51 protein-coding genes (2 of these 51 only partly in view) are annotated in these 57,118 nt (G+C 72.8%); 21 read left to right on the top strand and 30 right to left on the bottom strand.

Features of this window, described 5'->3' with window-relative positions; all coding sequences use genetic code 11:
- The 3 genes in view from FFA01_RS05205 to FFA01_RS05195 are tightly spaced (at most 2 nt apart) and all read right to left on the bottom strand, a layout consistent with a single transcriptional unit that may run on beyond the window.
- Positions 1-245: the beginning of a carbohydrate ABC transporter permease gene (locus FFA01_RS05205; protein WP_146853682.1), read on the bottom strand. 682 nt of this gene lie to the left of the window's left edge; only the first 245 of its 927 coding nucleotides appear in the window; its start codon is at positions 243-245; the stop codon falls past the left edge of the window.
- The gene (locus FFA01_RS05200) at positions 242-1,219 is read right to left on the bottom strand and encodes a carbohydrate ABC transporter permease (protein WP_146853680.1); all 978 of its coding nucleotides are present in this window, start codon (positions 1,217-1,219) and stop codon (positions 242-244) included. The genes FFA01_RS05205 and FFA01_RS05200 overlap by 4 nt, the downstream gene beginning before the upstream one ends.
- Positions 1,220-1,221: 2 nt before the next feature.
- On the bottom strand, positions 1,222-2,547 hold the full coding sequence (locus FFA01_RS05195; protein ID WP_146853718.1) for an ABC transporter substrate-binding protein: 1,326 nt from the start codon (positions 2,545-2,547) through the stop codon (positions 1,222-1,224).
- A gap of 201 nt (positions 2,548-2,748) precedes the next feature.
- On the opposite strand from FFA01_RS05195, the gene FFA01_RS05190 reads away from it, so the two are divergent.
- The 3 genes from FFA01_RS05190 to FFA01_RS05180 all read left to right on the top strand — a co-directional run bounded on the left by FFA01_RS05190 (position 2,749) and on the right by FFA01_RS05180 (position 6,317).
- Positions 2,749-3,708 (top strand): sugar-binding transcriptional regulator, encoded by a 960-nt coding sequence (locus FFA01_RS05190; protein ID WP_146853678.1) that lies wholly within the window; start codon positions 2,749-2,751, stop codon positions 3,706-3,708.
- A gap of 46 nt (positions 3,709-3,754) precedes the next feature.
- Complete coding sequence (locus FFA01_RS05185; protein ID WP_146853676.1) at positions 3,755-5,311, top strand: xylulokinase; 1,557 nt, start codon at positions 3,755-3,757, stop codon at positions 5,309-5,311.
- Positions 5,312-5,594: 283 nt separating this feature from the next.
- Positions 5,595-6,317, top strand: coding sequence for a metal-dependent transcriptional regulator (locus tag FFA01_RS05180; protein ID WP_146853674.1), 723 nt, complete (start codon positions 5,595-5,597; stop codon positions 6,315-6,317).
- 632 nt (positions 6,318-6,949) lie between these two features.
- Here FFA01_RS05180 and FFA01_RS05170 read toward each other — a convergent pair.
- From FFA01_RS05170 to FFA01_RS05145, 6 genes are all read right to left on the bottom strand, one after another.
- Positions 6,950-8,128, bottom strand: coding sequence for an ROK family transcriptional regulator (locus FFA01_RS05170; protein ID WP_146853670.1), 1,179 nt, complete (start codon positions 8,126-8,128; stop codon positions 6,950-6,952).
- Positions 8,129-8,191: 63 nt separating this feature from the next.
- Positions 8,192-10,504, bottom strand: coding sequence for an alpha-xylosidase (gene yicI / locus FFA01_RS05165; protein ID WP_146853668.1), 2,313 nt, complete (start codon positions 10,502-10,504; stop codon positions 8,192-8,194).
- 25 nt (positions 10,505-10,529) lie between these two features.
- Positions 10,530-11,444 (bottom strand): carbohydrate ABC transporter permease, encoded by a 915-nt coding sequence (locus FFA01_RS05160; protein ID WP_146853666.1) that lies wholly within the window; start codon positions 11,442-11,444, stop codon positions 10,530-10,532.
- Positions 11,444-12,475 (bottom strand): carbohydrate ABC transporter permease, encoded by a 1,032-nt coding sequence (locus tag FFA01_RS05155; protein WP_146853664.1) that lies wholly within the window; start codon positions 12,473-12,475, stop codon positions 11,444-11,446. Before FFA01_RS05155 ends, FFA01_RS05160 begins: the two co-directional genes overlap by 1 nt.
- 4 nt (positions 12,476-12,479) lie before the next feature.
- Positions 12,480-13,775 (bottom strand): ABC transporter substrate-binding protein, encoded by a 1,296-nt coding sequence (locus FFA01_RS05150; protein WP_146853662.1) that lies wholly within the window; start codon positions 13,773-13,775, stop codon positions 12,480-12,482.
- A 157-nt stretch (positions 13,776-13,932) separates the two neighbouring features.
- The gene (locus tag FFA01_RS05145; RefSeq protein ID WP_182501174.1) at positions 13,933-14,949 is read right to left on the bottom strand and encodes a LacI family DNA-binding transcriptional regulator; all 1,017 of its coding nucleotides are present in this window, start codon (positions 14,947-14,949) and stop codon (positions 13,933-13,935) included.
- Between the two features lie 239 nt (positions 14,950-15,188).
- Here FFA01_RS05145 and xylA point away from each other — a divergent pair, with 239 nt between their 5' ends.
- The gene (xylA, locus tag FFA01_RS05140) at positions 15,189-16,382 is read left to right on the top strand and encodes a xylose isomerase (protein ID WP_146853658.1); all 1,194 of its coding nucleotides are present in this window, start codon (positions 15,189-15,191) and stop codon (positions 16,380-16,382) included.
- A 194-nt stretch (positions 16,383-16,576) separates the two neighbouring features.
- On the opposite strand, the gene FFA01_RS05135 is transcribed toward xylA, so the two are convergent.
- Entirely contained in the window at positions 16,577-17,425 is an 849-nt protein-coding gene (locus FFA01_RS05135) for a GDSL-type esterase/lipase family protein (protein ID WP_146853656.1), read from the bottom strand.
- 427 nt (positions 17,426-17,852) lie between these two features.
- On the opposite strand from FFA01_RS05135, the gene FFA01_RS05130 reads away from it, so the two are divergent.
- The 11 genes from FFA01_RS05130 (at position 17,853) to FFA01_RS05080 (ending at position 28,052) form a co-directional block, all read left to right on the top strand.
- Positions 17,853-18,650: an alpha/beta hydrolase gene (locus tag FFA01_RS05130; RefSeq protein WP_146853654.1), complete on the top strand. Its 798-nt coding sequence runs from the start codon at positions 17,853-17,855 to the stop codon at positions 18,648-18,650.
- Positions 18,651-18,664: 14 nt separating this feature from the next.
- Positions 18,665-18,997 carry a PadR family transcriptional regulator gene (locus tag FFA01_RS05125; RefSeq protein ID WP_146853652.1) on the top strand — a complete coding sequence of 111 codons (333 nt, stop codon included), beginning with the start codon at positions 18,665-18,667 and terminating at the stop codon, positions 18,995-18,997.
- Positions 18,994-19,824, top strand: coding sequence for a hypothetical protein (locus FFA01_RS05120; protein ID WP_146853650.1), 831 nt, complete (start codon positions 18,994-18,996; stop codon positions 19,822-19,824). Before FFA01_RS05125 ends, FFA01_RS05120 begins: the two co-directional genes overlap by 4 nt.
- 56 nt (positions 19,825-19,880) lie before the next feature.
- Positions 19,881-20,213: a DUF4333 domain-containing protein gene (locus tag FFA01_RS05115; RefSeq protein WP_146853648.1), complete on the top strand. Its 333-nt coding sequence runs from the start codon at positions 19,881-19,883 to the stop codon at positions 20,211-20,213.
- Complete coding sequence (locus FFA01_RS05110) at positions 20,210-20,473, top strand: hypothetical protein (RefSeq protein WP_146853646.1); 264 nt, start codon at positions 20,210-20,212, stop codon at positions 20,471-20,473. The genes FFA01_RS05115 and FFA01_RS05110 overlap by 4 nt, the downstream gene beginning before the upstream one ends.
- Positions 20,474-20,523: 50 nt before the next feature.
- Entirely contained in the window at positions 20,524-21,243 is a 720-nt protein-coding gene (locus FFA01_RS05105; protein WP_244289700.1) for a TetR/AcrR family transcriptional regulator, read from the top strand.
- Positions 21,240-21,983, top strand: a complete 744-nt coding sequence (locus FFA01_RS05100) for a hypothetical protein (RefSeq protein ID WP_146853644.1) — start codon at positions 21,240-21,242, stop codon at positions 21,981-21,983. The genes FFA01_RS05105 and FFA01_RS05100 overlap by 4 nt, the downstream gene beginning before the upstream one ends.
- Positions 21,980-24,151 carry a YhgE/Pip domain-containing protein gene (locus tag FFA01_RS05095; protein ID WP_146853642.1) on the top strand — a complete coding sequence of 724 codons (2,172 nt, stop codon included), beginning with the start codon at positions 21,980-21,982 and terminating at the stop codon, positions 24,149-24,151. The genes FFA01_RS05100 and FFA01_RS05095 overlap by 4 nt, the downstream gene beginning before the upstream one ends.
- Before the next feature lie 120 nt (positions 24,152-24,271).
- Positions 24,272-25,561, top strand: a complete 1,290-nt coding sequence (locus FFA01_RS05090; RefSeq protein ID WP_182501173.1) for a glycosyltransferase family protein — start codon at positions 24,272-24,274, stop codon at positions 25,559-25,561.
- Positions 25,558-26,643, top strand: a complete 1,086-nt coding sequence (locus FFA01_RS05085) for a glycosyltransferase family 4 protein (protein ID WP_146853639.1) — start codon at positions 25,558-25,560, stop codon at positions 26,641-26,643. Before FFA01_RS05090 ends, FFA01_RS05085 begins: the two co-directional genes overlap by 4 nt.
- Complete coding sequence (locus FFA01_RS05080) at positions 26,640-28,052, top strand: tyrosine-protein kinase domain-containing protein (RefSeq protein ID WP_146853637.1); 1,413 nt, start codon at positions 26,640-26,642, stop codon at positions 28,050-28,052. The genes FFA01_RS05085 and FFA01_RS05080 overlap by 4 nt, the downstream gene beginning before the upstream one ends.
- A 72-nt stretch (positions 28,053-28,124) precedes the next feature.
- Here the strand turns inward: FFA01_RS05080 and FFA01_RS16220 are convergent, their stop codons facing one another.
- The 6 genes from FFA01_RS16220 to FFA01_RS05050 all read right to left on the bottom strand — a co-directional run bounded on the left by FFA01_RS16220 (position 28,125) and on the right by FFA01_RS05050 (position 34,680).
- Entirely contained in the window at positions 28,125-29,363 is a 1,239-nt protein-coding gene (locus tag FFA01_RS16220) for a glycosyltransferase (protein ID WP_146853635.1), read from the bottom strand.
- Positions 29,360-30,625, bottom strand: a complete 1,266-nt coding sequence (locus FFA01_RS16215; protein WP_146853633.1) for a hypothetical protein — start codon at positions 30,623-30,625, stop codon at positions 29,360-29,362. The genes FFA01_RS16220 and FFA01_RS16215 overlap by 4 nt, the downstream gene beginning before the upstream one ends.
- Complete coding sequence (locus tag FFA01_RS05065) at positions 30,622-31,854, bottom strand: hypothetical protein (RefSeq protein ID WP_146853631.1); 1,233 nt, start codon at positions 31,852-31,854, stop codon at positions 30,622-30,624. Before FFA01_RS05065 ends, FFA01_RS16215 begins: the two co-directional genes overlap by 4 nt.
- Positions 31,851-32,909 (bottom strand): glycosyltransferase, encoded by a 1,059-nt coding sequence (locus FFA01_RS05060; protein ID WP_146853629.1) that lies wholly within the window; start codon positions 32,907-32,909, stop codon positions 31,851-31,853. The genes FFA01_RS05065 and FFA01_RS05060 overlap by 4 nt, the downstream gene beginning before the upstream one ends.
- 8 nt (positions 32,910-32,917) lie before the next feature.
- Positions 32,918-34,174, bottom strand: coding sequence for a nucleotide sugar dehydrogenase (locus tag FFA01_RS05055; RefSeq protein ID WP_146853627.1), 1,257 nt, complete (start codon positions 34,172-34,174; stop codon positions 32,918-32,920).
- Between the two features lie 92 nt (positions 34,175-34,266).
- Positions 34,267-34,680 carry a DUF3151 domain-containing protein gene (locus FFA01_RS05050; RefSeq protein WP_146853625.1) on the bottom strand — a complete coding sequence of 138 codons (414 nt, stop codon included), beginning with the start codon at positions 34,678-34,680 and terminating at the stop codon, positions 34,267-34,269.
- Between the two features lie 104 nt (positions 34,681-34,784).
- On the opposite strand from FFA01_RS05050, the gene FFA01_RS05045 reads away from it, so the two are divergent.
- Positions 34,785-36,761 (top strand): glycosyltransferase, encoded by a 1,977-nt coding sequence (locus FFA01_RS05045; protein WP_146853623.1) that lies wholly within the window; start codon positions 34,785-34,787, stop codon positions 36,759-36,761.
- Here FFA01_RS05045 and FFA01_RS05040 read toward each other — a convergent pair.
- Positions 36,742-37,353 (bottom strand): TrmH family RNA methyltransferase, encoded by a 612-nt coding sequence (locus FFA01_RS05040; protein ID WP_244289702.1) that lies wholly within the window; start codon positions 37,351-37,353, stop codon positions 36,742-36,744. The genes FFA01_RS05045 and FFA01_RS05040 overlap by 20 nt on opposite strands.
- 176 nt (positions 37,354-37,529) lie before the next feature.
- On the opposite strand from FFA01_RS05040, the gene FFA01_RS05035 reads away from it, so the two are divergent.
- The gene (locus tag FFA01_RS05035) at positions 37,530-38,342 is read left to right on the top strand and encodes an HAD-IIA family hydrolase (protein ID WP_146853619.1); all 813 of its coding nucleotides are present in this window, start codon (positions 37,530-37,532) and stop codon (positions 38,340-38,342) included.
- Between the two features lie 70 nt (positions 38,343-38,412).
- On the opposite strand, the gene FFA01_RS05030 is transcribed toward FFA01_RS05035, so the two are convergent.
- From FFA01_RS05030 to pyrE, 5 genes are all read right to left on the bottom strand, one after another.
- Complete coding sequence (locus tag FFA01_RS05030) at positions 38,413-39,450, bottom strand: ketoacyl-ACP synthase III (protein WP_146853617.1); 1,038 nt, start codon at positions 39,448-39,450, stop codon at positions 38,413-38,415.
- On the bottom strand, positions 39,447-40,118 hold the full coding sequence (locus FFA01_RS05025; RefSeq protein ID WP_146853615.1) for an acetyltransferase: 672 nt from the start codon (positions 40,116-40,118) through the stop codon (positions 39,447-39,449). The genes FFA01_RS05030 and FFA01_RS05025 overlap by 4 nt, the downstream gene beginning before the upstream one ends.
- Positions 40,115-40,342, bottom strand: coding sequence for a hypothetical protein (locus FFA01_RS05020; RefSeq protein WP_146853613.1), 228 nt, complete (start codon positions 40,340-40,342; stop codon positions 40,115-40,117). Before FFA01_RS05020 ends, FFA01_RS05025 begins: the two co-directional genes overlap by 4 nt.
- Before the next feature lie 146 nt (positions 40,343-40,488).
- Entirely contained in the window at positions 40,489-42,888 is a 2,400-nt protein-coding gene (locus tag FFA01_RS05015; RefSeq protein WP_167627292.1) for a septum formation family protein, read from the bottom strand.
- Positions 42,885-43,445: an orotate phosphoribosyltransferase gene (pyrE, locus tag FFA01_RS05005; RefSeq protein WP_146853609.1), complete on the bottom strand. Its 561-nt coding sequence runs from the start codon at positions 43,443-43,445 to the stop codon at positions 42,885-42,887. Before pyrE ends, FFA01_RS05015 begins: the two co-directional genes overlap by 4 nt.
- A 100-nt stretch (positions 43,446-43,545) precedes the next feature.
- Between pyrE and FFA01_RS05000 the strand changes: the two genes are divergently transcribed.
- Complete coding sequence (locus tag FFA01_RS05000) at positions 43,546-44,382, top strand: exodeoxyribonuclease III (RefSeq protein ID WP_146853607.1); 837 nt, start codon at positions 43,546-43,548, stop codon at positions 44,380-44,382.
- Between the two features lie 31 nt (positions 44,383-44,413).
- Here FFA01_RS05000 and FFA01_RS04995 read toward each other — a convergent pair whose 3' ends face one another.
- The 4 genes from FFA01_RS04995 to FFA01_RS04980 form a co-directional block, all read right to left on the bottom strand.
- On the bottom strand, positions 44,414-45,334 hold the full coding sequence (locus tag FFA01_RS04995) for an AEC family transporter (protein WP_146853605.1): 921 nt from the start codon (positions 45,332-45,334) through the stop codon (positions 44,414-44,416).
- 7 nt (positions 45,335-45,341) lie between these two features.
- Entirely contained in the window at positions 45,342-45,977 is a 636-nt protein-coding gene (locus FFA01_RS04990) for a nucleotide sugar dehydrogenase (RefSeq protein ID WP_146853603.1), read from the bottom strand.
- Positions 45,978-46,044: 67 nt separating this feature from the next.
- Entirely contained in the window at positions 46,045-46,779 is a 735-nt protein-coding gene (locus tag FFA01_RS04985) for a sugar transferase (protein WP_244289699.1), read from the bottom strand.
- Positions 46,772-47,911 carry a DegT/DnrJ/EryC1/StrS family aminotransferase gene (locus tag FFA01_RS04980; protein WP_146853601.1) on the bottom strand — a complete coding sequence of 380 codons (1,140 nt, stop codon included), beginning with the start codon at positions 47,909-47,911 and terminating at the stop codon, positions 46,772-46,774. The genes FFA01_RS04985 and FFA01_RS04980 overlap by 8 nt, the downstream gene beginning before the upstream one ends.
- A gap of 145 nt (positions 47,912-48,056) precedes the next feature.
- Between FFA01_RS04980 and FFA01_RS04975 the strand changes: the two genes are divergently transcribed.
- The 3 genes from FFA01_RS04975 to FFA01_RS04965 all read left to right on the top strand — a co-directional run bounded on the left by FFA01_RS04975 (position 48,057) and on the right by FFA01_RS04965 (position 52,911).
- The gene (locus tag FFA01_RS04975; protein WP_244289698.1) at positions 48,057-49,103 is read left to right on the top strand and encodes a threonine aldolase family protein; all 1,047 of its coding nucleotides are present in this window, start codon (positions 48,057-48,059) and stop codon (positions 49,101-49,103) included.
- 58 nt (positions 49,104-49,161) lie between these two features.
- Positions 49,162-52,131: a M60 family metallopeptidase gene (locus tag FFA01_RS04970; RefSeq protein ID WP_146853597.1), complete on the top strand. Its 2,970-nt coding sequence runs from the start codon at positions 49,162-49,164 to the stop codon at positions 52,129-52,131.
- A gap of 177 nt (positions 52,132-52,308) precedes the next feature.
- Entirely contained in the window at positions 52,309-52,911 is a 603-nt protein-coding gene (locus FFA01_RS04965; protein ID WP_146853595.1) for a nitroreductase family protein, read from the top strand.
- Between the two features lie 64 nt (positions 52,912-52,975).
- Here FFA01_RS04965 and FFA01_RS04960 read toward each other — a convergent pair whose 3' ends face one another.
- The 4 genes in view from FFA01_RS04960 to wzy are tightly spaced (at most 55 nt apart) and all read right to left on the bottom strand, a layout consistent with a single transcriptional unit that may run on beyond the window.
- Complete coding sequence (locus tag FFA01_RS04960; protein WP_146853593.1) at positions 52,976-53,965, bottom strand: glycosyltransferase family 4 protein; 990 nt, start codon at positions 53,963-53,965, stop codon at positions 52,976-52,978.
- 55 nt (positions 53,966-54,020) lie between these two features.
- Positions 54,021-55,034, bottom strand: a complete 1,014-nt coding sequence (galE, locus tag FFA01_RS04955) for a UDP-glucose 4-epimerase GalE (protein ID WP_146853591.1) — start codon at positions 55,032-55,034, stop codon at positions 54,021-54,023.
- 49 nt (positions 55,035-55,083) lie between these two features.
- Positions 55,084-56,457: a hypothetical protein gene (locus tag FFA01_RS04950; RefSeq protein WP_146853589.1), complete on the bottom strand. Its 1,374-nt coding sequence runs from the start codon at positions 56,455-56,457 to the stop codon at positions 55,084-55,086.
- Positions 56,454-57,118, bottom strand: partial view of an O-antigen polysaccharide polymerase Wzy gene (wzy, locus tag FFA01_RS04945; protein ID WP_146853587.1) — the 3' end only. It continues 760 nt past the right edge of the window; 665 of the gene's 1,425 nt are visible here — the last part of the coding sequence; its start codon lies beyond the right edge, outside the window — the gene reads right to left on this strand; the stop codon is at positions 56,454-56,456. Before wzy ends, FFA01_RS04950 begins: the two co-directional genes overlap by 4 nt.

Genomic DNA, 57,118 nt, shown 5'->3' with positions numbered 1-57,118 from the left:
GGCGCGAGGATCGACGGCGGGTTCGTGGCCGCGTCGGTCTCGCTGTGGAAGCTGGTCAGCACCATCCAGGCGACCGGCGCGAAGAACGCGAGCCCGACCAGCCAGGCGACGAGCCCGAGCAGGGCCCCGCCGGCACGACCGCGGCGACTGCGCCCTGCGAGGACCCCGGGAGCCGAGGAGGCGCGGGCCGGCCTGCTCCGTCGGGTCGCGACGGTCGCGGGCCGGTCGAGGGTGGGTGCGGTCATCGGTTCTCCTCCTTGAGAAGCGTGGAGACGCTGCGCAGGGCGAAGGTCGCGATGACGATCGTCCCGATCACGACGATCACGCCGGCGGCCGAGGCCGCGCCGTAGTCGTGCGCCTGGAAGAACTGCTGGTAGATCGTGTACGGCAGGTTCGCCGTGCCGAGACCGCCCGAGGTGATGGTGAACACCGCGTCGAAGTTCTGGACGATGTAGATGGAGCCGAGCAGGGCCGCGAGCTCCAGGTAGCGGCGCATGTGCGGCAGCGTCATGAAGCGGAAGACCTGCCACGCCGACGCGCCGTCGACCCGGGCGGCCTCGATGACGTCGAGCGGTCGGCTCTGCAGGCCGGCCAGCAGGATGAGCATCATGAACGGCGTCCACTGCCAGATGAGCGCGGCCTCGACCGCGATCAGGGGGTTGTTCGTGATCCAGTCCGGCTGCGGGGCCGTGGCGCCGAACAGGCCGAAGAGCCAGTTGAGCGCCCCGTTGAACAGGCCGTACTCGGGGTTGAAGAGCGCGTGCTTCCAGACCAGGGCCGCCGCGACGGGCACGACCAGGAACGGGGCGATCATGATCGTCCGAACGACGCCGCGGCCGAGGAAGCTGCGGTCGAGCAGCATCGCGACCACCATGCCGAGCACGAGGCTCACGAGCACGACCGTCACGGTCAGGATGATCGTCGTCAGCACCGACATCCGCATGTTCGCGTCCGTGAACACGTTGATGTAGTTGTCGAACCCGCCGAAGGCGACGTCGTTCGGGTAGAGCGAGTTCCAGTTGACGAACGACACGATGATCGTGATCACGAACGGCACCTGGGTGACCGCGATCACGAAGATCAGGGCGGGGAGGAGCGGGGCCCGGCGGGCCCACGCCCCGGCCCTGGCCAGGGTCGCCGCATCCTTGCGAGGAGTGCGGAAACCCGGGGCCGAGGGCCGGGGCTCGTGCGGAGCCGGTGCTTCGACGGTGGCGGTCATGACTACTTCTGGTACTTCTCGCTGACCTTCTCGGCCAGTCCCTGCCCGGTGGACAGCGCCTCCTCGACGGTCTGCTTGCCGGCGATCGCCGCGCTCACGTCCTGCGAGACCTGAGTGGCCATGTCGGCGAACTCGGGCACGGCGACGAACTGGATGCCGGGGGCCGGACGCGGCTGCACGCCGGGGTTGTCGGGGTCGGCGCTCGTGATGGCGTCCTCGGTCTGCTGATAGAACGGAGCGGCCGCGGCCTGGTAGTCGGGGTTGTCGTAGGTGCTGGCTCGCTTGCCGGCGGGGACGCTCGACCAGCCGATCTTCTCGGCGACGAGCTCCTCGTACTCCTTGCTCGAGGCCCACTCGACGAACTTCGCCGCGGCGTCCTGGTTCTTGCCGGCCTTCTGGATGCCCCAGGCCCAGGTGTACAGCCAGCCCGAGCTGGCGGTGTCGACGACCGGTGCGGCGGCGTAGCCGATCTTGCCCTTGACGGGCGAGTCGTCCGCTTCGAGGCTGCCGGCGGCGCTGGTGGCGTCGTACCACATGGCGACCTTGCCCTGCTGGAGGTTGTTGAGGCACTCGGTGAAGCCGGCCTGCGGGGCGCCGGACTCGCCGTGGTCCTGCACGAGCTTCACGTAGAAGTCGACGGCCTCCGTGAACTCGGGGCTGTCGACCTCGGCGTCCCAGTTCTCGTCGAACCAGGTGCCGCCGAACGTGTTGACCACGGTGGTGAGCGGGGCGAAGATCTGGCCCCAGCCGGGCTGGCCGCGCAGGCAGATGCCCTTCATGCCGTCCTCGACCCCGTCGACCTGGGCCGCGAGATCGGCGACCTCCTGCCAGGTGGGGTTGTCGGGCATCGTCACGCCGGCCTTCTCGAAGACGTCGGTGCGGTACATCAGGAACGACGACTCGCCGTAGAACGGCTCGGCGTAGAGCTTGCCGTCGGCGCCGGTGAGGGCCTTGGTCATCGGCTCGAGGATGTCGCTCTGGTCGAAGTCGCTGCTGGCCGCCACGGTGTCGTCGAGCGGCGAGAGCCAGCCGTTGGCCGCGTAGCTCGGCACCTCGTAGTTGCTGAGCGAGGCGACGTCGTACTGACCGGCCTGGCTCGAGAACTCCTGGCTGATCTTGGCGCGGACGTCGTTCTCGGGCAGCACGGTGTAGTTCACCTTGATGCCGGTGTCCTTCGTGAAGGAATCGGCGGTGAGCTTCTGCAGGTCGACCATCTGCGGGTTGTTGACCATCAGCACGTTGACCTCGTCGTCGCCGCCGGACGCCGACGATCCGCCGGCACCTCCGCAGGCGCTGAGCCCGAGGGCTGCTGCGACGCCCACCGACATCGCGATCGTGAGCTTGCTGGCTCGGTTGACTGATCTCACGGGACCTCCATTGGTCGTGACGAGCGGTGCGTCGGGTGAGGCGATGCTGGATCGCTCAGATGAGCGCGCCTCCTCAGATGTGCAGGAGTCTGACACGACTGACGCAGATGTGCAAGAGGGCTCAGATGAGACACAATGGCGTGACCTCGAGAAAGCGACAGCATGGAGCGACGAACCCCCGGGCCCGACCGCGAGCAGCGGATCCTGATGGCCGACCTGGCCCGCGCGTACTACGTGGAGGACCGCTCGAAGGTGGACCTCGCGACGCGGTTCGGCCTGAGCCGGTTCCAGGTCGCGAAGCTGCTGCGGAGCGCCCGTGAGAACGGCGTCGTCTCGATCGCGATCAACGACCCGCGTCGCCCGTCGCTCGACGACGACCTCGCCCACCTGCTCGGCATCGACCGCGTCCAGGTGGTCGACGTCGCCGACGTCACGGCCCGCCAGGGCGGCGAACGCGTCGGCACCGCGGTGATGACCGCCCTGACGCACACCCTCCGCCCGCGCACCACCGTCGGCATCTCGTGGTCGCGCACGATGGACCTCGCCGCGCGCTCCATGCCCGACCTGCCGCCGTGCACGATCGTGCAACTGGCCGGGGCTCTGCAGATCGCCGGATCGGGCACGCTGCCGCAGGTGATCGGCACCCTCGGCGGCTCCGCCGAGATCACCACGCTGCCCATCCACGCGCCTCTCGTCGTCGACAACGCCTCGACGGCACGCGACCTGATGCGTCAGCCCGAGATCGCCGAGGCCCTCGACCGGGCCGACCGCCTCGACCTCGCCGTCGTCGCGATCGGCGGCTGGAGCCGGGGCGAGTCGAGCGTCTGGGAGAAGGTCGCGGCCGGCGACCGCGACGAGGCCGCCGCCGGAGGAGCCGTCGGCGAGATCTCGGGGCGCCTGTTCAACGCCGAGGGCCGCCACGTGACCACGTCGCTCGACGACCGGCTGATCGGCGTGCGGATCGACCAGCTCGCCGCGACCCCGCAGGTGATCGCCGTGGCCCACGGCGCTGGCCGGGCCGAGGCCGTGGTCGCGGCGGCACGAGCCGGGTTCGTCACGCACCTCGTCGTGGACAGTACGCTGGCCGAGGCGCTCGTCGGACTGCTCGACCGACGCCCCTGACGCCCCACCCGCATCACCCCACCCGAGACTCGACGAGGAGTTGTCCGTGACGACCGAAACACCCACGAACCCGACGCTGGTGGCCGGAGTGGACTCGTCCACCCAGAGCTGCAAGGTCGTCGTCCGCGAGGCCGACACCGGACGCCTCGTGCGGCAGGGCACCGCGAAGCACCCGGAGGGCACCGAGGTGCCGCCCGAGGCCTGGTGGGAGGCGCTGGTCGCCGCCATCGAGGCGGCCGGCGGTCTCGACGACGTCGCGGCGATCTCGGTCGCGGGTCAGCAGCACGGCCTCGTCGCCCTCGACTCCGACGGGGCCGTCGTCCGCGACGCCCTGCTCTGGAACGACACCCGCAGCGCCCGGGCCGCCCACGACCTCATCGACGAGGTCGGCGCCGCCGAGTACGCCCGCCGGACGGGATCGGTGCCGGTCGCGTCGTTCACCGCCACGAAGCTCCGCTGGCTGCGCGACGCCGAACCCGAGAACGCCGCCCGGGTCGCCGCGGTGGCGCTGCCGCACGACTGGCTGACCTGGCGACTCCTCGGGTACGGGACCCGCGCCTCCTCGGCTCTCGGCCCCGACCTCGAGGCCCTCGTCACCGACCGGTCCGACGCCAGCGGCACCTCGTACTGGAGCCCCGCCGACGAGGCCTACGACCTCGACCTGTTCGAGCGCGCGCTCGGCCGAGCCGGCCGCGAGGCCGGCGGCGCCGATCGAGGTGACGCGTCGGGTGCCGCTCCGACGGGCGAGAGCCCCGAAAGCGTCACCTCGACGGCCGACGGTCGCGTCGTGCTCCCCCGCGTGCTGCAGGCCGAGGAGGCGGCGGGCACCACGGTCGCGCACGGTCCCGTCCCCGCGGGGCTCGTCGTCGGCGCCGGGGCGGGCGACAACGCCGGCGCCGCCCTGGGGCTCGACGCCACCGTCGGCGATCTCGTGATCAGCATCGGCACGAGCGGCACCGCGTTCGCCGTGACCGACGCGCCCGTGACCGACGGCGACGGCACGGTCGCCGGGTTCGCCGACGCCGCGGGAGGGTTCCTGCCGCTCGTCGCCACGTTGAACGCGGCCCGCGTGCTCGCCTCGATCGGCACGCTGCTCGGCGTCGATCACGATGAGTTCGCCCGCCTGGCCCTCGCCGCCCAGCCGGGATCGGGCGGCCTCTCGCTCGTGCCGTACTTCGAGGGCGAACGGACCCCCGACCTGCCCGATGCGACGGCGACCCTGTCCGGTCTCACCCTCGCCTCGACCACCCGCGAGAACCTCGCCCGCGCCGCCATCGAGGGCATGCTCTCCGCCCTCGCCGACGGGGCCGCCGCGGTGCGCGACCAGGGCGTCGAGGTGCGGCGGGCCCTGCTGATCGGCGGGGCCGCCCTCAACCCGGCCGTCCAGGCGGTGGCCGCCCAGGTGTTCGACGTCCCCGTGGTCGTGCCCTCGCCCGGCGAGTACGTCGCCGACGGCGCCGCCCGCCAGGCGGCCTGGGCCCTCTCGGGGACGCGACCCCGGTGGGGCCTGTCGACCAGCGCCTCCTTCGACCCGGAGCCGCAGCCCGCCATCTCGGCGCGCTACCGCGAGGCGCAGGCGCTGGGGTCGCTGTCGCGGCCGTAGGGGGCGCGGGGGCGGGCGGGTCTGCGCACGCGCTGTGCGTGCGGCGGCGGGCCCGCGTCTGAGCGTGCCGCGGCGGGTCGGCGTCTGAGCGTGCCGGGGCGGGCCCGCGTCTGAGCGTGCCGCGGCGGGTCGGGTTCACCGGCGGCGGGTTGACGTCATGGGCGGCGGGTCAGCGTGGCGGCGGCGGGTCCGCTTCACCGGGGGCGGGTCAGCGCTGACCCGCCGCCGACGACCGCCACCCGCCGCGGCCGGGAGAGCTGGGCCCGCCGCCTAGAATCGAGGCATGCCAACGGAAGCCGGGTCGGCGCCCTCGACGATGACCGAGAACTACCTCAAGGTCATCTGGAAAGCCGACGAGTGGGCCGCCGCCGGCGCCGAGACGGGCATCACGACGAACGAGATCGCGGCGATCCTCGGCGTCGGCGCCTCGACCGTGTCGGGCAATCTGCGCAAGCTCGAGCGCGACGGCTACATCGACTACGAGCCGTACCGGCGCATCGCCCTCACCGACACCGGCCGTGCGATCGCCGTCGCCGTCGTGCGGAGGCACCGCCTGATCGAGACCTACCTCGTCGAGCGGCTCGGCTACTCGTGGGACGAGGTGCACGACGAGGCCGAGGTGCTCGAGCACGCCGTCAGCGATCGGCTGCTCGAGGCGTTCGACGCGGAGCTCGGCCGTCCCACCGCCGACCCGCACGGCGACCCGATCCCCGCGACCGACGGCACGATCGTGCGACCGCCGGCCCACCAGCTGGGCGAGTTCGCCGAAGGGGAGTGCGGCTTCGTCGTCCGGGTGTCCGACGACGAGCCCGAGCTGCTGCGCTACCTGAGCTCGCTCGACCTGCGGGTCGGCGCGCACGTGCGCGTCGGCGAGCGCCGCGACTACGCGGGGTCGCTGCAGGTCGTGTTGACGGACGCGCACGACCGCCCGCTCGGCACCGTCGAACTGGCCGGGCCGGCCGCGGCGTCGGTGTGGGCCAACTCCGAGCCGCACGCGCACGCCTGAGTCCCAGGGCGCCGTGGGCGCCGCGGGTGGCGCGCGCGGCGCGGGTGCCGCGCGCGGCGCGGGTGCCGCGCGCGGCGTGAGCGGCGTGAGCGGCGTCAGCGCAGCGGGCTGCATGGGTGCCGCGGGCGGCGCCGGACGCGACGGGACGCAGTCAGCGCCTCCCGGCCCGCACCCCTTTGCGTACCGAACCCGACAGGACGCAGCCCGCGCCTCCTGGCCCACACCCCTTTGCGTACCGAACCCGACAGAACGCAGCCCGCGCCTCCCGGTCCACACCCGCTTCGCGTACCGAACCCGACAGAACGCAGCCCGCGCCTCCCGGTCCACACCCGCTTCGCGTACCGAACCCGACCTATGCCTGCGCGACACCCCGAAAAGGCGCCTTCATAGCCTGGTCCGCCTTGCCGTTGTCGCGATTTGCACAACCCACGGGACGAAGCCCGCGCCTTTCCGCTCACACCCGCTTGCGTACCGAACCCGACAAGACGCCCCCCGCGCCTCCCCGGCCACACGCGCTTCGCGTACCGAACCCGACTTCTGCAGACGCAACTCCTCGAAAAGACGCTTTTACAGCGCCCTCTCCTCCCTTGTTGTCGCGATTTGCACGAAGGGGGGCGAGCAGGGCGGGGCGGTCAGGGGAGGCGGGCGCCGGCGGGGTCCGCGAGGAGGCGCGCGAAGGCGAGCTCCGCGGCGCCGATCGTGAGGCGGTCGGCCCCGAGCTCGGCCCGGACGATGCGGAGGTCGTCGGCGGACCCGGGCAGCGCCTGCACGGTCACGCCCGAGAGCAGACGCTCGGGCTCGGCGGCCAGCAGCGACCCGAGGAACCCGCCGAGCACGATCAGCGACGGGTCGAAGACGTTGACGACGTTGCGCAGGGCGATCGACAGCTGATCGACCTGCCGATGCACCTCGACCCGCGCCTCGGAACCGGGAGCGGACGCCGCGAGTGCGGCCGCGAGCTCGTCGGCCTGCGAGCGGTCGAGCCCGGTCGCGGCGAGCAGCGCCGCCTGGCCCACCTCGGTCTCGAGGCAGCCGGTCGCACCGCAGTGGCAGAGCCGACCCACGCTGTTGACGAGGGTGTGCCCGATCTCCCCGGCATAGCCGCCCGAGCCGACGAGGGGCTCACCGCCGACCAGGACTCCCCCGCCGACACCGCTCGCACCGCCGTTGAGGAACACCAGGTCGTCGACGCCGCGGCCCGCACCGAAGCGCCCCTCGGCCACCGCGGCGGCCGAGGCGTCGTTCGCCGCCCGGGCGGGCAGCCCGGTCGCCTCGGCGACCAGCTCGGCGAACGGCTCGTCGACCCAGCCGAGGTGCGGCGCCAGCCGCACGAGACCCCCGTCGGCACGGACCAGACCGGGGACGGCCAGACCGACCCCCACCTCGACCACGCCGGGCGAGTCGACCCGGAGACCCTCGATGACGCTCGCCGCGATCGCCGCAGCGCCCTCCGCCGTCGGGACGCCGTCCGTCTCACGCCGGACCCGCGACCGCACGACGCCGTCGAGGCCGACGACTCCGACCGTGACGGCGTCGATCTCGGGGTTGACCGCATAGGCCACGACGTCGCGGCTGGCGGCGACCATCGGGCTCGGCCGCCCCACGCGGGCGACGCCCACCGGGTCGGTCTCGACGACGAGGCCGCGGTCGACCAGCTCCCCCACCAGCGCGGCGATGGTCGAGCGGTTGAGGCCCGTGGCCTGGGTGAGGGCCGAGCGCGATCGGGGGCCGGCGGCGTGCACCAGACCGAGCAGCGTCGACAGGTTCGCCTGGCGCACCCCGTCGGCGCGCGCCCCGAGTTCGATCGTCACGTGGCCTCCCGGGCCGAGCGTACCGGCTCGCGACAGCCGACCCGATATCGAGGAGGGACGGCGTCAGCCCCAGCCCTGGCCGAAGCGCTCGAGGTGCGGAGCCGGCCGCCCTGCCGCGGAGGCGGCGGAATCCACCGACACCGCGCCTCCTCGGCTGGTCACGACGAAGTCGGCGGACGTGCCGTCCGGCGTCGTCACCGTCACCGTCCGCTCGGCGTCCGGCCCGGCCACGACCCGGAGCGTCAGACCGTCGAGGTAGTCGTGGTCGGGGCGGTCGTCGCGAGCGCCGAGCGGGATGACGGCCCCCTCTCGGAGGTAGAGCGGCAGGCTCATGACATCGTGCGTCTCGGTTCGCCAGACGCCCGAGCCGGCGTCGACGACCTCGCCCGTGAACCAGTTCGTCCAGCGCCCGGCCGGCAGGTAGACCTCGACCGTGCCGTCCGCGGAGAACACCGGGGCGACGAGCAGGTCGTCGCCGAGCAGGTACTGGGTGTCGACGTGCGCCGCGCCGCGGTCGCCCGGGAACGCCAGCGCCATCGGACGCATGACCGGCAGACCGGTGCGAGCCGACTCGAGCCCTGCCGCGTAGAGGTAGGGCATGAGCCGCAGCTTGAGCTTCGTGAACACCCGGGTCACCTCGACGGCCTCGTCGTCGAACGCCCACGGCACGCGCACCGAGCTGCTGCCGTGGAACCGGCTGTGGCTGGAGAGCAGGCCGAACGCCGTCCAGCGCTTGTAGACGTCGGGGTCGGGGGTGCCCTCGAAGCCGCCGATGTCGTGGCTCCAGAACGAGAAGCCGCTCATCGCCAGCGAGAGACCGCCGCGCAGGGTCTCGGCCATCGACTCGAAGGTCGACGTCGAGTCGCCGCCCCAGTGCACCGGGAGCGCCTGGCCGCCGGTCGTCGCGGAACGGGCGAAGACGACCGCGTCGCCCTCGCCGCGCACCTCCTCGAGCACGTCGAAGACGGCCTTGTTGTAGAGCTGCGTGTACCAGTTGTGCATGCGCTCGGGGTCGGAGCCGTCGTGCCAGACGACGTCGGTCGGGATGCGCTCGCCGAAGTCGGTCTTGAACGCGTCGACTCCCTGGGCCTGCAGCTCGCGGAGCTTGCCCTGGAACCACTCCGTCGCGTCGGGGTTCGTGAAGTCGACCAGGCCCATCCCGGCCTGCCAGAGGTCCCACTGCCAGACGCTGCCGTCGGGGTTCCTCACCAGGTAGCCGGCGTCGGCCGCCTCGCGGAACAGCTTCGAGCGCTGCCCGATGTAGGGGTTGATCCAGACGCAGACCCGCAGGTCGCGCTCGTGCAGTCGGGCGAGCATGCCCTCCGGGTCGGGGAAGACCCGAGCGTCCCACTCGAAGTCGCACCACTGGAACTCGCGCATCCAGAAGCAGTCGAAGTGGAACACGCTGATCGGCATGTCGCGCGCGGCCATCTCGTCGACGAACGCGGTGACGGTCTCCTCGTCGTAGTCGGTCGTGAACGAGGTCGAGAGCCAGAGCCCGTAGGACCAGGCGGGCACGTGGGCGGGGCGACCGGTCAGGCGCGTGTAGCGGTCGAGCACGTCGGCCGGCGTCGGGCCCGCGATCACCAGGTAGCGGAGGGTCTCCCCCGCCACCGAGAACTGCACCCGCTCGACCGACTCCGAGCCGATCTCGTACGAGACGTGGCCCGGGTGGTCGACGAGCACGCCGTAGCCGCGGTTCGTCAGGTAGAAGGGCACGTTCTTGTAGGCCTGCTCGCTCGACGTGCCCCCGTCGGCGTTCCACACGTCGACGGTCTGGCCGTTCTTCACCAGCGGCCCGAAGCGCTCGCCGAGGCCGTAGACGAGCTCGCCGACGCCCAGCGAGAGCTGCTGCGACACGTAGCTCGGGGCGAGGACGCGCCCGGTGCCGGCCCGCGCGTTGCCGAGCATGGCCCCGTCGACCTGCGCGTCGGCGGCGACCCGGTGGTAGCCGACCGACTTGTGGCCAGAGCGGGTGAGGACGGTGTCGCCGTCGCGGAAGGCGAGGTCAAACGGCGCGCCGCGACCCACGGTGGCGGTGAGGCGCCCCGAGGTCAGGGTCGCGCCTCCCTCGGTCTCCTCGACGACCCCGACGCCCGCCGGTCCGCCCTCGGCCCCGACCAGGTCGAACCCGATCTCGTCGCGCCCGCCGGCGAAGTGCGTGACCTCGACGGCGATGACGCCCTCCATCGGCGAGCTCAGGGCGACCGTGAGGGTCGGCCGGTTGAGGGTGTCCCCGCGCGAGGCGATCACCTTGGTGGGCGCGGTGACCTCGATCGAGCGGCCGTCCGAGCGGGGCTCGACGTCGTAGGCCTCCTGGGCGAAGAGCGACTCGACCCCCGGTCGGGTCTGCCAGAAACCGTCGGTGAACTTCATGTGGTGCCTTTCGGAGTGGAACGCGTCACTTGACCGCGCCCGCGGTGATGCCGCGGGTGAGGGTGCGCTGGAAGATGAGGAAGAACACGAGCGTCGGGATGAGGCCCAGCAGCGCCGACGCGCTGGTCGTGGTGACGTCCATCAGGCGGTCGCCCTGCAGCGCCGTGATGGCGACCGGCACCGTCTGGTTGGAGTTCGAGACGAGGAACGTCAACGGGATCAGGAACTCGTTCCAGGTCCAGATGAAGAAGAAGATCGCGAGCACCGACAGGGTCGGCCGGCTGATCGGCACGATCACCCGCCAGAGGATCTGCCACCGGCTGGCCCCGTCGAGCGACGCGGCCTCGAGCACCTCCTTCGGGAACGTGCCGTAGACGCTCGACAGCAGATAGGTGCCGAAGGCGCTCTGGATCACGGTGAAGATGATGATGACCGCCCAGATGTTGTCGTAGAGGCCCACCTGCTTGAACATGAAGTACAGCGGGTAGAGCAGCGCCTCCTGCGGCAGCATGTTCGCCAGCAGGAACAGGATGATGATCCAGGTGCGGCCGCGCACCCGGCCGATGCCGAGCGCGTAGGCGTTGAGCACCGAGATGACGACGGCGGCCAGGGCCACGACGCCCGAGATCACGAAGCTGTTCCAGAGCTTGGCCGGGAAGTCGACGCGCTCCCAGAACGCGACGATCCCGTCGAGGTAGATGGCCGTCGGCAGGCTCAGCGGGCCGCCGTTCGTGTAGTCCTGCGGCGACTTGAACGAGTTGACCAGGATCAGGAGGAACGGCAGAGCGACCAGCACGCCGAACGCGATCGCCGCGCCCAGGATGACCCAGTCGGCGACGGTCTTCTTCCTCTTGCGCTGCTTCGCCTTCGGCAGGCGCGGTGAGGGGATCGACGACCGGGTGCGGCCGTCCTCCACGGGCGGGACGAGGGTGGTGGCCATCAACGTTCCCTCTCGGCTCGTTCGACCCGGTTCTGGGCCTGGATGAAGAAGATGGTGATGACGACGATCACCAGGGTGAGGGCCGTCGCGATGGTCGCGCCGTAGCCGACCTGCTGGCTCTGGAAGAACTCGCTGTAGGCGTAGTAGCTCGGCACGATCGTCGAGTCGCCGGGGCCGCCGCGGGTGAGCGCGTAGATCGGCCCGAAGACCTTGAGCGCGGCGATGGTGCAGGTCAGGACGACGACGAAGATCTCGGGGCGGATGATGCTGACCGTGATCGCGCGGAATCGCTGGAACCAGCCCGCGCCGTCGAGCTCGGCGGCCTCGTACAGCTCGGGGTCGACCCGCTGCAGGGCGGCCATGAAGATGACGACGGGGTAGCCGAGCTGGACCCAGACCATCACTACCATGATGCTGAGCAGCGCCGTGTCCGGGCTGCCGAGCCAGTTGTGCTGGAGGGCGCCGAGCCCGATCGCGTCGAGCACGGTGTTCAGCGCGCCGTTCTCGGGTCGGAGGATCCAGCCGATCACGATGGCCGCGATGGCCACCGGCAGGATCTGCGGCAGGTAGTAGGTCGCCCGCAGGAACGACGCGAGACGACCGCCGAACTTGCGGCCGATCAGGTCGAAGAGCATCGCCGCGAGCAGCAGGCCGAGCACCGTCGGCACCACGACCATGGCGATGATCAGGAACACGCTGTTGAGGAACGACGTCCAGAAGCGATCGTCGACCAGCAGCTCGCGCCAGTTGTCGAGGCCCGCCCAGGTCGGCGGTCGGATGCCTCGGTAGTCGGTGAAGCTGAGGTAGACGTTCCAGATCAGCGGCACGAGCACGATGACCGTGAACAGCACGAAGCCGGGGATCAGGTACAGCCAGAAGCCACGGCGGCTCGCACCCGGCAGCAGGCTCTGCTCGGGCGGGAGGGCGGTGCGGGGCGGGCGGCCCTGCCGCCCCGTGGGGGCCGGGACGGTCGGCGTGGTGCGCCGACCCTCCCGGCTCTCGCGCGCCTCCTCGGTGTCGACGGAGGTCATCGGACTACCGGCCCGTGATGTCGTCGACGCCGCTCTGGTACTGGTCGCCCAGGGTGGTCAGCATCTCGGACGGCGACGTGGTGCCATTGACCAGCTCCTGCGTCCCGGCCACGAGCTGGTCGTAGAAGGTCGGCGTGGGCCAGTCGGGGTAGAAGGCCAGGCCGTCGCGCTCGACCAGCGTGTTGAAGTTCGCGATCAGCTCCTGGCTCTTGGGGTCGGTGATGTCGGCCGGGTCCGCCTTGACCGGGACCCCGCCGTTGTTGCCGATCAGGTTCTGGATCTCGGGTCGCATCGTGATGTCGATGAACTGGTACGCGAGGTCCTTGTTCGCGGCGTTCTCGGGCACGACCCAGAGGTTGCCGCCCGAGCCCGGTGCCATCTCGCTGCCCGGGAACAGGAACGTGCCCCACTCGAAGCCGGTCGCCTCGGTGACGGCACGTCCGTACCACCACGAGCCGGACACCATGATCGGCGCCTCGCCCTTCATCCACGAGACGCCCATGTCCTCGGCCTTGATGCCGGTGACGTCCTTGGAGATCCAGCCGTTGTCGACGTACTCCTCGAGCTTGTCGGCCGCGTAGCTGAGCTCGGGGCCCTGCCAGTCGACGTCGCCCTCGTAGAGCTGGTAGTCGTCGACGAACGAGCGGTCGGCCTGGCTCAGGGCGAGCTGGTAGAAGAGCTGACCGAGCGGGTACTCGGCGCCGGCCTCGGCCAGCGGCGTCACGCCGTCGTCGGCGAAGGTCTGCAGCGCGGTCTCGAACTCGTCGTACGTGGTCGGCACCTCGACGCCGTACTCGTCGAACATGTCCTTGTTGTAGTAGACCTCGACGTACTCGCCGTAGTTCGGGATGCCGTACCAGCTGCCCGAGCCCATGATCCCGTTCTCGTCGTACTTCGAGGTGGTGGCGATCGACGGGGCGAGGTCGTCCTCCCAGCCGTACTCGGCGACGGCGTCGTCCATGTTGGCGAGCAGGCCCTGGCTGGCGAGCAGACCCGCGGTCGCGTTGCCCTTGTTGTACTCGAGGATGTCGGGTGCCTCGTTCGAGTTGAGCACCTGGCTGGCGGTCGAGCGGATCTGCTCGAAGCTCTTCTCCTCGAACTCGACCTTCGCGCCGGTCTCCTCCTCGAAGACCTCGATGGCCTCGTTCCAGGCGATGCCCATGGCGCTCTCCTGGCCCTCGAAGTGCCAGAGCTTCAGGGTGTTCGGGTCGGATGACCCTCCGCCGGCGGAGCAGCCGGCCAGCAGGGCGGCGGTGGCCGCGAAGGCCGTGCCCGCCGCGAGGATGCGTCGTGTGTTCATCGTTCTACCTCCTTGTAGAGTGCCCGCGCTCGGGGTGTCGAAGCGTTTCGACGATTGACGGCGAGCGGCGGTGCGGGTGTCGTGCGGTGATGGTGCGAGATGTGACGGTGGTGCGGGTGCGTCGGTGCGGTGGTGCGGTGGTGCGGGACGGTGAGGTTCAGGAGGCGCGGGCCGGCTCGATGACCGACCCCTTCGCCAGGTAGGTGGGCGCGATCAGCTCGACGCCGGTGTCGGTCCGGCCGTCGATGCGCTCGAACGCGGCGTCGACCGCGCGGGAGCACATCTCGTCGATCGGCAGCGGGATGGTGTCGAGGGCGGGGTCGAGCTCGTCGGCCGCGTAGCTCGCGCAGGCCGCGAGCACCGAGAGGTCGCGGGGGATCTCGACGCCCAGGCGTCGGAGCCGGTGCAGCACGGCCTCGGCCGTCGGCTCGCTGCAGTGCAGCACGAGCGCCGTCATCGCCGGCAGCCGCTCGCGCAGCTCGTCGAGGGCCCGGGTCGCGGGCGCCCGACCCAGGTCGGTGGCGATCGTCAGGGTCGCGACGTCGCGCTCGGCCGCACGAGCGGCGAAGGCGTCGTCGAAACGGCGGATGAAGCCGGTGTCGCGCTGGTTGTACGACGCCGGGTGCCCGATCACGCCGATCGACGTGTGCCCGAGGTCGGCGAGGCGGTCGACGCCGAGCTCGGCCGCCGACCGGAAGTCGAGGTCGATGCAGGCCAGGTCGTCGACGTCGCGCGGGATGCCGATGAAGCCCGCGGGCAGGCCGAGCTCGCGGACGAGGTCGACGCGCTCGTCGACCGTCGCGACGCCGAGCGCCACGACACCGTCGACGAGCGAGCTGGACGCGACGCGGCGGATGCCCGAGACCTCGTCGTCGGTGGCGAGCAGCAGTACGTCGTAGTCGCGGCGGCGCGCGGCCTCCACGACGGCCGTGACGAACCGCATCTGCGTGGGCTGGTGGTTGTCGGCGCGGATCGGCGCGCTCAGGGCGAGGATGTTCGTCCGGGTGCCGGCCAGCATGCGCGCCCCGGCGTGGGGCCGGTAGCCGAGCCGCTCGACGGCGTCGGTGACCCGCTGGCGGGTGCTCGACGCGATCGAGCGCTTGCCGGAGAGCGCGTACGAGACCGTCGAGATCGAGACTCCCGCGGCCTGCGCCACGTCGTGGATCGTCGCCATGGTGCCCACGCCCTCTCGTCGTCGTCGATGGTCGTCCTCGTGTCCGCGAAGCGCTTCGACGAGGTTCGTGTCGTGACACTACGACAGCGGGCGGCCCGTGCGCAACCGGTTTGTCGCCACGGTCAACAAATGCGGCAGAACACTCGACCGCACGCCGTGCGGCGTATAAGTTGGGGCTGACAACAATCGCGACCACCGCCTCCTGACGGATCGCGACCTCGACCACGAAAGGGACACCGATGTCCGTCACCCCCACCCGCGAAGACAAGTTCTCGTTCGGCCTCTGGACGATCGGCTACACCGGCGCCGACCCGTTCGGCGGACCGACCCGCCCCGACCTGGACGTGGTCGAGGCCGTCGAGAACCTCGACCGTCTCGGCGCCTACGGCCTCACCTTCCACGATGACGACCTCTTCGCCTTCGGCTCGACCGACGCCGAGCGTCAGAAGCAGATCGACCGTCTCAAGGGCGCGCTGGACGCGACCGGCATCGTCGTGCCGATGGTCACCACCAACCTCTTCAGCGCGCCCGTCTTCAAGGACGGCGGCTTCACGTCGAACGACCGCGGCGTCCGTCGCTTCGCCCTGCGCAAGGTGCTGCGCAACATCGACCTCGCCGCCGAGCTCGGCGCCGAGACCTTCGTCATGTGGGGCGGCCGAGAGGGCGCCGAGTACGACAGCGCCAAGGACGTGCAGGCCGCGCTGTCGCGCTACAAGGAGGGCGTCGACATGCTCGCCCAGTACGTGACCGACAAGGGCTACGGACTGCGCTTCGCCATCGAGCCCAAGCCGAACGAGCCCCGTGGCGACATCCTGCTGCCGACGCTCGGCCACGCGATCGCGTTCATCGACACGCTCGAGCGACCCGAGCTGTTCGGGGTCAACCCCGAGGTCGGGCACGAGCAGATGGCCGGCCTGAACTTCACGGCGGGGATCGCGCAGGCGCTCTACCAGGGCAAGCTGTTCCACATCGACCTCAACGGTCAGCGCGGCATCAAATACGACCAGGACCTCGTCTTCGGCCACGGCGACCTGCAGAACGCGTTCTCGCTCGTCGACCTGCTCGAGCACGGCGCCCCGCAGGGCGGGCCCGCCTACGACGGCCCGCGCCACTTCGACTACAAGCCGTCGCGCACCGAGACCATCGAGGGCGTGTGGGAGTCCGCCGCCGCCAACATGCGCATGTACCTGCTGCTGAAGGAGCGCGCACAGGCCTTCCGCGCCGACCCCGAGGTGCAGGAGGCGCTGGTCGCCAGCCAGGTCGCCGAGCTGTCGGTGCCCACTCTCGCCGAGGGAGAGGGCTACGAGGCCCTGCTCTCCGATCGCGCCTCCTACGAGGACTTCGACGCGGCGGCCCACTTCGGCGGTCACGGCTACGGCTTCGTCCGCCTGCAGCAGCTCGCTCTCGAGCACCTGATGGGCGCTCGGGGCTGAGGCGGACGCGCCAGCGTTCGCGCCCCGAGCGCCGACGCGCTCCAGCGCGTCGGACGCGGCTGAAAGCGGAAGCGCCAGCGTTCGCGCCCCGCGCGTCGGACGCGGCTGAGGCGGACGCGCCAGCCGGCCGCCGAAACACACGACGGGCCGCCCACCGATTCAGGTGGGCGGCCCGTCGTCGTGCGCGAGGAGGGCTAGACCGTCTCGACGACGTCCACGACGGATCGCGGGGTGGAGGCGACGGGCACGACGGCCGGCACCTCCCGCTCGTCGGCGACGCGACGGGCGTCGACGCCGTCGAGGGCGGCGTGCACTCGCGGCGCGACGGCCTCGGCCCACTTGCGGTGCATGGTCGACCACGAGAAGAGGTCCTGGACGAACATGCCGTCGAGTTCCCAGGTGGGGAAGGGCACGTGGTCCACACCGACCAGGTCGCGGGCGAGGCGCTCGGTGACCGCGTTCAGACGGTCGATCTGGGCTGCGATCAGTCGCTTGGCGACGGGCGGGATGGAGCGGAAGTCGCCCATCGGGGGGATCGCGGCGAAGACGACCGCGCAGCCCTCGCCCGCCTCGTCGCGGACCTTGGCGATCAGGAGGCGCAGATCGCGCTCCCAGTCGTCTGCGCTCGTCACCGACAGGACGTCGGCGATGCCGAGGAAGACCACGGCGGCGCTCGCACCCTCGGCCAGGAGGGTCGGCATCGTGGCCGCCGTGCGGGCGGTCAGGACAGGGGAGGTCAGCTCGGACCACGAGAGGCCACGTCCCCGAGCCCGGGCCACGCGACGGGCGGTCTGGCTGGAGGTCGTCATCCCGTGGCTCAGCACCCCGAGTCCGGAGACGGCGACGCTGCCGATGAAGGCGATCCGCTCGGGGTTCGGTCCGGCGATGGGCGCGCATCGTTCGTCTCGCGGGAAGATCGAGGCCGAGACCTCTCGGCGGTACATCTCCATGTGGAACGCGAAGAGGGGCCGGCCGGCGGCCAGCAGCAGCGCGGGGAGCCGGGCGGACCGGACGACGGTGTCGTCGCGTCGAATGGGGGCCATGGAGGAATCCTGAGGTCGGGCTCGTGATCGAGCGGGGATGGAACCTCGCGGTGAGGTTCCTCAGAGTCTGTTGAACACGACTTCCGCGGGGGACGCGCGTTCGTTTACGGGATAGCTTCCGCGCAGGCGGATTCGTTTTGTGGATGACGATTCGCGGAGGACAAGAAATGCTGATCAGAAGGCCTATCGACCGGACCCGGCCCCGGGCCGGCTCGGTCGGCATGGCGCGGACGACCCCTGGACTGGGGGTGTGTCCCGTCGGGGAGCCGAACGTGTCGCACCCCTCTGGCGCGCTCGGTCCGCGCATGTACCGACCCGTCGGGGTACATGCGCGGGCCCCTTCCGTACCCCGGCTTCGTTTGATGGACACCGGTTCGGAGCCGTGCACGGATGACGGACACGACGAACGGTCTGCCAGGGTTGCCCCATGCCTCCCACCGCCGCGCCCCTCCGCTGGTACCCCTCCGGCGCACGGCCGACGACCGGCCCGACCCTGCTGTGGCTGCACGGCGGAGGCTTCTTCCGAGGCGGCCTCGATCAGCCCGAGGCGCATGACGTCGCCCGGGCGCTGGCCCGACGCGGACTGGCCGTCGTGACGGTCGACTACCGGCTCGCGCCTCCGCCGGGCCTGCCCTGGGTCGGCGCGCGGGGCGGACGACCGCGAGGCCGGTTCCCCCTGGCGCTCGACGACGTGCTCCGCGCCTATCACCAGGTGAGCGCCCGCACGTCCGGAGGAGTGCTCCTGGGAGGTGCGAGCGCGGGGGCCTGCCTCGCCGCCGGAGCGACCCTCCGCGCCCTCGACGAGGGGGCCCGTCCCGCCGGGGCCGTGTTCGCCTACGGGTTCTTCCACGCCGCGCACCCCCGAGTGCCGGACGCCGGGCGGCGATCGCGCGGTCACCGCCGACTGACGCATGCACCCTGGGCCCTCGACGCGGCGAACCGCAACTACGCCGGTTCCCGCCGGGCCCTCTCCGATCGCCTCACCTTCCCCGGCGGCCACGACCTGGACGGGTTCCCGCGCACTCTCGTCGTGGACGCGGAGCACGACGACATGAGCGCATCCGGAGGCCGGTTCGCAGCCGAGCTCGCCGCCTCGGGAGCCGCCGTCGAGCACCACGTGCTCCCGGGCACGAACCACGCCTTCTTGAACCGACCCCGTCTCGACGCGTTCGACGTCGCCGTGTCGCTGATCGCCGACTGGGCTTGCGCGCCTTATTCGATATAGGTAGCTTTAGCGACATGGACCCCATCACCCGCGTCACCGCGCCGACCCTCGACGTGCTCACGGCCCTGCTGGGCGGCGGCGGGCCCACCTGGGGGCTCGTGATCATCCGCGAGACGGGCCGCCTCCCCGGAACGGTGTACCCCGTGCTCGAGCGTCTCGAACGCCTCGGCTGGTTGACGTCGTCATGGGAGGACGACGCCGAGCGCGCAGGCCCACGGCGCCGCTTCTACGACTTCACCTCCGAGGGGAGGTCGGCCGCGCAGGACCTCGTGGCGGCTCGTGCCACGCCGACCGTCCCGACGCGGTCGGCGCCGGCGATCACGCGCGGCGGGGCGGTGACACCGTGAGCCGCATCGAGCGAGGCGTCGCGATCGTCGCCGAGAACGTCGAGGAGGCGCTGCTCCAGCTGGCCGTCGTGCTCTCGACCGCCGCGCACCGCGATCACCGGCGGGAGCAGTGGGCCGCCGACCTGCGCGACGCCGACGAGCTCGGCATGGCCCGTTCCGCACTCGTCGCGGGCGCGCTCAGCACCGCGATCCTCCACCGCCGATCACCTCGACAGACCATCACGGAGAACCTCATGACCACGTCCGCTCCCGCCATCCGCCCCTCCCCGCACACCATCCCGACCGTGCCCCTCCTCGTCGTCACCGCGCTGCTGTCCATGCTCGCGAGCTCGTTCGCCCTCGTCCTGCTCGGCTCCTTCATCGGCACCCCGGCCCGCCACGTCGCCGCAGGGGGGATCGTCGCTCTGGCGTCCCTCGTCCCCGCCGTGTGCGTGGCGACCGGGGCGCTCCTGAGCCGGGCGCCTCGGCGCGCGCGCCGCCTGGGCGCCGTCGCACTGCTCGCCCTCGGCGTCACCTGGGCCCTGATCCTGCAGGGGCCCCTGCGGATCGACTACTGGCTCGGCGCCGGCCTCGTCGCCTCGGCCGCGACCCTCGTGTGGCTGCTCGTCCAGGGCGTCCGGGGTCCCCGACTCGGTGCGGCGGTCGTCCCGCTCGCCCTCTCCACCCTGATCCTGCTGCTGCTCTCGTCGGTCGTCATCAGCGGGATCTGGTCGACCATCGGCCTGTCGTTCATCCTCGTGAACCTCCTCCCGTTCATCGCGGCGGCCCTCGCCGGCGCCGTCGCGACCCGCGCCCCCATGACGCGGACGCTCCGACCCGCCGGGTAGCCTGTCGCCGGAGGGCGCCCGGGTGGGAGCGCCCCGTCGACTCACCAGGGGGAACCATGAGACCACGACGCGTCATCGACTCCATCGGCGTCGGGCTGCTCCTCGCCGTCACCCTCGCCGGATGCACCGCGTCCGCCTCCGTGACGCGCACCGTGACCCCGGACGCCTTCGAGCGCGTGGTCGTCGACGCCCTGTCGTCCGTCTCCGACGCCACACCCGAGGTGGACTGCGGCGACGACCCGATCGCCGTCGAGGACGGCGCCGAGGTGCACTGCGACGTCAACACGGCCGGCTACGACGTCGTCTACGACTCGGTCGCGACGATCAGCACGGACGGCGGCGGCGACTACCACGTCGAGGTCCAGGTCGACGACGAGCCCGCGCCGTGACCCCCCTCCCCGACGACGGCTCCCGCAGAGACGAGCGGCCGGACGACGCCCTCCAGGACGCCCGGCAGCTCTTCCGCTCGGGCGACGGGGACGAGCCCCCGACCGTCACCCCCGCACCGCGACAGGGGCGCGACACCGTGGACGCGGTCGTCGCGGTGGGCCTCGGCGCAGCGCTGCTGGCCGGTGCGGGTCTGGTGATCCTCGCCATCGCCTCCGTCGTCGTCCCGTTCCTGCTGTTCATCCCGCTCGCCTTCGGCTGATCGGGTACATGCATCTTGCACAGACGTGTGCAAGATCGTAGGATCGGTGGGTGACCACGACCTCCCCCCGCACGCGAGCGCCCCGACGCGACGCCGCCGCCAACCGCGAGGCGCTGATGGCGGCCGCGGTGCGCCTCCTGAACACCGATCCGACCGTGCCCCTCGAGGCCATCGCCGCCGAGGCGGGGCTGTCCCGCCGCAGCGTCTACGGCCACTTCGCGACCCGTGACGACCTCGTGCGCGAGGTCACGCTGCGCGGCGCCGCCCGCGTCGGCGCGGCCGCGCTCCCCCCGCGCAGCGAGGATCCCGCCGTGCAGCTCGCCGCGCTCGGGGCCCGTCTCTGGGTCGAGGTCGAGCACGTCCGCGTGATGGCCCAGCTCACGGTCCGCGGCCCTCTGATGCACGTCGTCGGCGACGCGCTCGCCCCGCTTCGGGCCTTCGTGCGCGAGACCGTCCAGCGCGGTGTCGACGAGGGCCGGATGCGCTCGGACATCGACGTCGTCACACTCTCGCACCTGGTCGAGGGGGCCGCCCTCTCCGTGCTCGACGAGGCGACCGCCCGCGACCTCGGTCGCGACGAGGGGCATCGGCTGGTCATGCTCGCCGTCCTGGCGATGGTGGGCCTCGGCTGGCGCGAGGCGGACGAGCTCGTCCGCCGGAGCCCCGAGCTCGCCGTCGACGCCGGCCCGCACGCCGCATCGACGGACGGCGGCGAAACCGGCACCAGAACCAGCACCCGCACCGACGCAGAGACAGAGACCCCCGCATGAGAATCGACCTGCACGACGTCGCCATCGGCGAGGGCCCCGGGGCCGACCTGCCGCCGATCACCGTGAGCGCCGATCAGGGCGAACCGGGCTTCGTCGCCGTCGAGACCGAGAACGCGCCCACCGTGGCGAGCCTCGTCGCCGGGGGCCGGATGGCCGCCGATCACGGCCGGGTCCTGATCGACGGGAGGGACGACGCCGCCGCGATCCGCGCCTCCTTCGCCCTGGTCGACACCCCCGGCGTCGCCGAACCGTTCGGCTCGCTCACCGTGACGCAGGTCGCTCGCGAGGAGCTCGTGCTGGCCGGGCTCCGCAGCGACCGGGCGTCGATCGCCGACCTCCTCGGGTCGATCGGCCTCGACGAGCACCGCCGCACCCGCCTGCACGCGCTGCCCACCGACCTCCGGGTGCGCCTGCTCTGCGAGCTCGCGGTGCTCCGCCCCGAGGTGCGCGGGATCGTGCTCACCACGCCCGAACGCCACGGCGGCGACGTCGCGGCCTGGCTCGCCGTGGTGCACGACCTCGTCGCCCGCGACTACACCGTCCTGGTCGTCACCAGCTACGCGGCCCTGGCCCTGGCCACCTCGGCTGCGGAACCGCTGCCCGAGCCCGAGCCCAAGGTCGAACCCGAACCCGAACCCGAACCGATCCTCTCCGTCGGCGACCCCGCCGGTCCCGACACCGACACCCCCGACGCCACCGCCGCCGTCGCTCCTTCGACACCCGAAAGCGACCGCTCGTGAAGATCGTCACCCTCGTCCGTTCCGAGCTGCAGCGACTCACGTCGACCGGGCTCGCCCGTCTCGCGCTCGTCGCGCTGATGACGGTGCCCCTGCTCTACGGCGGCCTCTACCTCTGGGCCAACCAGGACCCCTACGCGAAGCTCGACCAGGTCCCGGCCGCGCTGGTGAACGCCGATGCCGGCAGCGAGGTCGACGGCGCGGCGGTGAACTACGGCGACGACGTCGAGAACGAGGTGCTCGACGGGGGCGACTTCGACTGGCACCAGGCGACCGCCGAGGAGGCGCGGGCCGGCCTCGAGGACGGGACCTACGACTTCACGTTCACCATCCCCACGGACTTCAGCGCCGACCTCGCCTCGGCGTCGGGAGACGACCCGCAACGGGCGCAGATCGTGCTCGCCACGAACGACACCAACAGCTACCTCTCGACCACGATCGCCGAGCAGGCCGCGAAGACCATCCGCGCCTCGGTCACCGAGCGGGTCGGCAAGGAGGCCGCCACGCAGCTCCTCGTCGGTCTCTCGGACATCCGCACGAACCTGGGCGACGCCGCCGACGGCGCGGCGCAGCTGAACGACGGGCTCGGCACCTCGGTCGGCGGTGCGGACCAGCTCGTGGCCGGCGCCGAGGACGCGGAGTCGGGCGCCGACCGGCTCGCCTCCGGGGCGTCCGACGCGAAGGCCGGGGCCGACCGACTGGCCGCGGGCGCCGCGAGCGCCGCCACCGGCGCGCACACCCTGGCCGACGGGACCGCCTCCCTCAGCACGGGCGCCGCCGCCCTCGACGCGGGACTCCAGCAGCTGCGCTCGAGCACCGCCGATCTGCCGCAGCAGACGCAGACCCTCGCCGACGGCGCCGCGCAGGTCGCGGCGGGCAACGACCAGCTCGCGACGACCGTCTCGGGCGTGGCCGCCGACAGCCAGGCCGCCGCCGACGCCCTGCCCGCCGCGCAGGAGCAGGCCCGGGCCGACATCGCCGCGGCCCTGGCCGCGCAGGGCTACGACGCCGACCAGATCGCGGCGATCGCGGCGACCTTCGCGCCGGTCACCGACGACCTCACCACCCGCCTCACGGACGCGAACACGCAGCTGCAGACGCTGAACGGCTCGGTGGGCCGGCTCGCCGCGGGCGCCGACCAGGTGTCCGCCGGCACGGCCGCGCTCGCATCGCAGACCCCGGCGCTCACGGCCGGGATCTCCGACGCGGCCGACGGATCGACGCAGCTGTCCTCGGGGGCCGCGAGCGCCGCCTCCGGAGCCTCCGATCTCGCCACCGGCCTCGACACCCTGAGCTCGGGGGCGACCACGCTCGACGACGGACTCGGCACCCTCGCCGGCGGAGCGGGCACCCTCGCCACCGGTCTCGGCACGCTGAGCGACGGCACCACCTCGCTGCACGACGGCCTCGTCCAGCTGCGAGACGGCAGCACCACCCTGAGCGACGGCCTGCAGAACGGTCTGGCGCAGATCCCGGCGAGCACCGAGCAGAGCCGCGACGACCAGGCCTCGGCGATCTCCGACCCGGTCGCCGTCTCGGACGACGCCCTCACGAGCGCGGGGACCTACGGCGCCGGGCTCGCCCCGTTCTTCATCAGCCTGGCCGCCTGGATCGGCATCTACGCGCTCTTCCTGATCGTCAAGCCGCTGTCGAAGCGCGCCATCACCGCGGTCAAGGCGCCGGGCCGGATCGTCACCGCGGGCTGGCTCGCCCCCGCCCTGCTGGGCGTGGTGCAGATGGTCGCCCTGTTCGCGATCGTCACCGGGCCGCTCGGCTTCGACGTGGCGCATCCGTGGGGCATGGTCGGCCTGATGGCCCTGGCCTCGGTCACCTTCGCCGCGATCATCATGACGCTCAACGTGCTGCTCGGCAGCGTCGGGCAGTTCCTCGGGCTGGTGCTGATGGTCGTGCAGCTGGTCACCGCCGGCGGCACGTTCCCGTGGCAGACGCTGCCCGCCCCGCTGGCCGCCCTGCACTTCGCACTGCCGATGAGCTACGCCACCGACGGCCTCCGCCAGCTGATGTACGGCGGCAGCCTCGCGACGGCGGGGGGCGACGCGGGGGTCCTCGCCTGCTGGCTGCTGGGCGCGCTCCTCGTGTCGTACCTGGCCGCCGCGCGCATGACGAGGAGGCGCACCCTGCGCGACCTGCGTCCGTCGCTGATCGGCTGACGCCGGGCCCTGCGGGGCGGCATGACCCCGGGAGGCGCGGGTCGGGTTCGTCCCGACCCGCGCCTCCTTCGCGTGCATCTCGTCTTGACGTTCCACATGTCGGTAAACAAAACTGTCGTGATGCACACGATCACACCGTCTCCACGACCCGCCGTCGTCGCCTACCCGATGCACGGCCAGGCCAAGTTCACGGCCGAGGGCTACCGCACCCGCGACGCCCACCTGATCGAGTGGATGGGGCGGCTGACGGGCGGCCGGGGCGGCGTGGCCGTCGTGTCGCGGCCCGAGCCGGCCGTGCTGCGGCTCGCTCACGCGGTGCGTCGCAGCCGGGCGCCCCGTGGGGCCGCGGCCGACACGACGAGGGGGGTCGCCCCGGGCACCCACCCGGTCGACACGATCACCTGGCGACTGCCCGATCCGCGGGACCGACGCCGCTGGTGGCCTCGCTCGGCGGACGCCTACCCGCGACTCCCCCAGGGCTGGCGCGACGTGCCCGCCGTCGTGTGGAACCCCTTCACGGCGCTCGCGCTGCCGCACGCCAACCCGTTCGTCACGGGGCGGACGACCGTGCTCGATCTGCTCGACGACTGGAGCGTGCACCACGCGTTCGCCGGGATCCGCGCCGACGTCGAGCGCGCCTACGCCGCCGCCTTCGCGTCGGCGCACCATGTGACGGCGAACGGCGAGGGCACCGTCGCCCTCGCCCGTCGATTCGGACGCGACGACGTGACGCTGCTGCCGAACGGCTGCGACCCCGAGCGGTTCGACCCGACGAGCGCCGCGTCGGGGCCGTTGACGGTCGGCTACGTCGGCAAGATCGGCCGACGCCTCGACCTCGAGGGCATCGCCGCCTGCGCCCGGGCCGAGCCCGACGTCCGGTTCGTCTTCGCGGGGCCCGTGCTCGACCCGGGCTTCCGACGCCCCCTCGACGCGCTGCCCAACGTCTCGCTGCTCGGCGACGTGCATTACGATGACGTCCCCGCGCTGCTCCGGTCGTTCGACGTCGGCTGGGTCCCGCACCGTGTCGGCACCTCGGGTCGCGGCGGCCTCGCCGGCGGCGAGGTGGGCGGGGACATCATCAAGACGTACGAGTACCGCGCGGCCGCGCTGCCGGTGCTCACGACCCCGGTGGACGGCTCGGACTGTCGGGGGCTCGACGAGGTGCACGTCCTCCCGCTCGACCGGCACGCCGACCTGCTGGGCCGATGGCGTCGCTCGGGGCCTCGTGTCGGACGCCGACCGTCGCCCCTGCCCGCCGCCGCCACCTGGCGACCGAAGTCGCTCACCCTCCTCGACCTGCTCGGCGTCGAGACCGGCGCGTCCGCCGGCCACCTCGTCGGCGCTCCGGCGGGCGCCCCCGTCGGCGCTGCGGCGCGCACCCCCGTCGGCGCCGGTCGGACGACCCCGTGAGGGTCGCGCTGGTCGCCGCTCCCCTCGCCGCCCGGAGCGGCATCTACCGGTCGGCTCACGACCTCGTCGCCGAGGCGCGGTCGCGCGGCCTGCCCTGGACGGCCCTCCTCGGCGTGCGGCCCGAGGCCGCCGGGCCCGCCCTGCGCGCCCCCGGCGTGGCCGAGGTCGTCCTCGATCGCCACGGACTCGACGTCCTGCGCGACATCCGCCGCGTGGTCCACGCCGACCGCGGCGTCCGATCGGCCGACGTCATCGTCTCCCTCGTCCCGCAGAGCGACATGATCGTCGCGTCGTCCCGCGGGCTCGCCGACCGCCTCCGCGTGGCCTGGATCAGAGGGCTGCCGTGGCCGGCCGCCGGCGAGCAGGGCGGACTCCGCACGTCCCTGCTCCGCCGGCTCGAATCACGGGCGCTGCGCGGGCTCGACGACGTCTGGGCGACGTCCCCCCTGCTGGTCGACCAGGTGTCGGCGGCCCGGCAGGCCGCCCTGGTCCCGGCGGGCGTCCCCGGTCTGCCCCGCACGAGCCGTGGCGAGCGCGGCGACGGGCCCCTCGTCTGGGCCGGCCGTCTCTCCATCGAGAAGGGAGCCCGCGAGTTCGTCGACCTCGTGCGGCGGGTCGGCGGCCCGGCCCGTCTGCACGGCAGCGGCCCGCTCGAGGACGAGCTCCGCGCCGACGCCCCGACGGGCCTCGAGTGGGCCGGCTGGGTCGCTCCCGACCGGCTCTGGCACGACGCCTCGGTCGCCCTCACCACCTCCCGGCGCGACGCCTTCGGGCGGAGCCCGGTCGAGGCCGCCACGGCGGGCGTGCCCGTGATCCTCAGCGAGGGCACGGGCGTGGCGGGTTCGCTCTTCACGGATGCCGAGCTCCACCGGCGCTTCGTCCTCCCCCTCGGCGACCACGCCGCCTGGGACGCCGCCGTCCGCGATCTGCGAGGCGACGCCGACCTCCGACGCCGGGTCTCGGATCACGTGCACGACACGGCCTCGGCACTGACCACGCCGCGCTCGCTCGACGCCGCGCTCGACCGTCTCGACTCCCTCCGCCCGACCACCCGCCCCTCCGAACCGACGGCCGTTCCATGACACTCCCCGCCTTCCTCGGCGCCCTGCGCCGCTCCGCCCTCCTCGTCGTCTGCGTGACGCTCGTCGGTCTCGCGCTCGGAGCCCTCGTCGTCGCGATCACGACCCCGCGGTACACCTCGTCCGCCCTGCTGTTCGTGTCGGTCCGCCCGGCGATGACGACCACGGCGGGCGAGCTCGTCCAGGGGAACGCCGCCGCGCAGCAGAAGGTCCAGTCGTATCTCGGCGTGGTGACGAGTCCTCGCGTGCTGCAGCCGGTGGTCGACGGACTCGACGACGGCACGGACCTCGCCGCCGTGACCGCGCAGATCACCGCCGAGAACCCCGCGAACACGGTCAATCTGCGTATCGAGGCCGTCGATCCCGACCCCGCCCGGGCAGCTCGACTGGCCGGCGCGGTCGCCGAGAGCTTCCGCACGGTCGTCGTCGAGCAGCTCGAGCTCCCCGCCCCGGGCGGGACGAGCCTCGTCGGCGTCGAGACCCTGGCGCCACCGGTCGTCGCGACGAGCCCGTCGTCGCCCGAGCTCGTGCCCCATCTGCTGCTCGGCGGCCTCGGGGGCCTCTCCCTCGGCGTGACGGCCGCGACGCTGCGCGCCCGACTCGACACGCGGATCCGCACACGGGCCGACGTCGAGACCGTCATCGGCGGTCCCGTCCTCGGCACGCTGGGCTTCGACCGCGACGCCGACCGGCGCCCGCTCGTGGTCGCCGCCGACCCGCGCAGCCCGCACGCGGAGTCGTTCCGCTCGCTGCGCACCAGCGTGCAGTTCATCGGCCTCGACCGGAGGGCCGGCTGCCTCGTCGTCACCTCGGCGCTCCCGGCCGAGGGGAAGACCACGACGGTCGCCAACCTCGCCATCGCCCTCAGCGAGGCCGGCTCCCGCGTCGTGGTCGTCGACACCGACCTGCGTCTGCCCCGCCTCGCCGACGTCATGGCGCTCGAGGGCGCCGTCGGAGTCACCGACGTGCTGCTCGGACGAGCCGACCTCGACGACGTCCTGCAGCACTGGGGCTCCGGCGGCCTCTCCGTGCTCCCCGCGGGCACGCTCCCGCCCAACCCGAGCGAGCTGCTCGGCAGCAACCGGATGGCCGACCTGCTGGCCGAGCTCGGACGGCGCTTCGATCACGTCCTCCTCGACGCCCCGCCACTGCTGCCCGTCACCGACGCCGCCGTGCTGAGCCGCCTCGCCGACGGCGCGATCGTCGTCACCGCCGTGGGCCGCAGCACCCGCGGTCAGCTCGCCGCCGCGCTCGACACCCTGCGGTCCCTCGACGCCACGTCGTTCGGCGTCATCGCCACGATGCTCCCCACGGGCGGGGCGCAGGCCTACGGCTACGGGTACGGCACGGCTGTGCAGACCGCACCGACGGACGACCGCGGCGAGCCCGCCGGATCCACCGCGGGCGTCTGAGTCCGCGCGGGTCGCGCGCCCGGCCGACCCGCGCCTCCTCGGCATGCGCCGATCCCGGGGAGCGCGGCGGAGTCAGCGACGCGCTCGGCGGGTCCGACCCGAGCCCTCGACGAGGCGGCGGAGCTCGGTCTCGTAGGCGGAGCACACCTGACGCCAGCCGTAGCGCTCGCGAGCGCGCCTCCGGGCGGTGTCGCCGATCCGGCGCGCCAGCCCGGCGTCGTCGAGGACGGTCAGGACGCCGGCGGCGATGGCCCCGGGCTCCGGCGGGACGAAGACGGCGGCGTCGCCGAGCACCTCCCGGTTGTAGACGGTGTCGCGGGCGACGACCGGGGCACCGCACATCATGGCCTGCACGAGGGCCGGATTCGTGCCGCCGACGCTGTGCCCGTGGAAGTACGCGCCCGCGTTCCGCCACAGGGCGTGGAGGCGGCGGTCGTCGCGCAGGTGCCCCAGGTGCCGCACCCGCGGGGAGTGCTCCGCGAGCTCGGCGACACGGCGATCGAGCGCGCCGCCGTACCCGCTCGACCCGACGAACACGACGTCGTGGCGTTCGGCGATCCGCTCGGCGGCCTCGATGAACTCGTCGACCGTGTTCTCGGGGACGAACCGGGCGACCAGCAGGGCGTATCGGCCGGCCTCGAGCCCGGACTCGACCGGGTCGGCGAGCGGCTCGTCGGCCCCGTACGGCACGAAGACGCCGTCGACGCCGAAGTCGTCGCGCCACCGGCGGGCGATCTCGCGCGCATCGCAGACGATGCGGTCGGCCCAACGAGCGGTCGCTACCGCCCCGAGCCGGAAGATCAGGCGGGCGAGGCGACCCCATTTCGCCCGCTCCCACTCGATGCCGTCGACGTTGACCAGGGTCGGGATGCCCCGCACCCGCAGGAGGGGGAGCCAGAAGCCGTTCGCGCAGTTCATCACGAGCACCACGTCGGGCCTCCGCCAGGCGGCGTCGACGACCGCGGTCAGCCCGTGGGTCAGCGTGCTGAGCGACCGGGTCTCGAGCCCGCGGGTCACGCGTCGCACGATGCGCGGATCACGGCCGTCGCGGCCACCGGTCCCGTGGGGCGAGGCGGGGCCGGTCGAGCGGACGGCGTCGTCGGCCGAGCCCCCCGCTCGCCCGTAGACGGTGACCTCCCACCCGGCGTCGGCGAGCGCAGGGGCCAGCCGACGGACGGCCGTCTCGAATCCGCCGTAGAAGCTCGGGTACCCGCGGGTGCCGATCACCGCGACGCGGAGCCGTCGGCCCGGGGCGGCGGGCGCCGCGCTCTCGTCGGTCGACGTGGGCGCGGGGTGGTCGTGCGGGGTCACGGGGATCCTCCGATCCGGTGGCGGGCGGGGTCGACGGCGGACCTGCCGGCGAGACCGGCCGCACCCGCCGCGAGGACCGTCATCGACGGCCAGAACACGTAGTCGAAGGTGACGAGCATGCCGACGAAGACGGCGGTGAGCGACCGGGCGAGCGGATCGCGGCTCGTCATCGAGACGCCGATCACCGCCACGAGCAGGACCACGCCGACGACCCCCTGGGTCGCGAGCGTCGTGACGAGCTGGTTGTCGAGCACCCAGAAGCCGTCCTGCGGGAACAGGCCCTCCTGATAGAGCCGCTCGACCGTCCCCACCCCGCTGCCGAAGACCGTCTCGCCCGGCGGACGGCCGAGGAGGCGCGGGACGGACTCGACGGTGCCCGCCCGGTTCTCGTACGATCCGGACGAGAGGAACCGGTCCGACGCGACGCCGACCTCGTCGACGAACACGACGACGGCGACCGTCGCGCCCAGCACCGCGGCCCCGGCCCGCACGACGCCGCGCCCGTGCGCGCCGACGACGACGAGCACGGCGAGCGCCAGCACGGCCGCGAGCACGATGCTGCGGCTGCCCGACAGGAGCATGCCGACGACGAGCGCGACGACCACCGCGGCGCGGAGGGGCGACGGGAGCCCCCGACCCGAGGCGACGACGATCACGAAGGCCACGCAGAGCACGACGCCGAACGTGATGGGGTGCCCCACGGTGCCCTGCACCCGCTCGAGGTCGCCGGGCAGGAGCGTGTTGACCAGGACGTACGAGTCGAGCTTGCGGGCGGACAGGCCCCACGGCACGGGGAGCCCCACGACGAACTCGACGAGTCCGAGAGCGACCTCGACGAGGGCCAGCGCGACCACGCCCCACCCGAGCACGAGGAGATCGGTCGCGGTCGAGCGCAGCACGCACCAGGTCGCTCCGACCGAGAGCGCCCCGACGCGCAGGGTCAGTCCCAGGGCGTCGGGATAGCCGATCGTCGTCGTGACGGCGGCGACGCCGAACGAGACCGCCGTCAGCCCGACGATCGTCCATCCGCGGCGCCCGATCACCGGCCCGGGTCCGAGGGCGGCGAGCGCCAGGAGAGCGATCGCGCCGTAGATCGCACCCGAGCGGACCGACTCGGGAGCCGCGGTCGAGGCGGTGCCCACCAGCATGGCCGCCACCACGACGAGCGTCGCCCCGCGTCGGGCGGGCCCCGGTACGAGCAGGGCCCCGACGACCACGGCGCATCCGGCGACGAGCGCGCCGACGAGCGACAGGGCGGTCATGACCCGGCCCCCGAGGAGGCGCGGTGCCGGCGGACGAGCGACGGCACCACGACGAGGGCCTGCGTCACCGCCCCCACCGCCTCGGCCGCGGCGAGGGCGGCGAGGGCGCCGGTGGCGCCGCCGAGCGCCCCGCCGCACAGCACCCCGGGCACGCCGACGAGGGCGGCGGCGAGAGCCGCCGTCGTCGTCCGGCGGACCCGGCCCAGCGTCACGAGGGCCAGCCCGAGACCCCGCGAGACGCAGGTGAGGAGGACCAGGACGGCGGCCGCGCGGATCGACGAGGGCTCGGCCTCGACGACGCCGGTGAAGAGGACGTCGACGACGGGCGGCAGCCCGACCAGCACGACCCCCGCCGCGAGGACGCCGAGGGCCGTGTTGAGCAGCAGCGACACCGTCGTGCGCCGAACCGCCTGCGTCGCGTCGGGCACCCCCACCCAGACCTGCAGCCGCTGCGGGAGCACCGCCGCCACGGCGAGCCCCGACCGGGTGAGCCGGTCGACGGCGCCGAAGGAGGCGACCGAGCCGGGTGCGACCGACTGGAGCAGGGCGGCGGGCAGCGACTTGTACAGCGCCGTGACCCCGCGCCCCGCGGTGACGACCAGCTGGGCCCGGACGATCGAGGGCACCGCGGCGAGGCGGTCGCGCCGCGGCCAGGCGACGACGGCCACGGCCCGCGAGGTCGCGATCGCCGTGGCGATGGTCGCCGCGATCGTCGCCGCGCCGTACGCCTCGAGCGGCCCGCCGAGGGCGATGACCCCGGCCGCCCCCACCGCGAAGACGACGCGCGGCAGCGCCTCGCAGACCAGCGTCAGGAGCGGTCGCCCGAGTCCGACGAAGAGCCAGGTCGGGCTGAGCGACCCGGCCGCGACGCCGACGGTCAGCAGGATCGCCGCCGCCCGGTGCTCGTCGACCAGGAGCGCCACGGCGACGACCGCGACGGGCGCCAGCACGGCGAGGGCCGCGAGCCGCGAGGCCAGCGCCTCGTGGTGCACGTCGACGTAGCGCCCGGGGTCGCGCGACACGCGCTGCGGCCCGACGACGACCCAGCCGAGCTCGGCGACGACGGCGGTCGCCGCGCCGATCGATAGCGCCACGGCGCACGCGGCCCATCCGGCGGCGCCGTACCGGCCCGTCACCGCCGGCACGACGGCGAGCGGTGCGAGCGCGGCGACGACGGGCGAGGCGCCGTAGAGCAGGAGGGTGCCCAGCTGGCCCAGGAGGCGCGTCACGACGAGCGGCCCGGCCCGCGCAGGTGCGCCTCGAGACCGGCGAAGCCCCTGTCGACGAGCTCGTCGAGGGCGGGCGCGACGAGGTCCGCCCGGATGGTGCGGGGCACGACGCCGACGAGGGCGCCGGCCAGGGCGTGGGCGTCGCCCGGCTCGGTCTGCACCAGGAGCGACCCGGCGACGACCTGCAGCTCGGCCAGGGCGGGGCTGCGCTGCGTCACGACCGTCCGGCCGCAGGCGAGCCCCTGCCAGACCTTGTTCGCGACGACGGACCGAGCCTTGGCGGAGTCGCCGAACACGCCGAGGACGACGTCGTTGGCGCCGATCGCGTCGACGAGCGCGCTCTCGGGGACCGCGTCGACGAACCGGCAGGCGGCTCCGAGACCGAGACGATCGACGAGGCGCTCGATCCCGTCGCGGCGCGGTCCGCCGCCGATGAGCGTGAGCCGGACGGCTCGGCGGGGCAGGACGAGAGCCAGCGCCTCGAGGACGAGCTCGGTGCCGTGGAGCGGGATGTAGTTGCCGTAGTAGAGGACGCGGAGCGTCTCGCTCGGCGGGGCCGGGGGTCGATCGCGAGCCCAGCGGGGCGCGCCGACCGGCAGCGCCACGACGGGCGCCGCCCGCGACACCCGTCGGAGCTCGTCCGCCCGCATCTCGGTGTCGATCAGGACGAGGTCGGCCAGCCGCAGGGCGAGCCGGTCGAGCACGAGGAGGCGCAGGGCGGCGGGCGAGCGGGGGGCGACGGACCGCCAGTCGACGACCGCCGTCTCGTGCAGGCCGACGAGCCGATCGACGACGAAGCGGGCGCCCCGGAGCCGGGAGACCAGCCACCCCAGCGGAGCATGGCTCACCCTCATCTCGGCCAGGACGACGACGTCGACGCCGCGCGAGCCGAGCCAGAGGCCGCGGAGGTCGGCGGCCGCCCGTCGCACCCTCGACCCGGTGCGACGGCGGGCGACGACCTCGACCCGGGCCCCGAGGCGCTCCACGAGGTAGGCGCGGATGCGGGTGTTGCGCGGGTAGGCGGCGTCGTGGACGCCGTAGTAGAGGACTCTCACGCTGCAGGTCAGAGGACGACGACGTGGTCGCCCGTCAGCACGTGACGGGTGTCGAACGTCGGCACGCCGTCGAGCACCGCCAGGTCGAGCCCGTCGTGGTCGGTGACGACGACGGCGGCGTCGACGTCGGCGACCACGGTCGCGCTCAGGTCGACCCGGCGGATCCCCTGCGGCCAGTCGCGCTCCGACACGTGCTCGTCGACCGCCACGACGACCGCCCCGCGACGGAGCAGGAGCTCGGCGATCCGGAGAGCCGGCGCCTCGCGGACGTCGCCGGTGTTCTTCTTGTACGCGAGACCGACGAGCAGCACGCGCGACCCGCGCACCGAGCGGGAGCAGTCGTTCAGCATCGCCTGGACCCGGTCGACGACGTGGTCGGGCATGTGCTCGTTGACGTCGTTCGCCAGATCGACGAACCGGAACGGTTCGCCGAGTTCGCGCCTCACCTGCCACGAGAGGTAGCTCGGGTCGATCGGCAGGCAGTGGCCACCCACGCCGGGCCCCGGGGTGAAGCGCATGAAGCCGAACGGCTTCGTGGACGCGGCGTCGATGGCCTCCCAGACGTCGACCCCGAGTCGATGGGCGAACACCGCCAGCTCGTTGACCAGGGCGACGTTGACGTGGCGGAAGGTGTTCTCCAGCAGCTTGGTGAGCTCGGCCTCACGGGTGCCCGACACCGGGACCGTCCGGAGGACGAGGTCGTCGTAGAACGCCGTGACCGCGGCCAGGGAGCCCTCGTCGATGCCCGAGACGACCTTGGGCGTCTCGACGAACCCCCAGCGGCGGTTGCCCGGATCGATCCGTTCCGGGCTGTACCCGACGTGGAAGTCCGCGCCCGCCTGGAGCCCGGACCCCTGCTCGAGCAGGGGGACGAGGAGGTCGTCGGTGGTGCCCGGGTAGGTCGTCGACTCCAGGACGACGAGAGCACCCGGACGGAGTCGCCCGGCGAGGGAACGCGCCGCGCTCTCGACGAACGACAGATCGGGCAGGCCCTCTCGCAGAGGCGTGGGGACGGTGACGACCGCGATGTCGAACCCGTCGCTCGCGTCGTCGTGCTCGGCCGTGGCCAGATACCGGCCCGACAGGAGAGCCCGGCGCAGCACCTCGTCGGGGACGTCGTCGACGTACGAGCGGCCGGCCCGCAGCGCCTCGACGCGGGGCACGTCGAGATCGACCCCGACGACCCGGTACCCGACCTCGACCGCTCGCATCGCCAGGGGCAGGCCCACGTAGCCCTGACCGACGACGACGACCTTGATGCTCATGCTCTCGCCCTCCCAGCGCCCTCGGATCAGGGCGCTGGGTCGATCTAAGCACAGTCGATATGGAAATCGGAGAATATTACATGAGGGCTACTTCAGCGAGGGGACTCGATGGCCTCGACGGCCGACGGGTCGGCATCCCTCAGGAAGGCGTCGAGGCGCTCGACCTCGGCCGTCTCGCCGATGGCCGCGGCCCCACGGCGGAGCGCGAAGAGCGACCGCAGAACCCCTCGATTGGGCTCGTGCGACCACGGGACCGGTCCCTGCCCGCGCCAGCCCGCGCCACGGAGCGCGTCGAGCCCGCGGTGGTAGCCGACCCGGGCGTACGCGTACGCCTCGAGATGCTCGCCCCGCGCCTCCGTCTCGTCCGACAGCAGCGCCCAGGCCAGCGACGACCGCGGATGCGCGGCGGCGACCTCGGACAGGGTCAGCGTCTCGAGATCGGCGAGGACCTCGGATTCGGCGGGGAGGAGTGTCTCGGGCACGCCGAGCAGGTTCTGGGAGGACATGCCAGCCAGGCTAACCGGCCCGCCCGACGAAGAAGCGCGACCTCTTCAGGCATTCACGTACTTCATGTAAAGTATCTCATGTTTACCGTCGATCCAGGAGGACCATGTCCGATCCGCTCGTCTCGTTCGTCATCCCGGCCATCGCCGTCGACTCCTACCTGCTCGACGCCGTCGCCTCCGCGCTCGCCCAGACCTGGACGCGCCTCGAGGTCGTCGTCGTGCTCGACGGCGCGACGGGAGGCGAGCTCGACCTGCCCGCCGACCCGCGCCTCCACGTCGTCCGGCTTCCCGAGAGGTGCGGCACGCCCATCGCGCTCAACGCCGGCGTCGCGGCCTCGCACGGCGAGCTCGTGGCCCGCCTCGACGCCGACGACCTCGCCGCGCCCGACCGGATCGAGCGACAGGTCGCCGTGATGCTCGCTCGACCCGAGCTGGTCGTGCTGGGGTCGTCCGTCACGGTCGTCGACCACCACGGCGAGCGCATCCGGCACCTGGCCGCCCCGGTGGGCGGCGACCTGCGCCGCACCCTCGTCACCCGCAACGTCCTGACCCATTCGGCGACGATCTACCGCCGTGACGCCTTCGACCTGGCGGGCGGCTACGACCGCCGCTGCATCCGCATGCAGGACTACGACCTGTGGTTGCGACTGGCTCTGCTCGGCGAGGTCGACAACCTCCCCGAAGCGCTCACCTCCTACCGGGTGCACGAGGGGCAGCACTCGCGCCGCACCCCGCCCTGGGGCGAGGCGAGCCGCACCGTCCTGGCCTCACGACGCCGGCTGGCTCGGCGGCTGGGTTCCCCGGCCGCCGCCCAGAGGATGCGCGACGCCGTCTGGACGACCGCTCAGTTCGCCCGGCACACGGGACTCCGTCGCCCCCGCTACCTGGGCCGGCCGGCGGGCGGCGACCGACGGGGGACGCTGCTCGTCACCACCTCGGACATCAGCCTCGACGTGATCTACCACGGGCAGATCCGCCACTGGGCCACCCACGGGGTCGAGCCGCTCGCGATCGCCGCGGGCGACACCGGTCGGCTCGCGGAGGTGGGCCGGCGCGAGGGCGTGGCGACCCACGCCCTGCCCCTCGCGCGCCGCCCCTCACCCGTCGACGACCTCAGGGGCCTGGTGGCGCTCGTCCGGCTGCTCGTGCGACTCCGTCCCGCCCTCGTCGTCTACGGGACCCCGAAGGCCGCCCTGCTGACCGCGCTCACCTCGGCCCTCACCCGGGTCCCCCGCCGGGTCCACGTGCTGCACGGCCTACGCCTCGAGACCCAGACCGGGGCGGCACGGCGGGTCGGCCTCGCCGTCGAGCGTCTCGTCGCCCGCGTGTCGACCGAGACCGTCGCCGTGAGCCGCCCGCTGGTCGAGACCTGCCGGGAGCTCGGCATCCCGATCGACACGACGACGGTCCTCGGCGAGGGCTCCGTGGGCGGCGTCGACGTGGCCCGCTTCGCCCTGGCCGCTCGCGACGACGGGCTGCGGGCCGCGCTCCGGGCTCGGCACGGCATCCGCGACGACGAGCCCGTGATCGGCTTCGTCGGACGGATCACCGCCGACAAGGGGATCCCGACCCTCGTGGCGGCGGTCGAGGCCCTCCGGGATCGCGGTCTCCCGGCGCACCTCGTCCTGGTCGGGCCCGACGAGGGCATCGTCGAGCTCCCCGCTGCGACCCGGCGCCTGCTCGACGGCGAGGGATTCCATCTGCACGGTCCGGCCGAGCACGCGACCGAGGTCATGTCCGGCTTCGACGTGTTCTCGCTGCCGTCCCGCCGGGAGGGCCTCGGGACGGTGGTGCTCGAGGCGAGCGCCTCGAGCGTGCCCGTGGTGGTCAGCGACGCCCCGGCCCTCACCGACGTCGTCGAGCACGGCGTCACGGGCCTCGTCACCCCGCGGGACGACGTCGACGCCCTCGCCGACGCGCTCGAGGCGCTGCTCGTCGACCGCGAGCGCGCCGAGGCGATGGCAGCCGCGGCCCTCCGGTCGGTGGGCGAGCGGTTCGATCAGGCCGACGTCTGGCGGCGAGCGACGGAGCACCTGCTCGGGCACCTCGAAGCCGCCGGCGTCAGAAGCGGTGCCGCCTGATCCAGGCGTGCATGACGACGGCGGCGGCGGCCGAGGCGTTGATGCTGCGGGTCGAGCCGAACTGCGAGATCTCGAGCGTGGCGTCGGCGGCGGCGACGGCCTCGTCGCTGAGCCCCGGCCCCTCCTGTCCGAACAGCAGCACGCACCGCTCGGGCAGGTCGTACGTCTCGATCGGGACCGAGCCCTCGACGTTGTCGACCGCGAGCACCGGCAGGCCCTCGTCGCGCGACCATGCCAGGAACGTCTCGACGTCGGGATGGTGCATCACGTGCTGATAGCGGTCGGTGACCATCGCCCCGCGCTTGTTCCACCGCCTCCGGCCGATGATGTGCACCGTGTCGGCCGCGAAGGCGTTGGCGCTGCGCACGATCGACCCGATGTTCATGTCGTGCTGCCAGTTCTCGATCGCCACGTGGAACGGGTGACGGCGCTCGTCGAGATCGGCGACGATCGCCTCCATCGTCCAGTACCGGTATCGGTCGACGACGTTGCGCGTGTCGCCCTCCCGCAGCAGGTCGGCGTCGTACCGGTCGCCCTCGGGCCAGGCGGACTCGCCTCCCGGCCAGGGGCCGACGCCGTGCGTGGCGAGCACCGGCTCCGCCTCGGGCGCCGCACCGTCCGGGCTCGCGGTCGGTTCGGGGGCGTCGTCCTGGGGCACCTGACCAGGGTAGGGGCTCCGCCGTTCAGGAGGCGCGCCTCCCGACCTCCTGCACGGTGCGCCGGGCGGGCGCGCGAGGGGCGACCAGGGCACGTCAGTAAGGTGTGGGCATGGCAACCCGCGACGAAGTCGAATGCTGGCTCACCGACATGGACGGCGTGCTCGTGCACGAGAACCACGCGCTTCCCGGCGCTGCCGAGCTGATCCAGCAGTGGCAGGACGAGGGCACGCCCTATCTCGTGCTCACCAACAACTCGATCTTCACCCCGCGCGACCTCGCAGCGCGCCTGCGCGCGTCAGGGCTCGACGTGCCCGAGGAGCGCATCTGGACGTCGGCGCTCGCGACCGCCGACTTCTGCCGATCGCAGATGCCGGGCGGGTCGGCGTTCGTGATCGGCGAGGCCGGCATGACGACCGCGCTGCACGAGGCGGGGTTCATCATGACCGAGACCGATCCCGACTACGTCGTCGTGGGCGAGACCCGCAACTACTCGTTCGACGCCATCACGAAGGCCGTGCGGCTGATCCGCAACGGCTCGCGGTTCATCGTGACGAACCCCGACGCGACGGGGCCGAGCGCCGAGGGCGTCCTGCCAGCGACCGGGGCCATCGCGGCGATGATCCAGGCCGCGACGGGCAAGTCGCCCTACGTGGTCGGCAAGCCGAACCCGATGATGTTCCGTTCGGCGATGAACCGCATCGGGGCCCACAGCGAGAACACGGCCATGATCGGCGACCGGATGGACACCGACATCATGGCGGGCATCGAGGCCGGCCTGCACACCATCCTCGTCATGACGGGCATCAGCGACCAGGCGGAGATCGAGCGGTATCCGTTCCGGCCGAACGAGATCCTGCAGGGGGTCCACGAGCTCGTCCGGGCCGAACCCGTCGAGTCCGACGTGGTGCCGTCCGAGGTCTGACGACCGGCCGACGAGATGGCCCCGCCCGGCCGGCGGGTCCGGGCGCGGAGGCCGTCGGGCACCCCTCGGATCAGAGATCGACGACGACCGCGCCCCACGACAGCCCGACGCCGAAGCCGACGAAGACGACCTTCTGACCGGGAGCGATCTGCCCGTTCGCCAGGGCCGCCTCGAGAGCGATCGGGATCGACGACGACGTCGTGTTGCCCACGTCGCTCATCTCGACGACGAAGCGCGCCGGCTCGACGCCGAGCTTCTTCCGCAGGGTCTCGAGCATGAACGCGTTCGCCTGGTGCAGCACGAAGGCGTCGACGTCGACGATGCCGACCCCGGCTCGGTCGAGGGATCTGCGGACGACGTCGGCCACCACCCTCAGCGAGAAGGTGAAGACCTCGGCGCCGTTCATGTAGAGGTCGTGCCCCGTGGGCTCGAGTCCGCGCGCCTCGGGCATGGCCGCGGGCGCGAACCCGGACGCGTCGGCCAGGCCGCCGCCGGGCACGATGAGATGCTCGGCGCCCGAGCCGTCGGTGCCGTAGGCGAAGCCGGTGAGGGCCGGTGAGGACGCCGACGCCGTCACCAGGGAGGCGCTGGCGCCGTCGCCGAAGATCGTGCGCAGCTGCCGGTCGGCCGGGTTGAGGTAGCGGGTGAGCGTGTCGCTGGTGAGGAGCAGGACCGTCGTCGCCTGACCGCTCTCGATCAGCGCCTTGGCCAGGCCGAGGGCGTAGACGTAGCCGGAGCAGCCCATCGCCAGGTCGAGCGATCCCGCCGACGCGGGCAGGCCGAGGCGGTCGTGCACGAGGCACGAGGTCGACGGCATCGCGAAGTCGGGGCTCTGGGTGCAGAGCAGGAGGTAGTCGATCGAGTCGCGGTCGATGGCGTTCTCGGCCAGCAGCCTCTCGGCCGCCGCGACCGCGAGGTCGGACGCGGTCTCGCCGTCGACCACGTGGCGCCGGTCGATGCCGGTCTTCGCCGCGATCCGGTCGACGACCGCGGGAGCGAACTCGCGATTCAGCTGCGCATTGTCGACGACGGTCGGCGGCACGTACGACGCGACGGCACGGAGAGCCGCGTACGGGGCGGGAGCCGAGGAGGCGCGGGTCGGGGTCATCGTGCGGCTCCGGTCAGGAGGGTGGCGGGCGTGCCGAACACGGTCGTGCCCGGCTTCACTCGTCGGAGGACGACGCTGCCGGCCCCGACTCGGGCGTCGGCGCCGACCTCGACGCCGGGCACCACGATCGCGCCGCAGGCGACGAACGCCCCGTCGCCCACCGTGACGTCGCCGAGGAGCTGCGACGCGCCGTTGAGCGTCACCACGTCGCCGACCGTGACGTCGTGGCCGAGGACGGCCGCGGTGCTGAGCCACGCATGCCGTCCGACGACCACGTCGGTGGAGACGACCACGAACGGGTAGACGACGGAGCCGGCGCCGATCGACGAGCCGGGCAGCAGCACCGCGGTGTCGTGGACGAACGTCGTGAACCGCGCGCCGACGGCCTCCAGCCGTCGGACCACGGCGGTCCGGGAGCGGGATCCGCCGATCGTGCAGAGGACGATGTCGCGGTCGGCGGGGCGGTAGTCGTCGACGGTCGAGACGACCGGAGCGGGAAGACCCGGACGGTCGACGACGTCGTCGACGAAGACGATCTCGACGACCTGCTCGGCCTCGACGAACCGGGGCGACGAGCGGACGAGCGCGTGGACCTCGCGCCCCGCTCCCCCGGCGCCGACGAGGACGAGACGACGCCCCCCGCGGGTGGGCGCGGAGTCCACGGTCACGCGCCGACCGGGCTGGTCAGCGCCTGGACGTCGGCGAGGGTCACGCAGCGCCCGAGCGCCGCCGCGTCGACGATGACGCCGCACACGGAGTCCGCCTCGGCGATGAACATGGCGCTCGAGAGGGAGTCCCAGCCGATGTCGGCGAGACGATCGGTCATGCTCAGCGCGCCGGGTTCGGCGTCGACGAGATCGGTGGCCAGGGTGAGCAGATCGGTGTCGTTCATGTGTCCTCACGAGATCGGGAGGCGCGTCTGCGCCCGTCTCTCATGCTACCCGTGACACTTGTATTTCACAATATCAATCCTCAGTTTCTGGCCGAGGAGACCAGGAGGACGGTGGCCGGGAGGACGGTGGCCGGGACCCTGTGCCGTCAGGCTCCCGGAGCGAGGTCCGAGGTGAAGGGCTCGCCGCTCGATCGGTCGACGAAGCAGGCGTACGACGTGTCGCCGCTCGCCCACTCGGTGTCGGACAGCGGGTAGTTCGCCGCCACCTCGATGTCGCGGTAGTCGGCCGCCGCGGTGAGATCGAGCGCCTCGGGCGACGAGCAGAGCGTCGAGAGACGCGCCTGCAGGGCCTCCGCGCCCGGGTAGTCGGCGTCGTCGAGCTCCCCGACCACGGTCACCTGAGCCGCGTGCGGCTGATCGCAGGCGACGACCTCGTACTCCTGCTGCCAGGCGTCGGCGGCCTCCGCGAGGCACTCGCCGCCCCGCAGGTCGCTCCACGGGTGCGTCCCCGCGGCGAGCGGGCCGGTGGGCTGGGGAGCGGCCACCTCGACGGGGACCGCGGTGACCGTCTGCGTCACCACGGCGGCGGCGGGCTCGTCGACCGCGTCGGCCGCCGTCGACGTCGCGAACGCGGCCCGGCTCAGGAGGAAGACCGCCACGAGGGCGAGCACCACGACGACGGCTGCGGCGACCGCCAGCAGGACCTTGCGCTCGCGAGGCCAGTTCTCGATGCCGCCACCCGAGGAGGCGCGGTGCGGGGTCGATCCCGCGCCGCGCCTCCTCGGACCGGTCGGCCCGGCGGCGTCGTCGGTCGCCCCGTCGGGAGCGGACACCGACAAGCCCGGGAGCTGGTCGGCGCCCGCCTCCGACGACCGGGGCCGACTCGAGGACGGCTCGTGACCGGTCAGGGGCACGGGCTCGGCATCGAGGGCGGACCGCGCGCTCACCGGAAGGACGGACGTCGCGGCGTCGTCCACGGGCTCGTCGTCGAGATCGGCGTCGGCCGTGGAGAGAGGAGGGAGAGCGGACTCGTCCGCGGGCGCTCCGGTTCCGGGGTCGAGGTCGGCGGACAGCGACCAGGAGCCGCTCGGCATCGGCTCGGCCTCGACGGCGGGCTCGGGCTGACGGACGATGCCGAGGATCTCGGTGAAGGTCGGCTCATGCTCCGGCTCACGGTCCGGGCCGGCGGTCGTGCCGTCGACCGGGTCGGTCGCACCGGATGCCGGCTCGGCGGGCGGACCGGAGGCGGGCGGAGCGACGGCGGGCGGGGGAAGCTGGCCGGCCGCCTCGGCGAGACGCCGCTCGCGACGGGTCATCTCGTGATGCTCCTCGACCCACCAGGGGTCGGCCGCGGACGTCGCCGCCTGACCGGGCGCGGGCTCGGGCTCGGGCTCGGGGACCACGACCGCCTTCTCGGGATTCGTCGACGACGTGTCGGGAACGGGCTCGACGGCGACCGGCAGGGGGACCTCGGAAGCGGGGTCGACGCGGTCGGCGGGCGGCGCCTCCCCGGCTGCCGCGAGCTCGGACTCGTCCCGTGGCTCGTCGGGAGGTGCGGGCGCCGGGTCGCGCTCGGAGTCGGCCGCGGCGGCGTCGTCAGTCGGGTCGGGGTCGCGGACCGGGTCGGGGTCGCGGACCGGGTCGAGGTCGCGGGCCGGGTCGGGGTCGTCGGCGGGGAACTCGAACGCACGGGTCTCGACGGCGGGCGTCACGACATCGTGGGCCAGGGTCGGCGGCAGGGCGTCGGCGGTTCCCGCGCCGAGATCGGCGGGGACGGGAGGAGGCGCGAAGGCGAAGGGGTCGCGCTCGGCCTCGGATTCGGGCTCGGGCTCGGCCGGAAGCGCGTTCCAGTCGAAGGTCCGCGGCTCGGCCGAGATGTCGGCGGCCGCCGCAGGCGTCGTCAGGATGGCGGTGAAGGGGCCGGGCACACGATCGTCGCCGTCCGGGTTCCGATCCGGCTCGGAGGCGGGCGACCCCGGGGCGCCGGCCTGGTCGTCGACGACGTGCTCGAAGGCCTGCGTCGGCTCCCCCGATGCCGGCGGCTCCTCGGGCCGCGACGGCTCGGCGGCCGGGTCCGGCACGGCCGGGTCCGACACGACCGGACCCGTCACGTCCGAACCAGTCACGTCCGGGCGCGGCGCGTCCTCCGACGGAGTCGGCGGCGCCACCGCATCGTCGGCGCCCATGGCGGCACGCAGAGCGGTGAGGTCGAGAGCCATGGGATGCCCCGAGCTCCGGGGGACGTCGGACTCGGGGGTCGGTGCGGGAGGCACGGCGAGCGGAGGCTGCGGAGCCTCGCGACGCGGCACGACGGGGACGACCGGGACGGCCGGCCGCGGATCGACGACGGGGGCCTCGGCGGTGCGCGGTGCTCCGGCGCGCGGAGCTGCCTCGTCGAGGTCGTCGTCGTCGGCGTCGGCGTCGGCGTCGGCGTCGGCGTCGGGATCGAGGTCGGCGTCGGCGTCGGGATCGGCGGCGGAGAACTGCGCGGCGAGCCAGTCGCTCGGGTCGCGGTCGGCCTCGTCGCCCCTCGGATCGCCACTCACGGCCGCAGCCCCAGGTCGTCGAGCCCGATCGCCGCGTAGTAGGGGTAGCCCGCCGCCTCGATCACCTCGCGGGCGCCCGTGCTGCGGTCGACGACGACGGCCACGGCGGCGATCTCGGCGCCGACCGCCTCGAGGGCCTTCGCCGCGGCCAACGGGGATCCGCCCGTCGTGGAGGTGTCCTCGAGCACGACGACTCGTCTGCCGGCGAGATCGGGGCCCTCGACCTGCTTGCCGCGACCGTGGTCTTTGGGCTCCTTGCGGACGACGAACGCGTCGTAGTCCTCGCCGAGCGCGACGCCCTGGTGCAGGACGGCCGCGGCGATGGGGTCGGCGCCCATGGTGAGCCCGCCCACCGCGAAGACGTCGGGGACGTCGGCGATGAGGTCGACCATCACCCGGCCGATCAGGGGCGCGACACGGTGGTCGAGGCTGACCTTGCGGAGGTCGATGTAGTAGCTCGCCTTCTTGCCGCTCGTCAGGGTGAAGTCGCCGTGGAAGACGGCTTCGGAGCTGATGTAGTCGATGAGCTGGGTGCGTGCGTCGGTCACGACCCCCATGGTACGACAGAGCCCTCCACAGCCTCCCGGGGCGGGCTCCCGCGCTCGGCGACGAGGCGGGTGGGGACCGGCACCGCGCCTCCCCGGTAGCGTGGCCGCCATGCGAGTCGCCACCTACAACGTCAACTCCGTCCGCGCCCGAGTGGGGCGGGTCGTCGACTGGCTGGTGCGCGAGGACATCGACGTCGCGGGCCTCCAGGAGATCAAGTGCAAGCCCGAGCAGTTCCCGTTCGACGCCTTCCGCGAGGCGGGATACGAGGTCGAGCTGCACGGCCTCAGCCAGTGGAACGGCGTCGCGTTCGTCAGCCGTCTGCCCATGGAGGACGTCGAGATCACGTTCCCCTCGCAGCCCGGCTTCGCGAAGGGCCACGACGGGCCCGACCAGCCCAAGGAGGCCCGCGCCATCGGCGTCACGGTCGAGGGCGTGCGACTGTGGAGCCTCTACGTGCCGAACGGTCGCGAGCTCGACGATCCGCACTACGCCTACAAGCTCGACTGGCTGGCGAAGCTCGCCGCCGAGACCGAGGGCTGGCTGGCCGAACGGCCCGACCAGCCCCTGGCCCTGATGGGCGACTGGAACGTCGCTCCGCTCGACACCGACGTCTGGGACCTCTCCGTGTTCGAGGGCCACACGCACGTCAGCGCACCCGAACGCGCGGCGTTCACGCGCTTCGAGGAGATCGGGCTGACCGACGTCGTCCGGCCGCGCCTCCCCGAGGGCTACACCTACTGGGACTACAAGCAGCTGCGGTTCCCGAAGAACGAGGGGATGCGGATCGACTTCATCCTCGGATCGGCCGCGTTCGCGGATCTCGTCACGGCCGCCGCGATCCACCGCGACGAGCGCAAGGGAGACGCGCCGAGCGACCACGTGCCGGTGGTCGTCGACCTCGACCTCGAGACCGAGCTCGACGACGACCGTCCGATGATCTTCTGACGATCATCCGGCGGAGGGCGCGCGGACGGCGCTATGCCAGCAGGGCCGCGATGACCACGAGCACCGGCACGGCCACGATCGTGGTCACCAGGACGGTGTCCCGCGCGACGACGACGCCCGTCTGGTAGCGCTGGGCGTAGTTGAAGACGTTCTGCGCCGACGGCAGACCGGCCAGGACGACCGCGACGAAGAGCTCGTGCCCGTCGAACCCGAAGACGAACGCCCCGAGGAGCCAGGCCACGAGCGGCATGACCACGAGCTTGAGACCGGTCGCCAGGGCGACGTCGATCCGGCCCTCGCGCGCCTGCAACGGGCGCGAGCCGTGCAGCGACATGCCGAACGAGATCAGGACGATCGGCACCGCCGCCCCGCCGATCAGCGCGAACGGCTGCAGGACGGGGTCGGGGATCTCGATCCCCGTGACCGCGACGACCACCCCGAGCGCCGAGCCGATCAGCAGCGGGTTCGTGAACGGCCGGGCGATCGTGCGCCCCAGGCTGCTGCCCCGGTTGGTCGCCGTGTCCATGACGGCGAGCACGATCGGCGTGAGCACCAGCAGCTGGAAGAGCAGCACGGGAGCCACGAAGGTCGCGCTGCCCAGCACGTAGGTCGCCACGGGGAGACCGATGTTGTTCGCGTTGACGTACGCACCGCCCATGGTGCCGATGGCCGTCTCGGCGGCGCTGCGTCTCAGCACGAATCTCAGCACGACGATCGAGATGACGGCGGCGGCCAGGGACGCCGCCGCCGACACGACGAGGAGGCGCGAGAACAGCAGGTGGACGTCGGCCTGCGAGATCGTCGTGAACAGCAGGCACGGGGTGAGCACGAAGAAGACGATGCGGGACAGGACGTGGTGCCCCTGGGGACCGAGCAGGTCGATGCGGCCGACGACGTAGCCGGCGGCGATGACCGCCCCGATGATCCCGAACCCGATCAGCACTCCGCCCATGCACCCATCATGGTGCAGGCCGCCAACGAGGCGGTGCCGGATCGACGTGCACGGTGGTGTCTGCGAGGTCGGCGTAGAGCGCGGTCACCTTGGCCAGCGACTCGGGGTCGATGCCGGAGACGAGCGTGGGCGTCGTCCGCAACGACCGGACGGACGCGGTCGGATCGAGGCGCTCGGGGCTGAAGCCGACGGAGAAGTCGCGGCCGGCCGAGAGTCCGCTCCCCTGCTCGAGGAGGGGCACGAGCACCTCGGCGGTGGTGCCGGGCGGCGCCGTCGACTCGAGGACGACCGTGGCCCCCCGTCGCAGACCGAGGGACAGCGAACGGGCGGCCGACTCGAGGGAGCCGAGGTCGGGCACGGAGTCGCGCAGCTCGATCGGCACGGTGACGACGGCGAAGTCGAAGCCGTCGATCCGGCCGAGATCGCCGTCGACGGCGTAGCGGCCGGAGTCCCGCGCGGCGCGCACGACGACATCGGGCACGTCGTCGACGGCGGAGGCGCCCTCCCGGGGCGCGGCGACCCGCGACGGGTCGATGTCCACGCCGAGGACGTCGAAGCCGGCCTCGACGGCGCGCATCGCGAGGGGGAGGCCGACGCGGCCCTGTCCGACGACGATCAAGCTGGGGTGGGAGTCGATGAGCATTCGGGCCTCTCGATGGGTGACGTGTTCGACGGAGGTGTCGACCGCCGGTCGCGGGCGGGCGGCGGGTTCAGCGGCGTTCCGCCGGGGACACCGAGGGAGACCGCTCCGACGCCGGGGCCGGCTGATCGGACGCCCCCTGGAACTCGGTCATCGTCGCCGCCCCCTCGGCGGTGATGCCCTCACGACGGAGCACCACCCGCACGGTGCGCAGGACGATCCAGGCGTCGAGGAACGGCGACGCCTCGTCGACGTACCGGACGTCGAGGGCCAGACGGTCGTCCCAGCCGAGGGAGTTGCGGCCGGCCACCTGCGCCAGCCCGGTCAGCCCGGGCGCGACCTCGTGCCTCCTCGACTGCTCCGGGGTGTACCGGTCGAGATAGAGGGGCGGGAGGGGACGGGGGCCGACCAGGCTCATGTCGCCGACGACCACGTTGAACAGCCCGGGCAGCTCGTCGAGGCTCGTGGACCGCAGCAGCCGTCCGAACGGGGTGAGCCGGTCGGCGTCGGACACGAGCCCCCGCGACTCGTCTTGCGCCAGCATGCTGCGGAACTTCCACAACCGGAAGACGCGACCGCCGCGGCCCACGCGCTCCTGCCGGAAGAAGACGGGCCGCCCGAGCCTCGCGGCGACGGCCAGGGCCGTCGCCAGCATGACCGGGGCGAGCACGACGAGGGCGGCGACGGCGAGCACGAGGTCGGCGGCCCGTCGGAGGCGGACACCGGCGCGGCCGGGACGACGACCCCGCGTCGGCAGCACGCGAGGACCCTGGGGCCCCGAGGAGGAGCGGGTCGTCTCAGCCACGGACGCCCGCCTCGTCGAGGGCGGACTCGAGACGGCCGCACACGCAGTCGAGATCGTCGTCGCCCAGCGCGGACCCGCTGGGGAGGGTGAGTCCGTGTCGGAAGAGCTCCTCGCCGGCCCCGGTGACGTGCCGTCCGTTCGACCGGAAGACGGGCTGCAGATGCAGGGGCTTCCAGAGCCGACGGGTCTCGATGTCGTCTGCGGCGAGCGCCGCCCCCACGGACGCCACCACCGCCGGATCGTCGAAGACGACCGAGGTCAGCCAGGCGTTGTCGGCCGCGTCGAGGCCGTCGTCGTGCAGGATGCGGACGCCGTCCCGCCCGTTCAGGAGGGCGCGGTACCGGTCGCGGACGCGATGACGGCGCGCGATCATCGAGTCGAGCCGACCGAGCTGGGCCCGTCCGAGGGCGGCGAGGATGTTGCTCAGCCGGTAGTTGTAGCCGATCTCGGCATGCTCGTAGTGGGCCACCGGCAGTCGGGCCTGGCTGGCGACCCGACGAGCTTCGACGGCGATCTCGGCGTCGTCGGTCAGCAGCATGCCGCCGCCCGAGGTCGTCATGATCTTGTTGCCGTTGAAGGACACGGCCGAGGCCCGGCCGAACGAGCCGGCCGCTCGACCACCACGGGCGGCCCCGAGCGACTCGGCGCTGTCGCACAGCACGGGCACGCCGTGCGCAGCCGCGACGTCGAGGATGCGCTCGAGGTCGGCCACACGCCCGTAGATGTCGACGGGCACGACGGCGGAGACGACCCGGCCGGCGGCGGCGAGCCCCGTCAGCGCCTCGTCGAGCAGATCGGGGCAGAGGTTGCCGGTGTCGGGGCGGCAGTCGACGAAGTAGGGGGTCGCGCCGGCGTGGACGGCGGCGTTGGCGGTGGCCGCGAACGTGAACGTCGACGTGACGACGAGGGATCCGGGTGCGACCCGGAGGCCGCGGAGCCCCAGGTGGAGGGCGGCCGTGCCGGACGAGAGTGCGACTCCGTGTCCGACGCCGACGCGCTCGGCGACCTCCCGCTCGAAGGCGTCGACCTCCGGACCGAGCGGGGCGACCCAGCCCGAGCGCAGGGCCGCGTCGACGGAGGCGCGTTCGGCGTCGCCGACGTCGGGTGCGGACAGATGGATTCGAGTCGTCATGGGTCTCCCGGATTATGTGACATTCGGATATTACACCTGACGTACACTCATGTCGAGAGCGTGGACGATCCGATCGTCGGCGTCGATCACGTCGACCCCGCGGAGGAGTCGTCGGATCAGGACGGCGTCCGGCAGAATCGAGCCCGTGACGCGCCTCCACGACCCCTCAGCCCATTCGTTCGCCTCCGACAACTACGCGGGCGCCCACCCCGAGGTGCTGCAGGCGATGCTCGACGCCAACGGCGGGCACGTCGGCTCGTACGGTGCCGACCCCTACACCGAGCGGCTGGCCGAGGTCGTGATCGAGACGTTCGGCGAGGGGACCTCGATCGACCCCGTCCTGACGGGCACCGGCGCGAACGTCGCCGCCCTGCAGGCCCTGACGCCCCGCTGGGCCGCGGTGATCTGCGCCACGACCGCGCATGTCTACACCGACGAGGGCGGGGCCCCCGAGCGGCTCGGCGGCATCAAGCTGCTGACCGTGCCCACCCCCGACGGCAAGCTCACGCCCGAGCTGATCGATCGCCAGGCCTACGGCTGGGGCGACCAGCAGCGACCCCAGCCCCTCGCCGTGACGATCACCCAGAGCACCGAGCTCGGAACGGTCTACACGCCCGACGAGATCCGCGCGATCACCGACCACGCGCACTCCCTGGGCTTGCGCGTCCACCTCGACGGAGCCCGTCTGGCCAACGCCGCCGCCTCGCTCGACGTCTCGCTCCGGGCCCTGACCCGCGACGCCGGCGTCGACTCGGTCTCGCTCGGCGGCACCAAGAACGGCCTGGTGCTCGGCGAATCCGTCGTGACCTTCACCGAGGAGGCGCGGACCGGTCTGGTCTTCCTCCGCAAGATGGACGCGCAGCTGGTCTCGAAGATGCGGTTCGTCTCCGCGCAGTTCCTGGCGATGCTCGACGGCGACCTGTGGCGGCGATCGGCCGCGACGGCGAACGCGATGGCCACGCGTCTCGCCGCGGGCCTCGCGGCCCTGCCGGGGATCGCGGTCACGCAGGCCGTCGACGCGAACGCCGTGTTCGTCACCCTCCCATCGGAGATCGTCGAACCCCTCCGCTCCGTCCACCACTTCTACGACTGGAACCGGGCGACGGGCGAGGTGCGCCTGATGTGCTCGTTCGACACCACCGAGGACCACGTCGACCGATTCCTCGCCGACGCACGAGCGCTCCTCTCCTGACAGATTTGTATTTCACATGTGACGTGTTTATGATGATCCCTCACCGTGAGGAGTCATCATGTCCGCCGTCCCGTCCCTCCCGTCTCGCCGCTCGGCCGGCACCGGCCGCACCACCGCCTCAACGCCACGACGCCCCGGGCTGAAGCCCCTGCTGACCGCCGCGCTGATCATCCTGCTCGTGGCGCCGCTGGCGACCGATCCGGCGACGGCCACGCCCGCCGGAGACGCCCCGTCGGCGGTCCCCGCGGCGGCTGCCGCCTCGATCGACGCCGTCCCCGGCGGACCTCGGTCCACGGACATCCGCCTGAGCGAGGACGACGCCTCCACCACCGTGCTCATCCACGGGATCGGATCCGCCGCGGCCGAGCAGGTGCGCGAGAACCGCTCGTACCGGCACAGCGACCTGCAGCCGACCGCTCGCTTCGCCCGAGCGGGCGATCGGCTCACGATCACCGTGCCCGACGGAGCGCCGCGCATGACGGTCGGCATCGGCCTGACCGGTGTCTACGCGGCGCACAACGGCGGTGTCGAGAAGGGACTCTGGCGAGCGGACCTCCACCCCGGGACGAACGAGCTCACCGCGCCGCAGGACGGCATGGTGCATCTGATCAGCACAGCCGACGGCGGTTCCGCCGACGTCGTCGTCGTCGGCGGAGAACCCGTGCCGGCTTTCGTGCAGGGGCGGACGACCACCGCACAGCTCCACTCCGAGATGGACCGTCTCGCCTCGGCCCCGTTCGTGCAGATCGTCGGAGATCGCTTCTTCGGCGACTTCCAGAAGCCGACGACCGGCCCGTACATCGCCGCGGCCGACACCGCGCTCCGGGTGTCCGAACTCGACGACTTCATCCGCATCACGAACGACACGTACGGCCTGTCCGACGACGGCACGGGCGTCGCCCGCAAGGCTCCGCACCGGATATACATCGCCTCCGCCGATTCGAGCAGCGGCTACGCCAACGCCTCGAACGATCGCATCATGTTCCAGGTGAGCTCCGGTGCGGCAGCCGATCTCTTCCGCTCCCCGCGTTGGGACCAGTGGGGCTTCTGGCACGAGGTCGGTCACACCTATCAGACACCCACGTTCAACTGGAACGGCCTCGGCGAGGTGCTCGTCAACCTCTCGGCGCTGCACATCCAATCGGACTACGGCTGGACGACGAGGCTCGACGGGCAGGTCGCCGCCTACGACCGGATCTTCGCCGAGCCCGTCGACGACCGGGACTTCCAGGCACAGGGAAGCGTCTGGGGCCGCCTGTTCTTCTTCGACCACCTGCGCCGCGCGTTCGGCGACGACTTCTACCCGCGGGTGAACCAGGAGCTGCGCGTGCTGAAGGCGCGCGGTGAGCGTGTGCCCACGACGGACGAGCAGAAGCGTCAGCTCTTCGCCGCCACGACCGCGCGCGTCGCCGACCGCGATCTCCGGGAGTTCTTCCGCCAATGGGGCATCCCCCTCAGCGCGGAGACCGAGGCCGCCATGGCCCGGCTTCCCGAGCTCGAGGAGCCGATCTGGCTGAACCGGCTCTCGGGCGAGCTGATCCGCGAGTACGAGACGCCGGCCTACAGCATCCCGCAGGGCCCGCTCTCCCCCGTCGGGGAATCGGTCACGGTCGGCCAGCGCCGACTCGCATCGATCCCCGATCTCTCCGGGCTGAGCAGCTCGGACGGCGTCGGCACCGTCGATCTCGCCGATCACTCGATCCGCGCCGTTCGCCCGGGGACCGGCGTGGGGGCGGTCGATGTGACCGTCGTCAACCACGCCGGGGTGCGCGAGTTCTACACGACCCCGGTCACCGTCCGGGCCGGTGACTCGTTCCACTACGTCGGGATCAGCGGCCGCGACATCGCTCGCCTCGCCTACGCCCCCGCCACGAGCGAGCTGCGCCTGTTCGCCTCGTCGGGCTACCCCGCCCATGATTACTTCCCCGGCCAGGAGTACGTCGGGGCGACGGTCTACGACGAGCGCGGCGACGAGAGGGCGTCGTTCTCGGTGCAGGGCCAGCAGACCGCTCACGCGGCGGCCGCCGCGTTCGACGGGACGACGGTCGGCGACGGCTGGTACGTCGTCGTCCGCCACCGCGAGGCGAGCACCCGTCTGGTCTGGTGGGCCGACGACGTCGAGCAGCCGCGCAGCACCGCGACGACACGCACGCTCCGAGTCGACGGCTCGAGACTCGTCGAGGCGTCGTCGGTGCCGGGCACGGGAGCGACCTCGACGACGGCGACCGGAGCCGTCGGTCGGACGACCGGCCTGGCCCGCATCGAGGTGAGCCCGGCCCGTCACGGCATCATCACCGTCGACGCCCCCGCCGGCACCGCCATCGCCGACGTCCAGGTCCGCCGAACGCGGGACGATCACCGCTGGACCGCCATGGACTACTCGTACGACGACGACCGTCGCACCGTGACCGTGACCAACAGGACCGGCGCGGGCACGATGACCTTCGGGCCGGGCGCGGACAACTACCTCGCCGTCTCGTTCGCCATCGACCCCGACGCTCCCGCCGATGCGGAGCTGAGCGACGGGTGGGCGGCGATCACGTCGCTCGACGGATCGACCCTGCTCGCCAGCACCCCGATCTCCGTCCGGACCGACCGGGTCGAGCCGATCACGGCCGTCCCCGCCGACGGCACGGTCGCTCTGACTCAGGGAGGCACGGGCGAGGTGCCGTTCGCCGTCCAGATCCGTCCCTCCGTCGAGTCGCTCGCCGGCGCACTCGAGCTCACCGCGCCCACGGGCACGCGCTTCGCCGACCATCAGGAGGCGCTGGTCACCGAGCTGCGCCGGCCCGGCGGCGAGTGGGTCGCCACCGACGCCATCGTGGTCGACGGCGCCGTCCGCAGCGACTCCGGCGCCACCCTCACGTTCACCGTCCGCTCGACCAGCGGTCTGGGCCTCCCGGCGGGGACGCAGCTGCGCTGGGCCCCCTCGGTCACCGTGCCGCGGGACCTGCCATCCGGGGGCGGCTCCCTCGACTGGGTCCTGACCGGCACCGTCGACGGGGCGACCGTGACCGCCCGGAGCTGACCGCGCCTCCTCGGGGAGGGCCGGTCGACCCGGGCGGACGGGTCGCTCCGACCGGCCGAGGCGCGGGAGGGCGCGGTCGAGACGACGGGAAATACTCACGGCGGATCGCGTGTTGCGATGACCGTGGCCCGACGTCGCGCCCGACCGTGTCCGTCCCTCCCCCAGAAAGCCGGCTCCATGTCGATCTCCGAGTCCACCCTCCCCTCCACCGTCCGCACCGCGGAGACCGCCGCCCCGATCGTGCGCGAGCTCGAGACCCGCTGGAGCCCGCGGTCGTTCGACCCCACCGCCACCGTGAGCGACGCGCAGATCGACGCTCTGCTCGAGGCCGCGCGCTGGGCGCCGTCGGCCAGCAACACGCAACCGCGTCGGTTCGTCGTCGCGCGTCGCGGCAGCCACCACTTCGACACCGTCGTGGGCGCGCTCATGGGCTTCAACGCCGCGTGGGCCGTCAACGCCTCCGCCCTGATCATCGCGATCGCCGAGACCTCCTCCGTCGATGGCGACGTCCGCGCCTACGCCGAGTACGACCTCGGCCAGGCAGTGGCCCACCTGAGCGTCCAGGCCCAGGCCGAGGGGCTGCACACCCACCAGATGGCCGGCGTCGAGTGGGACACCATCGTCGCCGCATTCGACCTCGCGGAGAACCTCAAGCCGATGACCATCACCGCGGTGGGCGTCGTCGACGCCGCCGACAAGCTCGTCGAGGCCCTCGCGGAGCGCGAGGTCGCACCGCGCACGCGCCTGCCCCTCAGCGAGCTCGTGCTGGCGCGCGACTGACCGGCGGCCCGTCGGATCGGTGACGACCCGACGGGCTCTCCGTGGCCGTCGCCGTCACGTCGCCTCAACCGAGGAGGCGCGCGTAGAGGTCGAGGTGGGCGGCGACCATCCGCTCGATCGAGAAGCGCTCGCGCAGGGGTCCGGCGTTCTCGGCGAATGCCTCCGACACGCGCTCGTAGTCGCGCATCAGGTCGAGCGTCAGCGGCAGCAGCCCACGCACGTCGGGCACCTCGAGCAGGGGATGAGCCGCCGGCAGCTGCTCGACGACGCCGCCGACCCGGAACGAGATCACGGGCAGAGCCGAGAATCCGGCCTCGGTGACGACGGTCGGCTGCGCCTCCGTGCGCGACGCGAGCACCAGGAAGTGGGCGTCGAGCATGCGCTGCCCGAGCTCCACCCGGGTGGCCGGGCCGACGAAGCGGATCGCATCGGCCACGCCGAGCTCGACCGCGAGCCGTTCGAGCTCGGGGCGGAGGGTCTCGCGCTGAGACACCACGTCGAGCTCCACCCGGACGCCGGCCCGGCGGAGATCCGCCACGAGCCGCACGGTCAGGTCCACCCGCTTGAGGTCGATCAGCTGCCCGACCGACAGCAGACGCCAGGGCCGCCCGTCGGCCGGACGCCGACGGGGGCGGGCGGGGAAGTGCGACTGCTCGACGCCGTTGGCGATGACGTGCAGCCGGTCGCGGTCGACCGAGGAGGGCACGAGCTCGCGCTCCGTCTCGCTCATCACGACGAGCGCGTCGCTGTGCCGGTAGGCGCCCTCGAGCACGCGCTGCTGCCGACGGGACGACGGCGCCTCCGTCTTGTGGCGCGTGAAGACGACCCGGGACCGGGTCGGCGCGAGCAGGCGGACGCACGACCTCGTGAGGTGGTTGAGGTGCACCACGTCGTAGCCGCGCCACGAGTTGTGCAGCGCGGGGGCGACGGGCGTGGCGTCGACACCGGCGCGCAGCAGCCCGTCGAGGAGGAGCGACTCGCCCGACTCCTGCAGGTTGCGGGCTCGGAAGTCGTCGGGCAGGCCGAAGATCGCGGCGTCGAGGAGGACACGCATGGGGGCTCCAGTCGGGGTTCGGGTGGTGAGAAGGGGATGAGCGGTGAGCAGGGGATCAGGGCGACGGCGCGGGCGCGAAGAGGCCCTGTCGGCGCGCGAGGTCGGACCAGCGCAGCGAGTCCGCGATGCCCTCGTCGACGGTCAGCCGCGCCTCCCACCCGAGGAGCTCGCGAGCGAGGGAGACGTCGGCGAACGCGCCCGCGGTGTCACCGGCGCGGGCGGCCCCGATCTCGACGCGGGGCAGGCCGCCCGCCACCCGACCGAACGCCTCGACGAGCTCCAGGACGGTCGTGCCCTGGCCGGTGCCGAGGTTCACGGCACGGAAGGGCTCCCGCTCGTCGACGACGTCGTCGAACCGATCGACCACGAGGGCGTGGGCCTCGGCGAGGTCCCAGACGTGCACGTAGTCGCGCACCCCCGAGCCGTCGCGGGTGGGCCAGTCGGTGCCGGTGACGACGAAGGGCTCGTCCGCCCGCCAAGCCGAGATGAGCTTGCCCAGCGCGTGGCTCGGTGTCGGGACCTGCAACCCCGTGCGGAGACGAGGGTCCGCCCCGATCGGGTTGAAGTAGCGCAGGGCAACGGCCCGCAGGAGGCCGGCACCCGCACCGGCTGCGAGGACCCGCTCGATGACCGCCTTCGTGTCGGCGTACGGGCTCGGCGGCGCGAGCGGGGAGCCCTCGGCGACGACCCCGTCGGCGGGCGTGTCGTAGATCGCGGCGGAGGAGCTGAAGACGACGCGGTCGATCCCGTTTCGGGCCAGGCCCTGCAGCAGCGACACCGTGCGGGCCACGTTGCTGTCGAAGTAGCCGAACGGGTCGGCGACCGACTCGGGTACGACGATCCGGGCGGCGCAGTGCACGACCGTCGTGATGTCGGGGTTCTCGCGGACGATGCGGTCGATCAGGTCGGCGTCGGCGATGTCACCGCGGTAGAACCGGTGCCGCGCGGCGAAGACGGGGGTCCCGGTGGAGAGGTCGTCGAGGACCACGACCTCATGTCCGCGGTCGGCGCAGGCCGACGCGACCGTGCTGCCGATGAATCCGGCACCGCCGGTGATGAGGACCGTCACGACCGCCCCCGTTCGTCTGGCCCAATTCCGACCAGATCGGTAGAACAGCTCATTGTTTATTCACCTTCGATGATCGATTCGAGCCCATGAGGCTCGCGCCCCGCACCAGCGCGCAGGCGATGGCCCCGGCCGGCACGGAGAGGTACAGGAGGTATTCGGCGTCCCCCGCCGCCGTCGACACCGCCGCGAGGACGCAGAGGGACACCGAGACGACGGTGGCGGCGACGTCGCTGAGCACCCAGGCCGCGAGACGCCCCCGAGCCGCGCACACCATCGACAGGCTCGTGGCCGTCCCGCGCACGACCGCCGCGGCCAGCAGGACGACCCCAACGGCCGCGACCCCGGGGTACCGCTCGGCCAGCGGACCGAGCGCGAACCACTGGACGGCACCGGCCGCGACGGCGGCGAGGACGCACACGCCTCCGACCCACGCCACGAAGACGTCGGCCCGGAGGACCGAGCGGCCGGTCGCCGGATCGACGACCAGTCGTCCGACGAGGTTCTTGCCGAGGTACACCGGCACGAGCAGCACCAGCGCCGCGAACCGGTTGGCCACGCCGAAGGTCGCGACGGCCTCGAGACCGCCCACGGCCTGCAGCGACCAGAGCAGGACCCACGGCGCGATCTGCCCGAGGGAGGCGGCGCTCACGCCGGTCAGCGTCACGCGTCGGTCGTGCCGGGTCCGCTCCGCGTCGGATGCGGCCTCGGAGACCCGAGGGGGCGCCGAGGACGCCACCCCCGCCTCCTCGGTTCCCGGCATCGGGCGGTCCCGGCGGACCGCGCTCCCGCGCCACGCCGTGACGACCAGGGCGACGAGGGCGATCGACGCGTCGAGCACGACCAGACCGGAGGCTGCGCCGAGCGCGCCGCCCGCGAGCCCGCCGACCACCGCGAGCAGACCGCCCGCGAGTCCTCTCGACGCGTCGATCACCGCCGTGGCGACCGTGCGACCCGCCCCGGCGAGGGTGCCGACGACCGTGTCGGTCACGGTGATGCCCGCCGCCGCCGCACCGATCACGAACGCGACGCCGGCCTGCTCGGGGTGCCCGTAGACGAACGCGAGACCGACCGCGACGACCACGCCGTCGACCAGGGCGACGAGCGCGAACCAGCGCCGGCGACCACGGAGGGAATGACCCACGGCGTCGAGGACGCCGTCGGGGGCGCTCGTCGTGCCGGCACCGACCGCGACGTCGCGACGTCGAGCGGTCGAGGACGCCGCGGAGACCGCGAACGCCGAAGCGCTGAGACTGGCGACGCCGAACACGAGCGCCTGCACGAGCGAGAAGAGTCCGAACTGGGCCGGCGAGACGACGAGGGCGAGCGCGGTGAGCGCGAGGAACTGCACGCCCTTCCCGGCGAGGCCGGAGACGGCCGCCACGGCGGGGCCCGACCAGGAGGCGCGTGCGGGCCGCGCGCTCACGGCCCGACCCCGGAGGAATCGAGTCGCGCGCCCTTCGCGCGGACGGACGAGAGCCACCACGCCAGGGCCACGGCCGCCGCACCGAGGAGGCAGGTCGTGACGGTGATGCTGGCGGACTGCCGCACGGTCGCCAGCACGGCGGTGTAGACCACCCCGTACACGGCAGCCACCGTGGGCGATCCGAGACGACGGCCGTCCCATCGACCGAACAGCAGCCCGAGGGCGACGAAGAGGACGGCGGACCCGACGGCGCCGAAGTTGAGGAACGCCTCGGCCACGATCGAGTAGCCGATCTCGTAGTGCTCGACCCGTTCGCGGAGCATCGTTCCGATCAGCCTCGGGTCGACGGCCGAATAAGGGCGGTCGACACCGGCGACGAGCTCGCCGAACCGGATGGGACCGGCGACGAAGGTCTCGCCGAGGCGGGGGGACTCCCCGTTGTCGAACCAGGCCACGGTCTCGATGACGGGGCGGAGGGTCGATCCCATCTCGACCGTGGCCGCCAGCGGCGAGCCGGCGATCTCGACGAGGCCCGTCTCGGCCAGCCCTTCGTCACGGATCTGCTGCACCCCGTTGACCAGCACGAGACCGGCGACCACCGCGACGACCGCGACGACCTGACGGGGCATCGGACGCGATCGCGCCAGGACGGCCACCAGCC

This window comes from Frigoribacterium faeni (assembly GCF_007988805.1).
GTDB lineage: Bacteria > Actinomycetota > Actinomycetes > Actinomycetales > Microbacteriaceae > Frigoribacterium > Frigoribacterium faeni.
The sequence above is the reverse complement of the archived record's forward strand: the minus strand, read 5'-3'. Positions and strand labels throughout refer to the sequence as shown.

Excerpts from the sequence above, each read along its gene's own strand:
- FFA01_RS05035 (WP_146853619.1), top strand. The coding sequence starts at position 37,530 with ATGGCAACCCGCGACGAAGTCGAATGCTGGCTCACCGACATGGACGGC.
- FFA01_RS05190 (WP_146853678.1), top strand. The coding sequence starts at position 2,749 with ATGGAGCGACGAACCCCCGGGCCCGACCGCGAGCAGCGGATCCTGATG.
- FFA01_RS05050 (WP_146853625.1), bottom strand. The coding sequence starts at position 34,680 with ATGTCCTCCCAGAACCTGCTCGGCGTGCCCGAGACACTCCTCCCCGCC.
- FFA01_RS05200 (WP_146853680.1), bottom strand. The coding sequence starts at position 1,219 with ATGACCGCCACCGTCGAAGCACCGGCTCCGCACGAGCCCCGGCCCTCG.
- FFA01_RS04995 (WP_146853605.1), bottom strand. The coding sequence starts at position 45,334 with ATGGGCGGAGTGCTGATCGGGTTCGGGATCATCGGGGCGGTCATCGCC.
- xylA (WP_146853658.1), top strand. The coding sequence starts at position 15,189 with ATGTCCGTCACCCCCACCCGCGAAGACAAGTTCTCGTTCGGCCTCTGG.
- FFA01_RS05150 (WP_146853662.1), bottom strand. The coding sequence starts at position 13,775 with ATGAACACACGACGCATCCTCGCGGCGGGCACGGCCTTCGCGGCCACC.
- FFA01_RS05090 (WP_182501173.1), top strand. The coding sequence starts at position 24,272 with ATGCACACGATCACACCGTCTCCACGACCCGCCGTCGTCGCCTACCCG.
- FFA01_RS04980 (WP_146853601.1), bottom strand. The coding sequence starts at position 47,911 with ATGACGACTCGAATCCATCTGTCCGCACCCGACGTCGGCGACGCCGAA.
- FFA01_RS05180 (WP_146853674.1), top strand. The coding sequence starts at position 5,595 with ATGCCAACGGAAGCCGGGTCGGCGCCCTCGACGATGACCGAGAACTAC.
- yicI (WP_146853668.1), bottom strand. The coding sequence starts at position 10,504 with ATGAAGTTCACCGACGGTTTCTGGCAGACCCGACCGGGGGTCGAGTCG.
- pyrE (WP_146853609.1), bottom strand. The coding sequence starts at position 43,445 with ATGGGGGTCGTGACCGACGCACGCACCCAGCTCATCGACTACATCAGC.
- FFA01_RS05135 (WP_146853656.1), bottom strand. The coding sequence starts at position 17,425 with ATGGCCCCCATTCGACGCGACGACACCGTCGTCCGGTCCGCCCGGCTC.
- FFA01_RS05160 (WP_146853666.1), bottom strand. The coding sequence starts at position 11,444 with ATGGCCACCACCCTCGTCCCGCCCGTGGAGGACGGCCGCACCCGGTCG.
- FFA01_RS05045 (WP_146853623.1), top strand. The coding sequence starts at position 34,785 with ATGTCCGATCCGCTCGTCTCGTTCGTCATCCCGGCCATCGCCGTCGAC.
- FFA01_RS16215 (WP_146853633.1), bottom strand. The coding sequence starts at position 30,625 with ATGACCGCCCTGTCGCTCGTCGGCGCGCTCGTCGCCGGATGCGCCGTG.
- FFA01_RS05020 (WP_146853613.1), bottom strand. The coding sequence starts at position 40,342 with ATGAACGACACCGATCTGCTCACCCTGGCCACCGATCTCGTCGACGCC.
- FFA01_RS05030 (WP_146853617.1), bottom strand. The coding sequence starts at position 39,450 with ATGACCCCGACCCGCGCCTCCTCGGCTCCCGCCCCGTACGCGGCTCTC.
- FFA01_RS05100 (WP_146853644.1), top strand. The coding sequence starts at position 21,240 with ATGAGAATCGACCTGCACGACGTCGCCATCGGCGAGGGCCCCGGGGCC.
- FFA01_RS04990 (WP_146853603.1), bottom strand. The coding sequence starts at position 45,977 with ATGCTCATCGACTCCCACCCCAGCTTGATCGTCGTCGGACAGGGCCGC.
- FFA01_RS05155 (WP_146853664.1), bottom strand. The coding sequence starts at position 12,475 with ATGACCTCCGTCGACACCGAGGAGGCGCGCGAGAGCCGGGAGGGTCGG.
- FFA01_RS05125 (WP_146853652.1), top strand. The coding sequence starts at position 18,665 with ATGGACCCCATCACCCGCGTCACCGCGCCGACCCTCGACGTGCTCACG.
- FFA01_RS05000 (WP_146853607.1), top strand. The coding sequence starts at position 43,546 with ATGCGAGTCGCCACCTACAACGTCAACTCCGTCCGCGCCCGAGTGGGG.
- FFA01_RS05080 (WP_146853637.1), top strand. The coding sequence starts at position 26,640 with ATGACACTCCCCGCCTTCCTCGGCGCCCTGCGCCGCTCCGCCCTCCTC.
- FFA01_RS05115 (WP_146853648.1), top strand. The coding sequence starts at position 19,881 with ATGAGACCACGACGCGTCATCGACTCCATCGGCGTCGGGCTGCTCCTC.
- FFA01_RS04970 (WP_146853597.1), top strand. The coding sequence starts at position 49,162 with ATGTCCGCCGTCCCGTCCCTCCCGTCTCGCCGCTCGGCCGGCACCGGC.
- FFA01_RS05055 (WP_146853627.1), bottom strand. The coding sequence starts at position 34,174 with ATGAGCATCAAGGTCGTCGTCGTCGGTCAGGGCTACGTGGGCCTGCCC.
- FFA01_RS04960 (WP_146853593.1), bottom strand. The coding sequence starts at position 53,965 with ATGCGTGTCCTCCTCGACGCCGCGATCTTCGGCCTGCCCGACGACTTC.
- FFA01_RS05145 (WP_182501174.1), bottom strand. The coding sequence starts at position 14,949 with ATGGCGACGATCCACGACGTGGCGCAGGCCGCGGGAGTCTCGATCTCG.
- FFA01_RS05195 (WP_146853718.1), bottom strand. The coding sequence starts at position 2,547 with ATGTCGGTGGGCGTCGCAGCAGCCCTCGGGCTCAGCGCCTGCGGAGGT.
- FFA01_RS05130 (WP_146853654.1), top strand. The coding sequence starts at position 17,853 with ATGCCTCCCACCGCCGCGCCCCTCCGCTGGTACCCCTCCGGCGCACGG.
- FFA01_RS04965 (WP_146853595.1), top strand. The coding sequence starts at position 52,309 with ATGTCGATCTCCGAGTCCACCCTCCCCTCCACCGTCCGCACCGCGGAG.